Annotated in this window: 37 protein-coding genes (1 of these 37 only partly in view); 12 read left to right on the top strand and 25 right to left on the bottom strand. The window is 63.0% G+C overall.

The window, feature by feature from the left end:
• Positions 1-166 precede the first annotated feature (166 nt).
• On the bottom strand, positions 167-1,165 hold the full coding sequence (locus tag U1R88_RS28285) for a Gfo/Idh/MocA family protein (RefSeq protein ID WP_322434265.1): 999 nt from the start codon (positions 1,163-1,165) through the stop codon (positions 167-169).
• A 186-nt stretch (positions 1,166-1,351) separates the two neighbouring features.
• Here U1R88_RS28285 and U1R88_RS28280 point away from each other — a divergent pair, with 186 nt between their 5' ends.
• Positions 1,352-1,591, top strand: a complete 240-nt coding sequence (locus tag U1R88_RS28280) for a BrnA antitoxin family protein (protein ID WP_322434264.1) — start codon at positions 1,352-1,354, stop codon at positions 1,589-1,591.
• A gap of 156 nt (positions 1,592-1,747) precedes the next feature.
• Here U1R88_RS28280 and U1R88_RS28275 read toward each other — a convergent pair whose 3' ends face one another.
• From U1R88_RS28275 to U1R88_RS28255, 5 genes are all read right to left on the bottom strand, one after another.
• Positions 1,748-2,158: a carboxymuconolactone decarboxylase family protein gene (locus U1R88_RS28275; protein ID WP_068293269.1), complete on the bottom strand. Its 411-nt coding sequence runs from the start codon at positions 2,156-2,158 to the stop codon at positions 1,748-1,750.
• Positions 2,159-2,409: 251 nt separating this feature from the next.
• A complete protein-coding gene (locus tag U1R88_RS28270; protein WP_322434263.1) occupies positions 2,410-3,459 on the bottom strand; it encodes an ABC transporter ATP-binding protein in 1,050 nt (349 codons plus the stop codon).
• 2 nt (positions 3,460-3,461) lie between these two features.
• Positions 3,462-4,514 carry a carbohydrate ABC transporter permease gene (locus U1R88_RS28265; RefSeq protein WP_322434262.1) on the bottom strand — a complete coding sequence of 351 codons (1,053 nt, stop codon included), beginning with the start codon at positions 4,512-4,514 and terminating at the stop codon, positions 3,462-3,464.
• Positions 4,511-5,647 (bottom strand): carbohydrate ABC transporter permease, encoded by a 1,137-nt coding sequence (locus U1R88_RS28260; RefSeq protein ID WP_322434261.1) that lies wholly within the window; start codon positions 5,645-5,647, stop codon positions 4,511-4,513. Before U1R88_RS28260 ends, U1R88_RS28265 begins: the two co-directional genes overlap by 4 nt.
• Before the next feature lie 148 nt (positions 5,648-5,795).
• Positions 5,796-7,265: an ABC transporter substrate-binding protein gene (locus U1R88_RS28255; protein ID WP_322434260.1), complete on the bottom strand. Its 1,470-nt coding sequence runs from the start codon at positions 7,263-7,265 to the stop codon at positions 5,796-5,798.
• A gap of 413 nt (positions 7,266-7,678) precedes the next feature.
• On the opposite strand from U1R88_RS28255, the gene U1R88_RS28250 reads away from it, so the two are divergent.
• From U1R88_RS28250 to U1R88_RS28230, 5 genes are all read left to right on the top strand, one after another.
• A complete protein-coding gene (locus U1R88_RS28250) occupies positions 7,679-9,916 on the top strand; it encodes a glycosyltransferase family 2 protein (RefSeq protein WP_322434259.1) in 2,238 nt (745 codons plus the stop codon).
• Between the two features lie 43 nt (positions 9,917-9,959).
• Positions 9,960-11,864: a glycosyltransferase family 2 protein gene (locus tag U1R88_RS28245; protein WP_322434258.1), complete on the top strand. Its 1,905-nt coding sequence runs from the start codon at positions 9,960-9,962 to the stop codon at positions 11,862-11,864.
• Positions 11,865-12,135: 271 nt separating this feature from the next.
• Positions 12,136-12,876 carry a class I SAM-dependent methyltransferase gene (locus U1R88_RS28240; RefSeq protein ID WP_322434257.1) on the top strand — a complete coding sequence of 247 codons (741 nt, stop codon included), beginning with the start codon at positions 12,136-12,138 and terminating at the stop codon, positions 12,874-12,876.
• Positions 12,877-12,966: 90 nt separating this feature from the next.
• Entirely contained in the window at positions 12,967-14,277 is a 1,311-nt protein-coding gene (locus U1R88_RS28235; protein ID WP_322434256.1) for a KpsE/RkpR family capsule polysaccharide export protein, read from the top strand.
• Positions 14,278-14,329: 52 nt separating this feature from the next.
• Positions 14,330-17,953, top strand: a complete 3,624-nt coding sequence (locus U1R88_RS28230) for a glycosyltransferase (RefSeq protein ID WP_322434255.1) — start codon at positions 14,330-14,332, stop codon at positions 17,951-17,953.
• Positions 17,954-17,973: 20 nt separating this feature from the next.
• Here U1R88_RS28230 and U1R88_RS28225 read toward each other — a convergent pair whose 3' ends face one another.
• From U1R88_RS28225 to U1R88_RS28145, 17 genes are all read right to left on the bottom strand, one after another.
• Positions 17,974-19,230, bottom strand: coding sequence for a KpsE/RkpR family capsule polysaccharide export protein (locus U1R88_RS28225; RefSeq protein WP_068293302.1), 1,257 nt, complete (start codon positions 19,228-19,230; stop codon positions 17,974-17,976).
• Between the two features lie 7 nt (positions 19,231-19,237).
• Positions 19,238-19,891 carry an ABC transporter ATP-binding protein gene (locus U1R88_RS28220; protein WP_311933010.1) on the bottom strand — a complete coding sequence of 218 codons (654 nt, stop codon included), beginning with the start codon at positions 19,889-19,891 and terminating at the stop codon, positions 19,238-19,240.
• 106 nt (positions 19,892-19,997) lie between these two features.
• Positions 19,998-22,973 carry a glycosyltransferase gene (locus U1R88_RS28215; RefSeq protein ID WP_322434269.1) on the bottom strand — a complete coding sequence of 992 codons (2,976 nt, stop codon included), beginning with the start codon at positions 22,971-22,973 and terminating at the stop codon, positions 19,998-20,000.
• 140 nt (positions 22,974-23,113) lie between these two features.
• Positions 23,114-24,184: a glycosyltransferase gene (locus tag U1R88_RS28210; RefSeq protein ID WP_322434254.1), complete on the bottom strand. Its 1,071-nt coding sequence runs from the start codon at positions 24,182-24,184 to the stop codon at positions 23,114-23,116.
• Between the two features lie 12 nt (positions 24,185-24,196).
• A complete protein-coding gene (locus tag U1R88_RS28205; RefSeq protein ID WP_322434253.1) occupies positions 24,197-26,989 on the bottom strand; it encodes a glycosyltransferase family protein in 2,793 nt (930 codons plus the stop codon).
• Positions 26,990-27,535: 546 nt separating this feature from the next.
• Positions 27,536-28,036 (bottom strand): hypothetical protein, encoded by a 501-nt coding sequence (locus U1R88_RS28200; protein WP_068293310.1) that lies wholly within the window; start codon positions 28,034-28,036, stop codon positions 27,536-27,538.
• A 387-nt stretch (positions 28,037-28,423) separates the two neighbouring features.
• Entirely contained in the window at positions 28,424-29,014 is a 591-nt protein-coding gene (locus U1R88_RS28195; RefSeq protein ID WP_322434252.1) for a helix-turn-helix domain-containing protein, read from the bottom strand.
• Between the two features lie 48 nt (positions 29,015-29,062).
• Positions 29,063-30,694: a Hint domain-containing protein gene (locus U1R88_RS28190; RefSeq protein WP_322434251.1), complete on the bottom strand. Its 1,632-nt coding sequence runs from the start codon at positions 30,692-30,694 to the stop codon at positions 29,063-29,065.
• Positions 30,695-31,067: 373 nt separating this feature from the next.
• Entirely contained in the window at positions 31,068-32,102 is a 1,035-nt protein-coding gene (locus U1R88_RS28185) for a hypothetical protein (RefSeq protein WP_322434250.1), read from the bottom strand.
• Between the two features lie 43 nt (positions 32,103-32,145).
• Positions 32,146-33,027 (bottom strand): glucose-1-phosphate thymidylyltransferase RfbA, encoded by an 882-nt coding sequence (gene rfbA, locus U1R88_RS28180; RefSeq protein ID WP_425545491.1) that lies wholly within the window; start codon positions 33,025-33,027, stop codon positions 32,146-32,148.
• Positions 33,028-33,084: 57 nt separating this feature from the next.
• The gene (gene rfbD, locus U1R88_RS28175; protein WP_322434248.1) at positions 33,085-34,020 is read right to left on the bottom strand and encodes a dTDP-4-dehydrorhamnose reductase; all 936 of its coding nucleotides are present in this window, start codon (positions 34,018-34,020) and stop codon (positions 33,085-33,087) included.
• A gap of 34 nt (positions 34,021-34,054) precedes the next feature.
• Entirely contained in the window at positions 34,055-35,107 is a 1,053-nt protein-coding gene (gene rfbB, locus U1R88_RS28170) for a dTDP-glucose 4,6-dehydratase (RefSeq protein ID WP_322434268.1), read from the bottom strand.
• A complete protein-coding gene (gene rfbC / locus U1R88_RS28165; protein WP_322434267.1) occupies positions 35,107-35,688 on the bottom strand; it encodes a dTDP-4-dehydrorhamnose 3,5-epimerase in 582 nt (193 codons plus the stop codon). The genes rfbB and rfbC overlap by 1 nt, the downstream gene beginning before the upstream one ends.
• 824 nt (positions 35,689-36,512) lie before the next feature.
• Positions 36,513-37,451 carry a site-specific tyrosine recombinase XerD gene (locus U1R88_RS28160; RefSeq protein WP_322434247.1) on the bottom strand — a complete coding sequence of 313 codons (939 nt, stop codon included), beginning with the start codon at positions 37,449-37,451 and terminating at the stop codon, positions 36,513-36,515.
• 68 nt (positions 37,452-37,519) lie between these two features.
• The gene (locus U1R88_RS28155) at positions 37,520-39,577 is read right to left on the bottom strand and encodes an FUSC family protein (protein ID WP_322434246.1); all 2,058 of its coding nucleotides are present in this window, start codon (positions 39,575-39,577) and stop codon (positions 37,520-37,522) included.
• A gap of 136 nt (positions 39,578-39,713) precedes the next feature.
• Entirely contained in the window at positions 39,714-40,385 is a 672-nt protein-coding gene (locus tag U1R88_RS28150) for a methyltransferase family protein (RefSeq protein ID WP_322434245.1), read from the bottom strand.
• A gap of 137 nt (positions 40,386-40,522) precedes the next feature.
• Entirely contained in the window at positions 40,523-40,702 is a 180-nt protein-coding gene (locus U1R88_RS28145) for a hypothetical protein (RefSeq protein WP_245314933.1), read from the bottom strand.
• A gap of 132 nt (positions 40,703-40,834) precedes the next feature.
• Between U1R88_RS28145 and U1R88_RS28140 the strand changes: the two genes are divergently transcribed.
• The 3 genes from U1R88_RS28140 to U1R88_RS28130 all read left to right on the top strand — a co-directional run bounded on the left by U1R88_RS28140 (position 40,835) and on the right by U1R88_RS28130 (position 43,991).
• Positions 40,835-41,452: a shikimate kinase gene (locus tag U1R88_RS28140; protein ID WP_068293687.1), complete on the top strand. Its 618-nt coding sequence runs from the start codon at positions 40,835-40,837 to the stop codon at positions 41,450-41,452.
• Entirely contained in the window at positions 41,449-42,582 is a 1,134-nt protein-coding gene (aroB, locus tag U1R88_RS28135) for a 3-dehydroquinate synthase (RefSeq protein ID WP_322434244.1), read from the top strand. The genes U1R88_RS28140 and aroB overlap by 4 nt, the downstream gene beginning before the upstream one ends.
• A 125-nt stretch (positions 42,583-42,707) precedes the next feature.
• The gene (locus U1R88_RS28130; protein WP_068293334.1) at positions 42,708-43,991 is read left to right on the top strand and encodes an HlyC/CorC family transporter; all 1,284 of its coding nucleotides are present in this window, start codon (positions 42,708-42,710) and stop codon (positions 43,989-43,991) included.
• 51 nt (positions 43,992-44,042) lie between these two features.
• Here the strand turns inward: U1R88_RS28130 and U1R88_RS28125 are convergent, their stop codons facing one another.
• On the bottom strand, positions 44,043-44,582 hold the full coding sequence (locus U1R88_RS28125; protein ID WP_322434243.1) for a cytochrome b: 540 nt from the start codon (positions 44,580-44,582) through the stop codon (positions 44,043-44,045).
• Positions 44,579-45,631: a catalase family peroxidase gene (locus U1R88_RS28120; RefSeq protein WP_322434242.1), complete on the bottom strand. Its 1,053-nt coding sequence runs from the start codon at positions 45,629-45,631 to the stop codon at positions 44,579-44,581. Before U1R88_RS28120 ends, U1R88_RS28125 begins: the two co-directional genes overlap by 4 nt.
• Positions 45,632-46,313: 682 nt before the next feature.
• On the opposite strand from U1R88_RS28120, the gene U1R88_RS28115 reads away from it, so the two are divergent.
• From U1R88_RS28115 to U1R88_RS28105, 3 genes are all read left to right on the top strand, one after another.
• A complete protein-coding gene (locus U1R88_RS28115; RefSeq protein WP_322434241.1) occupies positions 46,314-47,393 on the top strand; it encodes a coiled-coil domain-containing protein in 1,080 nt (359 codons plus the stop codon).
• 148 nt (positions 47,394-47,541) lie between these two features.
• A complete protein-coding gene (locus U1R88_RS28110) occupies positions 47,542-48,702 on the top strand; it encodes a hypothetical protein (RefSeq protein WP_322434240.1) in 1,161 nt (386 codons plus the stop codon).
• A 64-nt stretch (positions 48,703-48,766) separates the two neighbouring features.
• Positions 48,767-50,139 carry the 5' portion of an AAA family ATPase gene (locus U1R88_RS28105; protein WP_322434239.1) on the top strand. It continues 580 nt past the right edge of the window, so 1,373 of the gene's 1,953 nt are visible here — the first part of the coding sequence; the start codon lies at positions 48,767-48,769; its stop codon lies beyond the right edge, outside the window.

Genomic DNA, 50,139 nt, shown 5'->3' with positions numbered 1-50,139 from the left:
ATCCGGCAAACGCGAATACTTGCCAAGCTAAAAAATTCTCGCTGAATCAGCGGCTTGCGAGTTCTTCACGAACGACTAACTGGTGGGCCGGTCTTCAGACCGGCCAGCCTCTTCCGGAGTACGGTATTTCCCTGCCGGTCTGAAGACCGGCACACTAGAAGAAACCCTATACCGTCTCCCACGCGCCGCTCTTTTCCGAGCGGAACAGCGCGTCGATGATCTTCATGTTCTGCACGGCGTCGGCCGGCCCGTAGGGCAGCGTGATCTCGCCACGGATGGCGGCGGAGAAGGCATCGACCTCCTCGGCATATTGGTCGACCGGGGCGATGGTCTCGGCCAGCGCCGAGGCGTCGCCGAGCCTGGAGCCATCGTCCGTATAGACGGTGACGGCCTCGGCCTGGGGCGCGTTGAAGGGGATGGCGATCTCGAAGCGCTTCTTGGTGCCGACGATATCGACCCGCTGCAACGGCGTGAGCTGCGTCGAGACTGTGAATTCGGTGCGGCGCCCCTCGCCGAAATCGAGGATGGCCGAGGCGAGACGATCGACGCCCGTCGCCGGATCGCGGTCGACGAGGGCGATCACCCGCCGCGGCTCGGCCTCGAAGATGAAGCGGCCAGCGACAATCGGATAGCAACCAATGTCGAGGATGCCGCCGCCGCCAATGTCGAGCTGGTTGCGGACATTGGCGGGATCGACATTGTAGTAGGAGAAGAAGGCCTGCACGGCCCTGACTTCCCCGAGTTCGCCCGAGCGCGCGGCCTCCCGCGCCCGCAGCCATTGCGGATGGAAGCGCACCATGAAGGCTTCCATCACCAGCCGGTCGCGCGGCAGCACCAGGAGCTGCGCCGCATCCTGGGCCGTCAGGCCGATCGGCTTTTCGCACAGTACATGCTTGCCCGCCGCCACGGCCTGCAAAGTGAGCGGCACGTGGAGGTGATTGGGCAACGGATTGTAGATGGCATCGATATCCGGGTCGGCCAGCAAGGCCTCATAGGAACCATAGGCCTTGGGAATGCCGAGCTCCTTGGCGACGGCTTCGGCGCGGCCAAGGTCGCGCGAGGCGATGGCGACCGCTTCCGCGCCCTTTGCCCGCTGGATGCCGGGAATGACCTTGCCGGTGCCGATCTTCGCCGTCGACAGGATGCCCCAGCGGGTCTTGGCCATAGCGATTCGCTCCTGAGAATAAGTCCGACATATGGATTCGGCTCATTCTTGGCATGACGGGAGACGGGAGGGAAGACCTGCCGTCGCACGCGCGCTTGTCACATCGAGGTCGGCTCTGGACTCGACCTTCGAATTGGCGGCAGATAGACAGATCCGATCCTTCGGCAACAGAGACAGTTTCAGCCCATGAGCAACAACAGAACACGCCGCCCGGGCGATCCTTGGAAGAATGCCGAGGCGGTCTTCAAGCCCGCGGCGCCCAAGGCGCCGGCAGCTGCCACGTCGCGGCCGGCGCTGCCCAATGCCAAGGAATTGGTTTCTCTGCGGATCGACCGCGACGTGCTGGAGCACTTCCAGGGCGATGGGCCCGGCTGGCAAGACCGCATCAATGCGATCCTGCGGGAAGCCTCCGGCGTCGATCACTAGAGCAAAACGCGTTTTCACGAAAACGCTTTTTTACTCTAACTCTTTGGTTCGACGCGTCTTTGCGATTCCAGGTGACTCGGTCAAATCGCAAAACGCTTTAGCCCGGGCTTCGGCCGGACGAGCTGAATGCGGAAAACGACGGCTGAAAAAGCGATTTCAGCCCGTCACCAGGAATTCCGGATCGGCGGGAATCTGCATGGCCGTGACCAGGTGATTGGTCTTGCCGGCCAGGCCGATGATGGCAAGCAGTTCGCCATATTGGGCATCATCCATGCCCTTGGCCCGTGCGGCGGCCGTATGGGAATGCACGCAATATTGGCAGGAATTGGCCGTGGAGACCGCGATATAGATCAGTTCGCGCGTGAGCGGGTCGAGGGCGCCCTCGCCGACCATCACCGCCTTGACCTCCTCCCAGGTGCGTTTCAGCAGCACCGGATCATTGGCGAGGCCCCGCCAGAAATTATTGACGAAATCGGATTTGCGCGTCGCCCTGATATCGTCGAACACCGCCTTCGCGGCCGGATTGGCCGCGACCTCGTCGTCGCTGAGAAGTCTTACGGTAGCCATGATGTCTCCTGCGTGGGTTCCGAGAATCCTTCCCCGACTTCGGGGAAGGTGTCGCCGCGCAGAGGCGACGGAAGGGGAGCGTGGCGCAATCCGCTCTAAAATGGCATTGGGCAGCGCCACTCGCCCCCACCCGACCTCGCTTCGCGAGGCCACCCTCCCCGAAACCGGGGAGGGATTCTCGCATTTTCTTCAGCGCGGGTGAGATATGAATATGCCCAGGTCCGTCCTCCAAAGGAGGATAACGATGACCTCTACCCCAGCCGCTCCCCATTTTCGCCGTCGAAAAGATGCAAGGCCCTGTCGTCGAAGCCGATGCCGACCTTTTCCCCGATCTCGCGCTGGAACTCCTTGTCGACCTTCACCGTCACGCTGGCGGCCCCGCAGCGGCAGGTGACCAGCGAATGGTCGCCGATCAGCTCGATGGCGAAGACCTCGCCGGCAAACTTGCCGAGATCGGGCTCGGTCACCCGGCAATCCTCGGGCCGGATGCCGGCAACCGCGCGTGGCGCCGAGCTGGTATTGGTGGTGCCGAAGCCGCCCGCTTCGGAGGAAAAGCGCCCTTCCTTCAGCTCGCCTTCCAGGAAGTTCATCGGCGGCGAGCCGATGAAGCCGGCGACGAACAGATTGGCGGGCCGGTTGTAGATATTGGCCGGCGTATCCAATTGCTGCAGCACGCCCTTGTCGAGCAGCGCCACGCGATGAGCCAGCGTCATCGCCTCCACCTGGTCATGGGTGACATAGATGGTGGTGATGCCGAGTTCGTGCTGCATGTGCTTGAGTTCGGCGCGCATATGGCCGCGCAGTTTGGCATCGAGATTGGACAGGGGCTCGTCCATCAGGAAGGCAGCGGGGCGGCGGATGATGGCCCTTGCGAGCGCCACGCGCTGGCGCTGGCCGCCGGAGAGCTGGCGAGGCAGGCGGCCGAGCAGATGATCGAGCTGCACCTGCCGGGCCACGTCCTTCACCGCCGCCTCGATTTCGGCCTTGGGGCGTTTGCGCACCGTCAGCGGGTAGGCGATGTTGGCGAACACCGTCTTGTGCGGATAGAGCGCATAGGACTGGAACACCATGGCGATGTCGCGATATTTCGGCAGGACATGGGTGACGTCGCGCTCGCCGATCCGCACCGAGCCGGAGGTCACCGTCTCCAGCCCCGCGATCATGCGCAGGGCCGTGGTCTTGCCCGAACCGGAGGCGCCCAGCAGCACCAGGAACTCGCCGTCCTTGACCTCGAGGTCGAGCCCCTTGACCACGTCGACCGCACCGAAGGATTTGTGGACGTTGTTGAGCGTGACTTGCATCTTCAACCCTTGACGGCGCCGACCATCAGGCCTCGCGCGATGTGCTTTTGCAGGAATGCGGCGATCACGATGACGGGCACGATCATGATGACGATCAGCACCGACATGTACCACCATTGCGGGCCGCGCGTGGTGTTCTGGGCCGAGACCAGCACCGGCATGGTCTGCGCATTGGCATTGGAGAGGAACAGGGCGAGAAGATATTCGTTCCAGGCCAGGATCAGCACCAGCATGAAGGTGGCAGCCAGGCCCGAGCGCACCAGCGGCAAGGCGATGGTGAAAAACACGCGCAGCTTGGAAGCACCGTCGATCTCGGCGCTTTCCTCCAGATCCAGCGGGATACCGGCGAAGAAGTCGCGTGTAAGCCAGACCACGATCGGCAGGTTGACCGCGGTGTAGGTCGAGATCAGCGCGACCTGGGTGTCGAGCAACTTCAGGTTCTGGAACATCACATAGATCGGCAGCACGGCCACGATCGGCGGCATGATGCGGTTGGAGATCATCCAGAATTCGATGTCGTTGTTGCCGAGCGCCGCCTTGAAGCGCCGGCCGATGGTGCCGAGAATCATGAAGAACAGCACCAGGCCCGCCGCCACCGCCGCCGGCCAGGGCACAGCGAACGCGGCCACCGCGACGATGACGCCAGCGGCCAGCACGATGAAGGCAATGATCGCCGCGAGCTTGACCTGGAAGCGTATGCGCACCAGGGCATAGGCGGCGAGCGAACCGATGATCAGGGCCAGGATCGTGCTCACCAGCGCCACGATGATCGAGTTCACATAGGGCCAAAGCGTGTTGTTCTGGAACAGCATGAAATTCCAGGCGTCCAGCGTGGGCTGGAAGTCGATGAAGGGCAAATAATAAGGGCCGGCATCGACCTGGATCTGCACCTTCAGCGAGGTGACCAGCACCCAATAGAGCGGGAAGAGCACCACGAAGGTCCAGCCCAGCAGCGCGGCATAGGTCAGCGCCTTCGGGATCGGCGCCAGTTCCTCGAGGCTGCGGCGCTCGAACAGGCGGCGCAGCAGGGGCCGATCATCCTGGCTCATGCTCATCCCTGATACCTCCGGCTGGGCCTCACCACGAAGTTGAAGAAGGAGACGCAGGTGATTGTCGACACGAACAGGAGCAGGTAGCCGACCGCCGCCGAGCCGCCGAAATCCTGGGTCCGCCAGGCGATGAAGGAATGCAGGGTCAGCGACTCCGTTGCCAAGCCCGGGCCGCCGGCCGTGAGCACGTTCGGCATGTCGATGATCTTGAAAGCCTCGATCAGGCGGATCAGCACCACCGTGGCCGCCACCGGCGCGATCGCCGGCCAGGTAATATCCTTGAAGATCTGCCAGGGGCCGGCGCCATCGAGATGGGCCGCCTCGAGCTGGTCGCGCGGCTGGTTCTCGATCGCGGCCAACAGCACGATGAACATGAAGGGCGTCCACTGCCAGGTATCGCCGACCAGCACCATCAGCCGCGCCGACCAGGCTTCCGTCGCCCAGGACCATTGGCTGACGCCGAGGAGCTGGCTGAGCGGAGCGAAGGGCCCCTTCTGCATGTCGGCCAGCATGCGGAAAATGTAGGCGACGCCCACCGGCGTCACCATCACCGGGATGAAGAAGACCACGCGGAACCAGCTGCGGGCCCGGATCGGCTGGGCGCAGAGCAAAGCGAGGCCGAGCCCGAGCAGGAACTGGACTGAGACCCCCACCACGACATAGAGCAGCGTGTTCAGGAGCGTGCCGGGAATGCCGCCCGCCACCGTGGTGGCGAGTACGACATAGACGATGCCGGCGATCAGGCTGGCGGTGATCAGCCGCCCGAGGAAGCCGAGGATCGCGAAGCCCCTGGCCGCAAAGCGGACCAGCCAGAACCCCAGCAAGGCGAGAAGGCCTGCGAACAGCAGCCATTCCAGCCAGCCGAAGGCCTTGAGCGTGCCGAGGAAATGATATTGCTGGGCGCCGAGGAAGAGACGCAGATAATTGTAGAAGCCGATGAAGGTGAGCGTGAAGCTGCCGCCGGCGAGCTTGAAGCGCGACAGCGACAGATAGGCCGAGGCGACCAGCGGAAAGATGGCGAAGGCCAGAAGGATGAGCACGGCCGGCAGCACCATGATGCGGCCGGAATGGCGATCGACCCATTGGGAGAGACGCTCCCGCCGGTCCGTTTCATCGGGGATGGAGAGGTTGACGGCCATAGCATAATCCGCCTGGGAGCGCGGACGTCCTCGTCCGCTCTTCCCCTATCGTAAGCGCAATGTTTCCAAGAGCGGACGAGGACGTCCGCGCTCCCAGGGGCGAAAAAGGCTCCGGCATAGCTATGGCCGAAGCCTTGCTTCCTACGTTCTACTTCGCGCCCAGCGTGTTCTTGTAGAACTTCAGCTGGTCCTCGGTGCCGATCTGGTCGTTGAGGTCCTTCCAGCCATCGGCGACCGCCTTGACGGTGGCTTCCTCGTCGATCTCGCCGGCCAGGAAGCGGGCGATCGCCTCGTCAAGCACCACCTGCTGATATTTCTGGTTCTGCGGAATGCGCAGGTCCAGGATCATGTTCGGGCTGTTGAGGCTGTCCTTGATGGCACCGAGATAGGAGGCCGCCGCCTTCTCGCTCATGCCGGCCTTCTTCCAGCCTTCGTTGTAGCTGAGCTGGGACGTGCGATAGGCGTTGAAGCCGGTCTTGCCGATGGTGACGTCGACATTCGACTGGGCCGGAGCGCTCATATAGGAGAAGAAGGCGTAGGCCGCGTCCTTCACCTTGTCCTGCGCCTTGACATTGATGCCGCCGCTCCAGCCGCCGAAGGCGGCATAGGGTGCGTGGTTCACGCCGTCGATGGCATTCGGGCAGGTTTCCTTCGAGCAGGCCTCGAGCTTGCCGGTGTCCCAGTTCAGCACCTGCTTGGAGCCCGGCATGATGGTGGCGCCGGTCTTGTCGATCACCTTGGAGGTCGCGGGATCGATGGCGAGCACCCCGACATCGCCCCAATCGAGATTGAGCGCGCATTTGCCGGAGGTGAACAGCGGGCGGGTATCGGACACGTCCATGTTCAATTCGTCCGGCGGTCCATACTTGCCGGACTCCTTGAGGAAGGTCAGCGCCTTGCGGAAGGCCTCGTTATCGACGAGCGGCGCCATGTCCTTGGTGTTGAAGAAGGTGCCCTGAGACGTGCCCTTCGACTGGGTCATCGAGCCGACCACGTCGGTGACGAACCAGTAGCTCTGGGCGTTGCGCTTCTTGGCGATGCAGGAGCCATAGACCTTCTGGCCGTCGACCTCCATGCCGTTCAGCTTCTTGGCCGCTTCCAGATATTCGTCCCAGGTCGTCGGCGGCTTCAGCCCCGCCTTCTCGAAGATATCGGTGCGATAATAGAGCATGTGAAAATCGCCGTCGAACGGCACCAGATAGGTCTTGCCGCCATAGCTCGACGAGAAGTCGCGGAAGAAAGGGGCGATATCGTCCCAGGCAATCGCCTTGTCCTTGGCGACCCGGCCGCCGATGTCCTCGAGATAGCCGCCGGCGACATAGTCCACCATCCATTGCGGCGCGAACACGGCTGCATCCACGGAATTGGTGCCGCTCGCCCAATCGGTCAGCACCTTCTGGTAGAGATCGGAAAAGGGTACCGCGATCACGTTGATCTTGGCGCCGGTCAGCTTTTCGAACTCCGGCGCACGCCGCTGCAGCGGCTCCTGGATGGCGCCCGTCTGCGTCATGATGTTGACGGTGACGCCATCGAATTCGCCCGCCTTGGCCGGCAGCGCCACTCCCGCGAGCGCCGCAGCCATCAACGCGGCGCCAACAACTCCGCCTTTCGAAGCCATTCGTCCCTCCCTAATGTCGTTTTTGTGTTTTTATGCCGATGTCGGACGCTGCATTGACGCAACACATGCCTGCAGCAAGACATCGCGCGCCGATTATGGCACCGGCGCTGAGAAAACGTCAAATGTCGGATCAATGGCAGGACGATCGCTTTTATTGTAGAATCAGCTATAGGATCAGCGGGGAACTCTTGGACGCTATACCATCGATGAAAGCATTGTTTACCTGTCCGCCAAGTTCACGTCTCCGCCTCCTTGCCCAAAGGGACACTACAGTCTATCGTTCAATATTATCGCATTTTTTACTCTACTGTAATCTCCTGGTTTAGTCGCGGACAACCGCAAAGGCCAAAGATCAACGACGACATGTCTCCCCGGTTCGTGATGAATGACTGGCCATGTGAGGAAGCGGCATCGTGTTTGCGCCCTTGATGAAAGGCCATAGGGGGCTAGTTCTCGTCGGGGCATCGCAGTGGAGCGTGCGCGAGGCCGATCCTCACTTCGTCTTCAAGCTCGGCCCCTGGCCCGCCAGATATATCGCCATCGAAGTCATTACGAACGGTCCCGAACTCGAACCGCATCTCTATATCGATACCGGCTATGGGTTTCGGCCTGAACAAGTGCTGTCGCTGCCGCCGGCACGCCACGGCGTCTATGCCTTCCGGTCCGGCGGCATCAAGGGATTCCGCCGCGTGCGCTTCGACCCTTGCGAGGACTATCCAGGACCGAACGAGGAGCAAGGCAGCTTCACCCTGAACATCCGCACGGCCCGCTCCCTGGCATCCCTGCGCCGGCAGCTCGGCGCCGCCGCCGACCGCCTCCATCTGCTCGAACTCGACGAATTGGCCAAGGCTCCGCCACCGCCACGCCAGCTTCCGCCGGAAGAGCATTTCCGTGCCGTCCTGCAACTGGCCGAGGCAGGCCTTCGCCACACGGCGCCATCCTCCGAAAGACCGCCGGCGCCGCTGCTGTCCTTCGTCGTTCCGCTGCGCGATACGCCGACCGCCTTTCTCGATACCCTCCTGAATTCGCTGCGCAGCCAGAGCGCCGGCAACTGGGAACTACTCCTATGCGACGACGCGTCCGGCAACAGGGCCACCCTTGCCTGGCTCGAACGCTTGGAGGGGCAGCCCCAGATCCGCATCCTGCGCAATCCGCGCAACCTGGGCATTGCCGATACGACCAATCTCGGCCTCGCAGCGGCGCAGGGGGAATGGGTCGGCCTCATCGACCATGACGACGCCCTCGCGCCGCTGGCCCTCGACTACCTCAATGAGACCATCCGGCGTCATCCCGACGCGCAGTTCATCTATACCGATGAAACCATTACCGACGCCAAGCTGAAGCCGACGGGGTATTTCTTCAAGCCGGCCTATGATCCGGTGCTGCTGTCGGGGGTCAATTACATCAATCACCTTTCGCTCTATCGCCGCCAGCGCCTGCAGGCGCTGGGCGGCCTGAGCACCGGTTTCGACGGTTCGCAGGATTATGAACTCCTGCTGCGCTATCTCTCGGGCCTTCCCGCCGAAACCATCGTCCATCTGCCCTACCCGGCCTATCTGTGGCGGCGGCACCGGACGTCCTTTTCCGCCGCCAACTTGGCCACGGCGGTCGACCATGCCCGCCGGGCCCTGGCGGCCCATTATGCCAACGACGGCATCGCTGCCCCGGTCGGTCCGGCGCTGGTACCGGACCTGCACCGCGTCGAGCTTTCGCCCGATCGCCGCCAGTGGCCTCGCGTAAGCATCGTCATTCCCAATCGTGACAGCCCGGCCCTGATCGACCGCCTGCTGGCCGATCTCTATGAACGCACCGACTATGCCGATTTCGAAATCATCATCGTCGACAATGGCAGCACGAATTCGCGGACCCTGTCGCTCTACGAGACCATGCGCGGGCGGCACGGCAACTTCCGGACGATGATGACAACCGAACCCTTCAACTTCTCGCGCCAGGTCAACCGGGGCATGCGGGAAGCCAAGGGGCAGGCGATCCTCCTGCTCAACAACGACATTGAAGTCATCGCAGCCGAATGGCTCAAGGAAATGGTGAGCTGCCTCGACTATCCGGAAACCGGCATCGTCGGTGCCCGGCTGCTCTACCCCTCCGGCCGGCTGCAGCATGCAGGCGTCATCGTCGGGCTCGGCGGCCTGGCCGGCCATTGGTACGCCAATGCAGCGCAGGATTCGTCGGGACCAATGAATCGTCTCAAGGTGCGCCAGACCCTGAGTGCCGTTACAGGTGCCTGCATGCTGATCTCGCGCCAATGCTACGCAAAGGTCGGTGAATTCGACGAGACGGCTTTCGCCATCGCTTACAACGACGTCGATTACTGCCTGCGTGCTGCAGCCGCCGGCCTGCGGACCGTGTGGACGCCCTTCGCCACCCTCACCCATCATGAATCCGCCTCACGCGGCAGCGACGAGACCAAGGCGAACAAGGAACGCTTTCAGCGCGAAAAGGAGGCCTTGCGCCAAAAATACCGCACGGATGTCTTCGAGGATCCAGCCTACAGCCCCTGGTACTCCAGGCACCTGGCCACACCGCGCGAAATTCTGCCGCCAAACCTGCCATCGCCGCGCTCCTGGCCGATAAACCCGACCGGCTCCGGCGAAACCGACACGTCCCTCCTGTTCAAGGCCGACCAAGCATGATCGTCATCACCGGGCGTCAATCCCGCATGGCACGGCCGCCCGCATGAAGCTCACACCGCTCGTCGATGTCGTCCTGCAGGACGGCCGGACCGTGTCGCAGAGTGACCTGCCCTGGCTCAGGATCGAAGCGCCGGCACGGCAATGGGCCGGATCGTGGGTTCGCCTCGTCTTCGAGGCCAGCCTGCTCGATCCCCTGACCCGGCCGATCCTGCGCATCGTCCGTCCAGGCGGCGAGGAAGATGTGATGCTGCCTGCGCCGTCCTTTGGCCGCGGGAGCTGGATCGGTTTCCTGCCATCCGACGCGACCGAACTGCAGCTGTCGCCTGCCGATTGGACCGGCCCGTTCGCGTTCCGGCTGGTGAGCCTTGACCGTGTCGGCGCGCTCCGGCGGTTGGCGAGAGGCGCGCAGCGCCATCCCAAGGCGGTGATGAGCGCTCTGTGGGCCGGCATGCGTGGCAATCGACAGGTGGAACAGGCTCGGGTCAGGCGTGCCCTGGGAGCCACTCCTCTCAGCATGTACCAAGCCTGGCGCCGCGAACGCAGCCGCGCCATCGAATGGACGGGCCTCGACATGCCATCGCCGGCGGCCCTCGGCATACGCTTCCACCTTGTCATCGTCGGGGATCCGTCGAAGCAGGCGGCGACATGGCACGGCTTCCTCGCCTCCCAGCCGCTCGAGAGCATCGCCCTGTCATGGGCTTCCTCCCGAACGCCGCTCGCCCCCCTCCTGGACGGGATCGGAGAGGACGATCTGGTGATCGGCCTGCGGGCAGAGGACCGCCTGAACGATTTTGCCCTGGCTGCTGTCGCCCAGCGAGCCGTCGCAGACCCCGCAGCCCTCTATTATGGCGATGAGGAATATAACGGGACGCCCCGCTTCAAACCGGATTGGAGTCCCGTCCTTGCCCGCCATGCCGCGTTGGTCGGGCAGGCCTGGTTCGCGCGTGCCCATTGGCTGCGCCAGGCCATGCCTGCCGGTGCCACGGTCGAGGACCTGCTGTTTCGCCCCCCCGTTGACGCCCTCGTCCGGGCCGTGCATGTCCGCCGCATTCTGCTCACCGCTTCGCATGCCAGCCCGGTCGTTCCTCTTCCTCCGCTCAGCCCGGCCGTCATGCCCGCCGGCGGGCAGCCGCCGATGTCGACGATCATCATTCCGACCCGGGATCGGGCCGACCTGCTGTCGGCCTGCATCCGCAGCCTGCTCGACCGTACCCCACAGGACCATTTCGAGGTCGTCATCATCGACAATGGCAGCAGGGATCCGGGGACCCTGGCCTATCTGGAGAACGTGACGAGGGACCCTCGCTTTTCCATCCTGCGCAGCCCCGGATCCTTCAACTTTGCGGCCATCTGCAACGAGGCGGCCGGGCGAGCCCGCGGCGACAGCCTGGTCTTCCTGAACAACGACACCGAGATCCTGTCCGATGATTGGCTGTCCCGGCTGACAGGCTGGGCCCGGCAACCGGACATCGGGGCCGTCGGCGCGAAACTTCTCTACAAGGACGATACGCTGCAACATGGCGGCGTGGTGCTCGGCATGGGCGGGCGGGCCGCCCATTTCGAGCGACGCCTGCCACGCTCCGATACCGGCTTCTTCGGACGGCTCTCCCTGCCGCATGAATTGTCGGCGGTCACGGCCGCCTGCCTGGCGGTTTCGCGCGAGAAATTTCGCGATATCGGTGGCTTCGACCAGCAAAACCTTCCGATCGACCTGAATGACATCGATCTGTGCCTGCGCCTCAACGAGCGCGGCTGGCGAACCTTGCTGGATCCGTGCGTGGTACTGCACCATCACGAGTCCGCCTCACGCAGCAACAAGACGCCGTCCGAGGTCCTTTACAGAAAAGAGATAGGATATTTTCGCTCGAAATGGCTCCACCTGCTTAGGAACGACCCCTACTTCCATCCCGCGCTCTCACTGGAGTGGTATAGGGCAGCACTCGGTTGAGTGCAGTTTTTTGAGATTTTGTCTCAAGGTAGATTATTTGGACATAAATTTCGGGCTACATATTGCGGCGCAGCGATTTTAAGATCTCATCCATGCTGAATTGCGCTATGAAGAGACGGAGGCTGGGCCATCATAGTGGCATATCGAGAAACACTTCTGACTGGAAAAGTAAATGCTATCGAGATGGCTTGGCAAGCTGCGGCGCCAATCGGTTCCCGCATTCTTATCCGAGCAGAAATCGCTAAAAATATTTGATCGCTATGTAGTTTCGATGCCCAGCCATCAGAACGCCGTCGATGTCATCCCAGGTTGGAACAGTGGCTTTCCGCCGGAGCTGGGTATTAGCGCCGGGCCGCTGGCAACCTATCTGGACCCGCGGATCGCCTGGATGATGAACCAGCACGGCCCGCTCGAGGGCAAGGTTGTCCTGGAGTTGGGGCCGCTGGAGGCCGGCCATACCGTCATGCTCGAACGCGCCGGTGCCATCGTCGATGCCATCGAGGCCAATCAGTCGGCTTTTCTGCGCTGTTTGATCACCAAGGAGATCTTCGGCCTGTCACGCTCGCGCATCTGGCTCGGCGATTTCGTCAAATGGCTGGAGAACACCGAGAAAACCTACGATCTCATCGTCGCTTCCGGCGTGCTCTACCATGCCGACGATCCCCTGCACCTGATCGAACAGATCGCCAAGCGAACCGACGCAGTCTATTTCTGGACCCATTTCGTGGACGACGCGCTCATGCCGCCATCGGATCCGAGACGGGCCGTCTTCGCTCGCACGCCGCAGATCCAGGATTTTCATGGCATCGCCGTGCGAACCTATCCGCGAACCTATCGCGGTGCCGCCAAACATGCCGAATTCTGCGGTGGTCCCATGGATCGGCATCGCTGGCTCAATCGCGACGATTTGCTGGCCGCGCTCCGGGCGGTCGGCTTTGCCCACATCACCTTGGAGGACGAGGATCCCGGCCATCGCTACGGGCCGGCGATGTCGATCTATGCGCGAAAATAGAACGGTCGATCCCGAGATCCTCGAGCAGGCCGGCGCCCGCGGCAGGCTCGATCAGACAGGAATAGCGGTGCTGATGAGCGCGATCTGGATATGAGAACGGATCTGAAGCAGCAAAAGGACGGCGAAGCCAAGGAGCTCCTGCCGCCCCCCGGCCCGGAGGAACGGCCCAGGCGGACCGGACTTGCCTTGCGCCAGTTCGCCAATGCCACCAAGGTGTTCCGCGGGCGGAGCACAGATGTCACCGTCGTCGACGATACCCGTTCGCCTGAAGCCGTTCCCGACCTCGGTTCGCGCCAGTCCAGACCTTATCTGTGGAGTTTCGTTCTGCTGGTGCTCATCCCGAGCATCGCCGCGTTCGTCTATTTCTTCGTCATCGCATCGGATCAGTTCCAGTCCGAAGCCCGTTTTACCGTGCGGGCCATGGAGCCGGAAATGTCGGAGAAGGGCGGCGAATCGGAAACCACGGCCACCCCGACGAGCAGCTCGATGATACCGATAGCTACCGCCCAGAACGCGCATATCGTTGCCAACTACATCCGCAGCCGTGCCATCATCGACGACATCGGCGCCCAGCTGAACATCCGCGAGATCTTCCAGCGTCCGGAAGTGGACCGCATCGCCCGCCTGTCCAGTAACGCCTCGATCGACGAGCTCACCGACTATTGGCAGCGCAAGGTGGACGCCTATGTCGACCCGGTCTCCAACATCGTCACGGTGGATGTCACCGCCTTTCGCGCCGAGGATGCCCTGCGGCTGAACCAGGCGGTGCTGGCCGAAAGCGAGAAGCTGATCAACCGCATGTCGGAGCGGGCACGGCGGGACGCGACCCAGGCCGCCGAGACCGAAACACGCCAGGTCTTCAAGCAGTTGCAAGACAGCCTCAAGGCGTTGCAGGACTTCCGCAACAAGGACGCGCTGATCGATCCGAGCCAATCGGGTACCCAGATCGCCACCTTGCTGATGCCCCTGATGACGGAACGGCTGAAGCTGAAGAATGACGAGGCAGTGATGGCGGCCGAGCTTCAGTCCGACGCTCCCAGCCTGCGCGTCCTGCGCAACCGCATCGCCTCGCTGGACGAGCAGATCGCGGCGTTGCGCGGACAATTGACCGGCAGCGACTCCCAGACCCTGGCAAACTCGCTTGCCAAGTATGAGGAGCTCGACGTGGACCGCCTGCTCAACGAACGCAAATATGCCCGGGCACAGGCAGCGCTGGATCGCGCCGAGATCAGGGCGCAGAGGCAGGCCGTCTATCTGAGCATGTTCGTGCCGCCGAGCCTGCCCGAATTCGCCAAATATCCCTACCGCCTCGTCTATCCCTTGATGTTCTTCCTATCCCTGCTGATCATCTGGGCGATCGGCGCCCTCACCTATGCGTCCGTGGAAGACCATCGGCTGTGAGCAACGGCGACCGGCACTCCAGTTCGGCCATGCGGGTGGGAGGCCACGGCCGGTGAAACGGCTCAGATCCTTGCTGAAATCGTTTCGTGAGCGTCCGACGATCGCGGCGGATTTCGATCCTGTCTTCTACGCCGCCCATCATCCCGATCTGCAGGAGCTGCGCAGTGCCGAGCGCCTGTGGGCCCACTATGTCGAGCATGGCCGGCGCGAAGGGCGGCCACCCAATCTCGGCGAGGCAATCGCGGAGTGGGAGCGGCGCTTCGGGCCGTTGCCGCCTGCCTTTGACGTCACGGCCTATCGCCTCCTCAATGAGGACCTCGCGCGCGCATACGTGCACGACCACCAGTTCATCCGGCATTTCCTCGAACATGGCAGGCAGGAAGGGCGGCCCTTCCTCGTCGACATGCCGATCGGCGGAACGAACGGCGTTCCCGGCGGCCCCTGGCCGGCTCTGTTCCGCACGCCCGAATTCACGGCCATGGCCCAGGATTGGCTGCCCTCGGGCGCCCCGTCACGCACCGAGGCGCTGCGCATCTTCGTGGAGCAAGGCATCGAGCGCCTGGCCCCGATCAGCTTCAAGCATGGCTTCGATCCGCAGTTCTATCGCCAGACCTACGAACTCACCGAGGCAACCGACGCAGCTGAGCTTTACCGGACCTGGCTCACCGAAGGCGTTTCGGCCGGCCGCGCGCCCAATGAAACCGCATTCCTGGAGCCCTATCTCGGAGGGCGCCGTTATCCCGCGGATTTCGCCTGGCAGGCCTATAGGGCGGGACTGCCACCGGCTGAAAGCGCCGGGATAGCCAATCGCGCCGGGGCCTTGGCGCATTTGTTCGAACGCGGTTTCGAGACAAACCGGGGCGTCGGCAACATCGCCGGTTTCGACCTCCTGGCGGCGATCGGCGACTTTCAACTCCGGCGAGGCCGCCTCGGGCTGGCGGCCCGAGCCTATGACCAGGCCGAGGCATACGATGCGGCGAGGTTCGACGGCTCACTGCTCTACCGGCGCGGCAAGGCCCGGCAGGCTCGATCTGCCGGCGAAGCCCTGTCCGACTTCCGCCAGGCAATCGCACGAGACGACCATCCCTGGGATGCCGTGCAGGCGGCGATCGCCTTGTTGATCGACGAGAAAACCTTCGAGGAGGCCCTGCGGGTCCTGCGCGAACAACGGGAACGCTGGAACGAGCGGGCCGACTTCCTCGCCTGCGTCCATCGCACCCTCCAGGCCTGGTTCGATCATGCCAGGGCCAGTGCGCTCGAACTCTACGCCCTCGGCAGGCGCAAGGAAGCCGACAGCCTGATCGAGGCCGCCCTAGCCGGCATTGAGGCGGCACTGGTCGTGCTCGACCGCCTGCCGCCCGCGCTGCCGCTCCCGGCCGAGGGCGCCGTCGTCATCCTGGCCAACCAGGAACTGCGCCAATGCCGGCACTACCGGGTGGAGCAGAAACTGCGCCAGTTCGAGCAGGCCGGCCTGCAGGCCGAGGCCTTCGAGGAGACACAAGCCGAGGCGTTCATTGCCGCTCTTGCCGGCGCCAAGGCCGCGCTCTTCTATCGGGTGACCGCCACGCCTGCCGTGCAACGGGCCATTCTTCATGCCCGCGCCCTTGGCCTTCCGACCTACTATGAGATCGATGATCTCCTGTTCGACGGCCGCTATTTCCCACCGGATCTCGCGACCTATGAGGGGCAGATCACACCGCACGAGCACCTTCACCTCCAGCTCGACGTACCGCTCCATCGCTTCGCCATGAGGCTGTGCGACACGGCAATCGCCTCCACCTCCGCGCTCGCCCGGCACATGCGACCGCTGGTTCGCCTGGGCAGGTCAGTGGTGCTGCCCAATGGGCTCGACGCGCGCAACGATGCCTTCCTCGCGCGCGGGCGCCAATTGCAGCCGGCCGATAAGCCGGTGACCTTGTTCTACGGCTCGGGCACCAAGGCGCATAATCTCGACTTCACCCGGGAGCTTGCTCCTGTCCTCCTCGACCTCCTGCGCGACTATCCGCAGTTGCGCCTTGTCGTCGCCGGCCATCTGCGGCTCGGGCCGGAATTCGCTATTCATGCCGGCCGGATCACCCGGGTCGGCTTCGTCGAGGATATCGGCGAATATTGGAGCGTATTGCAGGCCTGCGACATCAATCTCGCCGTGCTTTCGCCCGGGGAGAGCGCCGACTGCAAGAGCGAAATCAAATGGCTGGAGGCTGCGGCCTGCGCCATTCCCTCAGTGGTCAGCGCCACCGCCACCTATCGCGAGGCGCTCTCGCACGGCGTCGACGGCTTTCTGGCCGAGACTGGAGAGGACTGGCGCGATTGCCTGAAGGCTCTGATCGACTCCCCCGAGTTGCGGCTGGACATGGGGAACCAGGCCCGTGAGAAAGCCTGGCAGCGCTACGCTCTCGGCAGGGGCGCCGCAATTCTGGCCGAGACCTTCGCCCCTGCCGAATGCGAGAGCATCTCCCCGTCATCTTCGTCGTCATCGCCGCTCAAAATACTGGTCTGCAACGTCTTCTTCGCACCGCAAAGCCATGGCGGCGCTACCCGCGTGGTCGAGGACAATGTCGACCACTTCATCGATCATTGCCCGGATATCGAGGTCAGCGTCTTTGCCAGCGACGAGAGGCGCCAGCCTTACGAGACCTTGAGCTGTGACAGCTATAGAGACCGCCCGGTCTTCCGGATTTCCGCCCGGCCCAACCCTCTGAGGGACTGGCAGCCCTTCAACCCCAACCACGGCAGGCTATTCCGCCGAGTGCTCGATCGCGTCCGGCCGGACATCGTGCATTTCCATTGCATCCAGCGCCTGGGCGCCTCCATCGTCGAAGCCACGGAGCAGGCCGGAATTCCCTATCTCGTCACCCTCCACGATGGATGGTGGATCAGCGATTCCCAGTTCTTCATCGATCGCGATGGTATCCTGCGGCTGCCGGATCAGAACCCGTTCAATATCTGCCCGGTCGAGGGAGTCAGCCTGTCCCAATCGGTCGCGCGCCGCCAGGCGCTGGCCGCGCTGCTGGGCAAGGCTGCAGCGGTCCTCGCCGTCTCGCAACCCTTCGCCGCTCTTCATCGCGGTGCCGGCATCGCCGCGGCGGACGTGCTCGAAAATGGCGTGCCCGCGCTGGAACTCCATCCGCACCGCCCCAGAACGGACGGCCGTCTCGCCCTCGGGCATCTGGGCGGCCGCTCGATCCAGAAAGGTGCCATCCTTGTCGAGGCCGCCCTGCGCAAAGGCCGCTTCGAGCGGCTGGCCCTGACCATGATCGATCATGCACTCGCGCCGGATGAACATCTGTCCACTTGCTGGGGCGCCACGCCGGTTCTCCTGCGCGGCCCCTGCCCTCCGTCAAAGGTGGAGGCGCTCTATGCCGAGCTCGACGCGGTGCTGGCGCCATCGGTCTGGCCGGAGAGCTTCGGCCTGGTGGCCCGGGAAGCGGCCTCGCTGGGCCTGCGCGTGGTGGCCTCCGACAGGGGAGCGATCGGCGAATGCATCCGCCTGCCCGAGCAAGGCGCGGTCATCGACGTCTCCAGCGATGCGGCGCTCGCCGAGATCCTGGGTGCGATGAACGCCAATCCCGAGGCATGGCGGGCCGGCTCCCTTCCACCGCAAGGCCTGCTGCGCAGGGCGGCCGACCAGGGCCGTGAACTGGCGGATCTCTATCGTGCCATTGCGGCGCGCTGAACGCAGCCCAACGGCCCGTCTCAAGCCAGTCGGCGACGAATGACTCCCACCAGGCCGATACAGATGAACCAGGCCAGGATCGAACCCAGCAAGACCAGGCCGATACTGAGCCAGCGGCGCGGATAGCGGGGTTCCTCGGCCTCGGCCGGCATCTCCACGGTATGCAGATACAGCATCTTCCGTTCGCTGTAGATGCGCGCCATGTTCAGGCTGATCGAAGCCTGGGCATAGCGTTTTTCCGCGATCTTCTGCTCGAGATCGAGATTGGCGAAGAGGCTGAGCTTCTGGGACAGGGCACCGTTGTCGTCCTGCTGCTGCATCGTGGTGATGCGGTTCTGCACGCCCTTCACCTGCTCCTTGAGCGAGGCGATCCGCTGGGCGGCCAGGCGCATCTGGGGTGCATCGGCGGCGACATAGGCCGAACGGGTCGCATATTCCGACTGCATCATCAGCAATTGGCCCTCGAGCTGGGTCAGGAGCATGCCCAGATTCTTGCTCTCTTCCTTGATGTCGAAGACCCCTTGTGCGTTGCGGGCCTTCTCATAGGCGACGCGCGTGGTCTTGAGAGCTTCCCCGGCCAGTTGCAGATCCCGCTCCGAGGCCGAGACGGTGTCCTTGAACATGCGCTCGTTGAGCTGGTTGATCATCGCCTCGCACTGCTGGATCACCGCGGTCGCGATCGTCTTTGCATCCGCGGCACTGAACGCGCGCACGCGGAGCGTGACGATACCAGCCGGCATGGAGACCGCCGCCGAGGAGCGCCGCGTCCAATAAGCGGTGAATTTCTCGATCGGCAACGCCGGATTGAAGCGGGAGAAACGGTCGATCTTGTCCGAGCTGTAATATTTACGCAGATCGATGGAGTCCTGCAGCTTGGCCACCAGGGCCTGGCTCTCTGCATAGGACACCACGATCATCGTATCCTGCACGATCGCCATCGGCGGCAGGCCGGTGGCCGAGCCGAGATCGTCCATCTTGGGCAGGGCACCGCTGGAGACCGTGAATTTGGCGATCGATTCATACTGGTCGGAGGCGATGAAGCCGAAATAGGCTATCGAAGCGATATTCGGCAGAACCACGACAAGGACGAGCAGAACGAGGCGAATGATGCGCTCGCGCGCCCGGCGGCGCAGACCCTGCGCCCCGTAGAAGGCCTGTTTCGACCGGCTGGAGAAACGGGCACGACGCGAGGCATCGGACAGCGCCTTGGAAACGGACCGCGCGCGTTCGATCGACCTGCTTTGCCGATCGTCGATTTCAGTCTGGATATCGTTCATCGATCCGTCAGCGGTTCAAGCGGTTATACATGGCAATGGCATCGGGCACGTTCGGGTACATGGTCAGCCGGCCATCCGCCAGGACGCCGCCTCGGTCGCAAAAGGTCGAGATCGTCCCCATCGAATGAGAGACCACGATGAGGCCGGCATTCTTGCGCCGCTCGTCGAAGGCCTGGCGGCAGCGCAGCTGGAACTTGGCATCGCCAACGGCGATGATCTCGTCGATGAGATAGACGTCGAACTCGATCGCCATCGACAGGGCGAAGGCAAGACGGGCTGCCATGCCGGAAGAATAGGTCTTGATGGGCACGTCGAGATAGTCGCCGAGTTCGGAGAAATCCTCGACGAAGCGGGCTGCCTTGGCGATGTCGGCGCCATAGGCCCTGGCGACGAAATGCACGTTCTCGCGGCCCGACATGGCGGGATGAAAGCCGCCTCCAAAGCCGATCGGCCAGGATATGCGGACGGATCGGCGGATCTTGCCGCCATTGGGCATCTCCGTCCCGGCAATGAGCCGCAACAGGGTGGATTTTCCTGCCCCGTTCACGCCCATGAGGCCGTAGGCGTAGGAGGTGTCGAAGATCATCGAAACGCGGTCGAGAATCATCTTTCGATGTTTCTCGACCTTGTAGTACTTGGTCACATTGCTGAGTTGAATCATGTCGACCGAAGAACTGCCATCCAGGATTGACGCCCCATCCCTCGCGGACGACGCCACCATATCAGGTTCACGCCCAATTCACTATTCAAATGGCCGGACATCGGCATCACCGTGACCGATGGAGGGCAGGCAGGACATGTGACAAAGCTTCCCTATACCTGTCCTCATTGTGCTCTGATTGGAGCCTGTCGCAGCAGCCTTGCCGGAGATGCTGCCACAACTCTTCGGAACGATAGAGCCGGACGATCGCAGCGGCGAAGCCCTCCGTGTCATCCACGGGTACGGCCAGCACTTCCCGCTCGTTGCTCCAGCCAAGCTGTCCAAGAAGCAGGTCGGTGATCACGGTGGGAACACCGAACGAGGCCGCTTCATAGACCTTGTAGGGTGTCCCGGCAGCAAAGCGCGTCGGTGCGATGGCAATGCGGCAGGCATCGTAGATCGGAGCGAGATCGGCCACGGGCCCGTGCCAGGTGACCCGGCTATGCGACAGGAAACGGTCGAGAGCCAGGCCCGGGGCGACATGCCCCACCAGGTTGAGCCGGGTTTCCCAGCCGAGCTCCGCCTCGACGCGCGGCAGGATTTCCTCGATGAACCAGTTCAATGAATCGTAGTTGGGCGTATTCTCGGCATAGAGGCTGCCGACGAAGACGAGGCCGGCCCGATCCTGGAAGCTGCGAGGGGTCGGGGTGACGGGCCGGTAGGTTCCCACCACCCTGGCATGGGGGAAACCGAACTTGTGCAGCACGGCTGCTTCGGACGGGCTGACCGTGACGATCTCCTGGCAGAAATGGCCGTGCTCGAATTCCCGGGCCATGGCCTCGCCAAGATCGAAGGGCCTGTTTTCACGCTTTGCCTGCAGCTCCTCCCGCAGCGAGAAGACCGCCTCCGTATCAAGGACAACGCTCGTCTTGTTCGGGTTAAGATTGAGATCTTCAAGATATCTATAAAGAAAATTCAGATTGTGAGCACGACAAATCCAGATACAATCGAAATAATTCTTTCGATCATTGATAAATTTATTGAAATCATGATGATTGAGGTCGTGAACGATCTCGATGCTATCAGGAAAATCCGCATAGATTTCGGCAATCGGCGCTGCAGTCCCATGAACCGGGAATACCGTCACCTGATAGCCCATCCCCGCCATCACCCGGATGAGATCGTTGCTGCGGACCGCACCGGCTCCCAGGCTGCGCAGCGGAATATAGTCCTCGACATAGAGGATCTTCGGTTGGGTCTTGCCGGCAAAACGCGCCTCCAGCAGGGCTTCCGGCGTGTTCGGAAAACGATGCTTCAACGCCTGCAAATGTTTGGCGTGGAAGGCCTTCTGGTTCTTGTGCATCAGTCCGAACGCCGCGCCGGAGTCGCGCGAACTGCCATATTCGTAGTGGTAGACCACCACATTGGGGTCATAGACGACGCGGTAGCCTTCCTTCCACACCTGCAGGCAAAGGTCTGCGTCTTCATAATAGGCCGGGGCGAATTGCGGATCGAAGCCACCGATCTGCGCAATCAGATCGGCGCGCGCCATCAGGAAGACCCCGGAGACGAAATCGACGTCGCGCACGAAATTCGCTTCCGGGCTGAGCGGCGCCCAATCCCGCATATAGCCGTTGGTCTTGCCGTCCCGCCAGATGATGCAGCCGGCCTCCTGCAGCTTTTCATTGGTACGGATCACCTTCGCGCCGACCACGCCGATCTGCGCATCAGCCTCCAGACGCGCCATGGCGGCGGCGATCGCCCCGGTGGACAGCCTCACATCATTGTTCAGGAACAGGATGGCGGGAGCATTCGCATGCAGCAATGCGCTGTTGCAGGCATGGATGAAACCGACATTGGTCTCGAAGCGCAGATGGACCATGCCCCTGACATAGCGCTGGATCTGCTTGACCTCGTCGGTCGAGCCCGAGTCGACCAGGATGAGCTGGATCCCGCCGGCGTAGTTGTCCCGTAGCGACGCCAGTGTCATCAGGGTCATGGCCAGGTGGTTGTGCACCACCACGATGACGCTGACATCGGCGCGGCCGTCGACGGTGAAATCGATCGGCCGGCGCGCATGCTGGGGAGCCATGTTCTCGGCATGGCTGAGAAACAGGGCGCGGGCCTGCTTCTCCGGCACGTCGATCGGGGCGCCGGTCGGTGCGAAGGGCAGCCCCTTCAGGAGACCGACGGTGAGGAGATGGGCGAAAGGATCGACGACCTTGGCCAGTTCGGCATTGACCACCACGCTGGAACGGCGGGCCCAGTAATATTGCAGATTGATGTAGTTGGTCGGGTTGCGCAGCTCGTGTTGGCCATAGCGCAGGAAATGCAGATAGGCGTTGCGGAACCACTTGCCCCGGCCGATGACCTTTTCAATGTCGCTATAGCGTTCGATATAGAAGCGCTCGCGGAAATATTCGAGCGGATCGAAGTCCGACGGATCCGGGTTCGACAGATAGTGATGCAGAGCCCCTTTGAACTGCTGCTCCGCGACGGCCTGCTCGACCTCGGGATAATGCAGAAAATACCATGCGGCATCGAAATAGGGCGAGGTGGGGACATCGCCCCTGCCCTCGTCGATCCAGGCCAGATAGTGCTGAAACGCGCCCATGCCGTTCGGAACGGGCTGGCCGACAATGTCGGCCATGTGCCGACGATAGATTTGCGGCGAGAACAGCAGATGGGCTTGCCGTCCCTCCTGGGCGCCTCTTTTCAGGTAATGGTCATAGAGATTGGCAAAGCCGCCCTTAATCAGGGCGGCATCGGTCAAATCCGCGTAGAGCTGGCGATAGAAACCCGGTTCGAACAGCCAGTGTGCGGAGCGCTCGTTGCGCCCGCTCTGGCAATAATGCTCGAAACCGCAGGTGATCCGCCCCTCGGCGATCGCCTGCGCAACCTGCTCATGCTCGGAAACGTAGAAAGCCTCGTCGAAATAACGATTGGGCGAGTGCCCGAGCTTCATGCCCTGGGTGAGATAGAACTCCAGGGGATCCGCCTCGTCGGCGGCAATGGGATAGGTTCGCCGATACCAGTCCGGGTCGAACCGGCCCCATAGCGGCCCGCCTCCGCCGGCCGAACCCGTGAGCGTGTCCAGAACCACCCCTTCCAACGCCTGCCACTCCCCAAAAATCCGACAGCGCCTGAGAAACGCATCCCGGAAAAACGACCTTCTTCTACAACTCTTTGTTTCGGCTTATCTTTGTGGCTTCGAGCGATGTCATCGGGCGCAAAGATCAAGCTTCATCTGGTGCCACTTCCCTTGGTGTTGCCGAAATCGGCAAAGAAGGTCTTGCGCTTGCCCCTCAACCAGTCGCGATCCTCCTGGCTGGCATCCTCGTCTTCGACGAAGTCGCCGGTCATGAAGTAGGGCCAGGGCTCCTGTTCGGGCGGGCGCTTGAGAATGTCGCGATAGATCGCGATCAGGTCGCGCGCCTGGTCCGCGGCGGTGCGGGGCTTGACGGCCAGGGCCGGCGGCGAAGCGAGATAGCGCTCGGGGGAAGCATTGATCTCTTCGAGCGTACTCAACAAAGGTTCGATCGTGGCGACGTCGAGCACCCAGCCATTGACGCCATGCTCGATGCCTTCTCCGATCGCCCCGCGGTCGGAGGCGATCACCCAAAGGCCGGCGGACGTGGCTTCGCGCGAGACCAGGCCGAAGCTTTCGGGCCAGACCGAGGGCACCAGCAGGACGTCCTGCTGCGCGTATAGCGTGTGCATGTCTTCCTGCTTGGTCTTGCCGACGAAGCGGACCAGCGTCTCGCCCCAGCGCGTTTCCAGGGCCGGCCCGCCGAAGCGCTGATGATCGACGATCGTCAGTTCGAGATTGGCAAAGCGCCCCTGCTTGAAGGCGGCCTGCACGAGGTGGAAGCCCTTGTGATGGGTTTCGCCGCTGACCTGGACCAGGCGCACCTTGCCATTGGGGGAGCGGGTCTTCCTCACGCGTTCCATCGCCGGCACGCCATTGGGCACCGAGCGCGCTACGGGGTAGCCGGCGCGATGCATGATCTGGGTGAATGCATCCGAGACCCCCAGGATGGCGGCCGAACGTTCGAGCAGGATGCGCAGGCGACGGCGACGTTCGAGCGAGCGCCCGATCGATTTGCCGAAAGGAGGCCTGGAAGGCAGCGCCTCCTCCGGCTCGACCGGCGCCCCGGTGATATCGGTGAGGAAATTATAGTCCGACACCCACCAGCCGTCATGGACGGTGTTGATATAGGGCACGCCTGCCCGGATGCAGGCGGTCATCAGTGAGGCACTCCCCCGCTGCGGAGAGTGGATATGCACCAGGTCCGGCCGCCAGAACTCCAGCACGCGGGCAAAGAGCTAGCCATAGCGCTCGTTGAAGGGGCGCCATTCCTGGATGTCCTCGATCGGGGAATTGGCCCGGAAGACCGGGATGCCCTTATAGTTCTCGACCCGCAGCTGGTAGGGTTTGCGGTTGTCGTTGTCCGACGTCATCACCGCAAAATCGCATTCGGTGGCGAAGTTCGAGCCGATGAAGCTGTCGATATTGTCCCTGATGACGCGGGTCGAGCCACCGATGGTCTGGGGCGGAAAGAAGATGTTGAAGAACAGGATGCGCTTCTTGCGCCGGGAAAGCTGCAGCCGGGTGTCGCTGCGATTGAAGGCCGGCGCCAGCAACTCCTTGAAACGTTCGGCATTGCGCTCCAGGCTGTAGAAGCTCACGGCCTTGGCGCGCGCCGCCTCGGCCATGGCCTGGCGGCGTTCGGGCGAGCGGATCAGGGCCTCGAGCGCGGTTTCCCACTCCTCGGGCGTACGCGCGAGAAAGGCGTCGACACCGTCTTCGAGCACTTCCTCATAGCGATGGGTGGCGCTGACCACCGAAGGCACGCTGAAGGCGGCAGCCTCCAGCCACTTGATCTCGCTCTTGCCGTTGGTGGTCGGCGCCGGCACGAGCACCGCCATGTTGATGTCGGCTTCGGCCAGCAAGGACCAATAGGACTGCACATCCTTGGTCCATTCGAGCTGGGTGATGCGCTCGCGCACCGCATCGAAACGTTCATCGAGGGACAGATAGCCCACCACCATCAGGCGCACATTCGGGTGGCGTTCCATCAGGTTCAGCAACGGTCCGCCGACGAGCTCGAGGAAGTCGCTGTTATGCGCCTTGGTGCCCGAGCCGTAGAACAGCACGACGTCGTCGTTGCGCCGCACCCGCGGAATGCGCTGCTGGAAATGGTCGGCGTCATGGCTGTCGATGCCGTTGGGCAGCACGAAGCAGCGGCCGGTTCGCACCAGCTTTTCCATATAGCCGGCGAGCAGGGTCGTGGAGGCGATGCCATAGTCGCACATCGCAAGCGCCGCCCGGAACAGCGGTACTCCCATCTGCAGCGAATGATAGAAGCTCTTGCTGACCGAGGCGCCATAGGTCTCGATCGGCTCGGGATAGTGGGTGCCGTCGAAGATCAGGTCGTCGATGTCGTAATAGCTGGGGATGCCGAGCGCCCGGCAGATCGAGATCGCCCGGATGTTCGACGGCAAGGCCGGCAGGCGATAGAAGATGGCGGCGCTGGCCCCCGGCATGGCCGTGATGAAGTCATCCACCTCCGCCTGGGTGTAGACTTCCAGCTTGAGGCCGGCCACCTTGGCGATCTCGATCTTCTGGGTCACGCGATATTGCGTGCATTGCCGCAGATCGACATTGGCCAGCATGACGACGCGCTGATCGGGCGTTGCCGGCAGCGGTGGGCCGGGTGGATCAAAGGTATTCCACCAGCTTGCGATGTCGGCGACCACCTTGGTCATGACATCGTCCGCTTCCTGGCGGCGCTCCTTGGCATAGAGTTCCTCGGCCGCGATCCAGGCTTCCCGGAATGCGGCATCGATGGTCTGGCGCAGCGCCTCGCGCCACCGAATGTCGCCGCCGGAAGCCGTCCTGGTCTGGAGAAGGACCTCCACCGCCTGTTCGGGCTCGCGCAGCTTCAAGGCAGCCTCGATCGCCTTGACGGCGGTCTGGACCTGGATCGAGCCTGCGTCGATGGCCTGGCGATAGAGAGGCAGCGCCTCCTCCCACTTTTCCCGCGCGGCCAGGCAATCGGCCCAGCGCTCCCGTTCCACCGGCCCAAGCGGGCTCTTGCTGTCGAGGAAGGCATAGAGGCTGGCCGCGCGGTCGGGATTGCGCACCTTCAGGGCGCCTGCCAGGGCCAGCAGGAAGTCCCGGCCGCCGCTCGGCCCGAGCGGAATCTCGTGGGCCGGGATCGCGTCATTGACGGTGAGATGATAGAGCAGGTCCCAGCGATGCTTGGGCGTCACACCAGGGCGGTTGCCATAGGCCCGCCAGTCGAACCCGGCCGGATATTCGAGCAAGGCAAGGCCGTGCAGCTTGAGATGTTCGGCGGCATTGCCGGGCACCTTGGCTTTCAGGCCGGTAAACAGCCAATATTGATAGAGTTCGGCCGGCGTCTTGCCGGCCTGCGCCGGATTGGCATCGGCAAAGTAAACCGGATCGAAGGCGTGCACGAAGGAGATCGGCGCCAGGCGCTCGAAGCCTTCGCGGATCATCGCCTGCAAGGCCTCCTGCTTGTTGGCGGCCTCCCCGACCCAGCGCGAGTTCAGGAGGTTGAACTCCTCTAGATTGAGGAAACGTAGCCAATATCCGTCCTGCAGTCCCTCGCTCTGCGCGAGCTGGTCCAGCGTTCCGACCGCACCGGCCGGCTTGCCGACGGATTGGTAGTGTTCCAGCAGGGCGTCGTTCGGGATCTGAATGCCCTTGAAATAGAGGGCGCGGTAGAGATCGGCATCGAACTGGTAGGGAACCCGCCCTTCCTTGCGGCCATGCAGCAGGAAATGCCTGGCGGCCGCATAGGACGAACCGAGGGAGGAGAGGTCGGAATAGCGCTCGATATATTCCTTCCAGTCGAACAGCTCCGGCAACTTGCCATGCTCGGCTTCGAGCTCGGCAATGTAGTGGCCGATGCCCCTCTCGCTATAGAGACGACCTTCCGCCGCCCCATGGCTTGCATAGTGTTTTTCGGCCCTGGCCTGCGAGAAGGATTGCAGATCGGTGTGCGAGCTGACGTAGACCTGCCAGTCGAAATCGCTCGGTAGATTGAGGTCCGGATTGGCCTGATGCCCTGACGACGCGAAAGAAGGCATCTTCTTGATCGGTGCCAATTTTGTCCAGAAACGAGAGCTCTTGCCCATACTACACCGGTATTCAAACACGCTTTTGGTTCCGATCGCGGCGGCAGGTCAGTATCGGTCCTGCATCCACGCCTCGGGCGGTCGAGACGCCCCACCCAACGGGGAGGCTTAGCCAAACGGCAAAACAATCATCCCTGGGCTTCAAGCTCCTGATAGGTACCTTCATCGATACGTCGAACACATTACTATCTGTTGACGATCGACGTCGCCATGACAATTACATCTTGGTCCAGCACGACATGCATTTTGTGGATATAGTGCCACGGGACATCACGCGGGCGGAAAAAGACTGCAGGCGATTCGTTTCCTGCCTGTTGTCCCCTTCCGGCTGGTGATCTTCATCGGTCCAGCAGTAAATATCGCGCAATTTCACGAACCAGATCGTCCGGAAGAATCTGCTGGTGAGGAACGCTGCCCGTCATGAATACAGCAATGAACGCATTATTCCGGTAATTCCACCTTGTCTTTCGAAAACTTTTGCCAGCCACGAACGCTCCGCTACGCCGCCGCGTTTCCGCCCGCCAAACCATCAGCGGTACTGCCGCCCTCGCCTGGATCGACCCGATAGGCTGACAGTTTCGTGTGAAGGTGGATCTCGATCAGATCCGGCGCAGAGCCATCGTAATCCAGCAGATCGGCAGGAAGCTGAGCGTCGCCGTTCGACCAGCGCCACATCACCTCCCCCTCGCGTTCGCAGGCGTAAAATCCGTGTTCCAGCCTGGGGTGGTCGAGCGCGATCTCGCGAAGGCCATGCTTGCCGCGCAGGCAGATGCGCCCGACCGCCACGCCGAGCACACGCTCATCCTCCTCCACAGGTTCGACCTGGCCGGATCGCGAGACGAGCCGCGCCTGCCTGAAGTCCGGCGGCACGACAAAGGTATGAATGGCGCCTTCGATCGAGACCGGCCGGCATTCACGTTGATCGAACCAGAGGCGCAGGGCCGGATCACCCACCATCCTGTGATCCGCCGTTTCGGCCGGAGGCAAGGAATCCAGCATGTCCTTACCCTTCATGCCCCGGAAGTGACGGGAGACAGGCCAGAGGGCCGGGGCGAATATGACGGCTTCGCGAAACTGACCGACACCAGGCAATCCCTTCCAAGGTTAGGAGCCAACCCGTCGCCCGCAGGCGGCGTCGACGCAGCGGCAAGAATACCTATTTTGACTCTATATAATTCTACTTTTGGCTAATCCAGTCCATTTCCGGAATGGTGGCGCGACGCCCGGGGGACGCTCTGCCCGGTCGCCATTGCAAGGCTGCAGCATTCTCCGCAGGGGCCGGCAGATTTTCAGCCAAGAAACCATTCAAAAACAAGAAGCCCGGAACAAGAAGCCCGGCACCAGGATCGAGACGAGGAGATTGCATCTCGCCCAGGCGCGGACGCCTCATCCATCATCCGGTTCGCGCTGATTCGTCTGGCGTTCCAGCCATTTCTGCGCGCTCAGCTTCCGGCTCGGGCTGAGCATGCGATAGAGCGCGATGAGATCGGCCTCGTCGGGCGACAGGGTGGTCTCGATACGCTCCTCGGCGAGTCCGTTCAGCAACGTGTCTTCGCCGACCCCCAGGGCCTGACAGAGCGCTGTCAGATGTTTGTTGATGCTGCCCTCTCGCCCGGTTTCCCAGAAGGCGACCGCCGCCCGCGAAACCTCGACCGCATCGGCAAGCTGCTGCTGGGTCATGCCGGCGGCCTGCCGCAAGGCCCGGATCCGCTTTCCGAGTTCGGCGCTGGGCGAAACCTTCTGCCCGGCCTCGGCATCCTGATCGGTCAATTCGGCGCTGTTGTCGGCAATCCAGCGCCGGAACGCACTGCGGGAGGCCTCCTGCGGCACATCATCGGCCGATTGCGACGCCAGGCGATAGAGCACCTTGCCCTTGAAGACGTCGACGACGATTCGCTGGGAATCCCCGCGACCGGAAGACATCCAAACCTGGCCAGGCTGCAGGATCGTGGCGTAGCGCATGCCCCTGAAAAGCATGTCGGCCAGCCCTGTTCAAGGGCTGGCTGATTCTTGTCGTCGATATTGTCAGCCGTTCAGCGCAGCATCCGCGGCGGCGTCAGCCTCGACCACATAGGGTCCGGCAGCCACGATCTGCAGCCCCAGCATGGCGATCGCATTGGGCGCGCGCTCGCCGAGCGGCAGCACGGCATCGCCATCCGTCCAGCGGCGAGCTCCTTCCGGTACCGACCAGCCGCGCAGCGTGCGGGAGGTCAGATGGGTGTCGATCTCGCGGCGGACATTGCCGTCCTGCAGCGTGACGGCACCGACCAGCACGCCGAGGAAACGGCGGTCATCGACATAGGGCCCGATCGTGTCGGCCGGACGGCTGGCGCGCGAGACGATGCGCACCGACCGCACATTCGAGGGGATCATGAACAGGGCCATGCCATCGGCTTCGCGAGCCTGGCGGATGACCCGGCCGCTCTCGGTGACCAGGTGCAGATCGGCTTCGCGGGTCAGTTCGACCGGCTGCGACTGCACCGGATCGTTGCGCAGGGCCGCCCGGGCCTCGATGGCGCGGAAGATCGGCTCCACGAAGGCGCGCTCGACGCAGAGCGGCGCCGCGGCATCGACCGACCAGTCCTTGGCCTTGCCGGGGAACGGCACCACGCCGTGCTGGGCCACGAAGTTCTTGCGATTGCCCGTGTCGAGATAGCTCTCGGAGAGCATGCCGTTGGCATGGATGATGCCATGCTGGGCCAGCTCGACATGGTAGTAGGTGTAGGTCTGGAAGGAGCGGTCATAGAAGATGCTCCGGCCATTGACCAGCATGCGGATCGGCACCAGCTTGCCTTCGAAGAAGAAGCTGTGCTCGGCCGTGACCAGCAGATCCTGATAGGGCACGCCTTCGGCGATCGCATCCTTGAGGATGCGGACGGGGTAGCCGCCCATGTCCATGGGATACACCGGGTTGCTCAAGACATGGCCCGAGCCGATCCAGGTCACGGGACGCAGTTCATCCTTACCATCGATGGAAACGAAGATCTCATCGCCGACCTGGATCTTCTCGATGGCGACTTCACCGGTGGCCGTGCGGATGAGCGTGCCGGCGAGGAAGCAGACCACGGCCTGGTCGGTGATGGTCAGGGTGGTGCCATTGCTGCCAACGGTCAGCGGCCCCGGATCGCCAGGCGTATAGGTGCCGGTGTTGAGCGTCTGGCCGGCGATATTGGCTTGCGCGATGATGTTGCCGTTGGCATCGCGGACCACGATGCTCTGCCCATTGCCTGTATTTGAAATCTGATAGGTGGCTGCCGCAGCCGAGGTGTTCTGGAACGACAGATGGTTCAGGCCGTTATTCGTCGCAAAGCCGTTGATGGTGGTGCTGGACAGATCGATCAGCGCGCCGCCGCCGTTGACGGTAAAGGTACCGCCACCAGGACCATAATTGATAGTGGAACTCGTCAGCACATTGGCAAGGTTGTTGCCATTGCTGAAGCTGCCGCCATCCGTCAGATTGACCGTCGTACCGCTCAACGCATTGGCCACAATACCGTTGGCCATCGTAGCGCTGCCACCATCGACATTAACCACAAGACCGCTGAGTGCATTGGCGCCCGAATTGATCGTGGCCGTTCCGCCAACATAGATCGTGTTGGGCGTCAAGGTCGCCAGGCTGACGACGATGTTAACCTGCCCCGTTACGCCGGGGACCACCGCATAGGTACCACCAAGAAGCGCATTAACAATACTGGTCGTGCCACCGTTGGTCGTAACAATATTACCAGTCGGTACACCGTTTACGGTAGAACTTCCGCTTGCGCCACCCGAAATACTTATGTTCGACGTTCCCAAAAAGGGATCGCTTACCGTATAGCTGACATTGCCACTATTTGGCCCGTAGGTTGTAGGCATTCATTCCTCCTGCATCCGTCGGAATTCCGGCCTGTCCCCCACAGCCACCCGTACTTCCGATGAGGTATCGCGTACGCCTTTTGAAATAGCATAAAAAGTTTGTTTTCTGCAAACATAAATTCGGCAATGCCGACATATCGCGTGACGATGCGCAAACCGTGTTTCTTCGGCCCTGTCAGCCACCGCCTGCAACCGCCGCCTTGACCTGCGAGTAGATGTCGAGGTCGGCCTCGAGCAGCACCTCGGTCTCGGGTAATCTGCGCAGCCGCTCGGCCAGGGCCTGCACGGGCGGCAACAGGGGCGCGATCTGTACGGCGCCCTGGGGCATGCGCATGATCTGTTCGAGGTCTTCGGCGAAGACATGCGGCCGTTCGCGTATGCCGAGGACCCCGGCCGTGGCAAGATTGGCAAGCGCCGTCGCCACGGCGCCGCGCGGCAACAGGGCGTCGAAGCTTTCGGCGGCGAGCTGGCGCGCAAGCGGATTGGACAGGATTGAAATCACCGGGCCCGGCATCTCGGCGAAGGCCTTGGTCAGTCCCTCCTCGTCCGTCTCGAGATCGGCAACGAAATCGATCGCGGGCTTGAAGACGGAAAGATCGCGCTGGCCCAGCAGGGCGTCACCATATTTGGGCACCAGCTTGAGGGCCATCAGCCGCTCGGCCAGTTCGTAATAGGGATCGTGCAGCAGGGTTACCCAGGTAAAGCGCTCATGAATCAAGGCATCATATTGCCTCAGCGTGAGCCGCCCGCTGACATAGAGCGAGGTGGTGTTCAACAAATGAAAGATCTGGGTCGCCGTCTCGCTTCCCAGCCGCTCGATACCCCGGTGGAAATAGTTGAAATGTTGCTTGAGCGCCGCATCGAGCCCCCAAAGCGGGAATAGATGCGTCTCCAGCCGGAACAAGCGGTTGGGCAAGCCGGGAGCGTCCAGATTGCGGCGATAGATCAGGATGCCGCTTTCCTCGTCCACCACCTCGACATAGCGCATGGCGCCGAGGCCGGGGACATTGGCATCGTTGAGCAGGAAGCCGCACAGGCCGTTGAGGTGGCGCCCCGCCGCGACCAGGGCCGGGCGCGGCTCGCTGCAGCGGATGCGGGCGGCTACCTGTCCGTCAACGAGGACATGCAGGATCGGCGTCTTCTCGAAGTCGTCCGGGACGACATAGCCGGTGATCTCACCGCCCTCGTCGGATTCGATGTTGAACAGCATGGCCTCGCCCGATTCCCAACCTGATCTCTAGGCCGCTCGGGCCTCACCAAAGGAGCGACTCTTCCTCCAATACGCGCAGGAGATATTTGCCGTAGCTGCTGTTCTCGACCTTCCTGGCGAGGTGGCGCAGTTGATCGGCGTCGATCCAGCCGCTGGAAAAGGCGATCTCTTCCGGGCAGGCCAGGCGCACGCCCTGTCGGTGCTCGAGCACGCGCACGAATTCGGCGGCCTGCAGCAGGCTGTCGGGCGTGCCGGTGTCGAGCCAGGCATAGCCCCGCCGCATGCGCTCCACATGCAGGCCGCCCCGCTCCATATAAATGCGGTTGACGTCGGTGATCTCATATTCGCCGCGCGCCGAGGGCTTGATGGTCCGGGCGATGTCGACCACTTCGGCATCGTAGAAATACAGCCCCGTCACCGCCCAATTGGATTTGGGCTGCCTGGGCTTCTCCTCGATCGAGGTCGCCACCGCGTTCTCGTCGAAACCGACCACGCCATAGCGTTCGGGATCGGTGACGTGATAGGCGAACACGGTGGCCCCCTCCCGCCGGGAGACGGCCGAGCGCATCAGGCCGGGCAGGCCGGCGCCATAGAACAGATTGTCGCCCAGGATGAGCGCCGAAGGCTCGCCCGCCACGAAATCGGCCCCGATGACGAAGGCCTGGGCCAGGCCGTCCGGGCGCGGCTGCTCGGCATAGCTGAGCTTCAGGCCCCATTGCGTGCCGTCGCCGAGCATCTTGCGGAACAGCGGCAGGTCATGCGGGGTGGAGATCAGCAGGATTTCGCGAATGCCCGCCTGCATGAAGGTGCTCAGCGGGTAATAGATCATCGGCTTGTCGTAGATCGGCAGCAACTGCTTGGAGGTGATGCTGGTCATCGGATAGAGCCGGGTGCCACTGCCGCCGGCCAGTATGATACCGCGCATTCTCAATAACTTCCTTGATCAAAAAACAACACCACGGGCGGCCGATTGCGAAGGCCGTTAGGACGAAGCAAGAGGAGAAACGAGAGAGGATGAGCCAGCGCCGGCACGCCCCGCCTGCAGGCGCGATACGCAGTCGCCGATCGAGGCGCGCCAATCGGGCAAGGCAATACCGTAGCGTTCCCGCAGCCTGGCCGTGTCCAGCCTTGAATCGGCAGGACGGCGAGCCGGCGTGGGATAGTCCTTGGTCTCGATCCGCCTGACGCGGGCCGAAGGACCACCTGAAGAGGCAGACGCCGCAAACACCGCCTCGGCGAGATCGGCCCAGCTCGCCTCACCGCCGCCGGCAACATGAAATACGCCGAACAAGGGCGAGGCGGCCGCCTTTTCCTCGACCACCTTTCGGGCGATCCGCAACAGCGTCTCGGCGAGATCGAGGGCATAGGTCGGGCAGCCGAACTGGTCGGAGACGACGCCGACCTCGTCGCGTTCGCCGGCGAGCCGCAACATCGTCTTCACGAAATTCTGGCCATGGGGCGAATAGACCCATGAGGTGCGGCAGATCACATGGCGGGGATTGGCGGCGGCAACGCGCACTTCGCCTTCATGCTTGGACGCACCGTAGGCGCCGAGCGGACAGACCCGATCCTCCTCACGATAGGGATGGCGTGCGGTGCCGTCGAAGACATAATCGGTCGAGACATGCACGATCGGCACGCCGAGCCGTTGCGCGGCCTCCGCGACGAGCCCCGCGCCGACGGCGTTGACCGCATGGGCCTTCTCCGGTTCGCTCTCGGCCCGGTCGACCGCCGTATAGGCGGCGGCATTGATGATTGCATCCGCCTCGGAGGCGAGGAGCGCCGCCGGAATGCTCGCCGGCACGACCAGATCGAGCTCAGGCCGGCCGAGACAGACGATATCCACGCCCAAGGACGCGCCAACGGCCTGCAGGGAGCGAGCCAGTTGCCCTTCCCTGCCCGTCACCACAATACGCATCGCGAAACCTCCTGGATCCGGATGACCGGCAGGCTCAGGCGCTGACGAGCCCCAGCCGTTCGCCGGCATAGACCCCCGAGCGGATCGGGCGCCACCACCAATCATTGTCGAGATACCACTGCACCGTATGCCGGATGCCGGATTCGAAGGTCTCGAGGGCACGCCAGCCCAGCTCCGTCTCGAGTTTGCCGGCGTCGATCGCATAGCGCTGGTCATGCCCCGGACGGTCCGGCACGAAGGCGATCAGATCCCGCCGCGGACGCGAACCACCGACGAGCCCGTCCAGGACGTCGCAGATGGTCTCGACGACGCTCAGATTGCTGCGCTCGCTGCGCCCACCGACATTATAGGTCTCTCCCGGCCGGCCCGTCCGCACGATCGACCACAGGGCACGGGCGTGGTCTTCCACGAAAAGCCAGTCCCGCACATTGCTGCCATCGCCATAGACCGGCAGAGTGCGCCCCTCCAGCGCGTTCAGGATGACGAGCGGGATGAGCTTTTCAGGAAAATGATACGGACCGTAATTGTTCGAGCAGTTGGAGATCAGCACCGGCAGGCCATAGGTGCGCATCCAGGCCCGGGCCAGGTGGTCGGACGCCGCCTTGCTGGCCGAATAGGGCGAGCTCGGATCGTAGCGGGTGGTCTCAGTGAAGAGACCGTCACTGCCGAGCGAGCCATAGACCTCGTCGGTGGAGACGTGCAGGAAGCGGAACGCGTCGCGCTCCCGACCCGAAAGCGTACGCCAATAGGCGCGCGCCGCCTCCAGCAAGGTATAGGTCCCCACGATATTGGTCTGGATGAAATCGTCGGCTCCGACGATCGAGCGGTCGACATGGCTCTCGGCGGCCAGATGCATCACCGCATTCGGGCGAAAAGTCATCATGACCGCGTCCAGCTTCAGCCTGTCGGTGATGTCGCCCCGCATGAAACGATAATTTCGTGAGCCGGCTATCGAGCGCAGGGAATGGGGATTGCCTGCATAGGTCAGCTTGTCGAAGTTGAGCACCTCGACATCCCCCTCGCCCACCAGCAGGCGCACCACGGCCGAACCGATGAAGCCTGCACCGCCTGTCACCAGAACACGCATCATGCGACACCTTCCTGTTCGGAGCTGTAATGAAATTGAGCCGGCAAGTCTTTCAGGAGCGGCAACCCCTGATCCTTGACAGAAAGCACGGGCTCCTGTGCCGGCACGGGCCATTCGATGCCGATCGCGGGGTCATTCCACAGAATACCGCCATCGTCGTCGGGGCTGTAGTAATTGGTGACCTTGTAGGCCACCAGCGTATCCGGCTCCAACGTGCAATAGCCATGGGCGAAACCGACGGGCACCCACAGCTGATCGCCGTCGACCCCGTCGAGACGCGCCGAGACATGTCTGCCATAGGTCGGCGAGCCCTGGCGGATATCGACGGCCACGTCGAATATCGCACCGCGAATGACGCGGATCAGCTTGCCCTGTGCCATCGGCGAACGCTGGAAATGCAAGCCTCGCAGCGTGCCGGCGGCGCCGGACAGGGCCTCGTTGTCCTGAACGAATTCTACTTCGGCAACATGCTGGCAAAACCCGCGCGCACTAAACACTTCCGAGAAGTAGCCACGGGCATCACCAAAACGTCGAGGGCGAACTCGCACGACTTCGGGGATGGCTAGGCGCTCGACAATCATCATACTAGCACTCACCAGAACTTTAAATGATGTATTTGATACAAGACATTCATGTCAAGTCTATATTTTACATCAAAATGAACAATATAGTATAAAACTCAATTCTCGATAATCTACGTCACGGACAAGACAATAAGAATTGAAATCAAGTACAATTTACATCGAATTTTAGTATATATTGCATAAAACAGAAGTCTTTTAGAGGTAAAATACTGCTTCCAAATGAAAAATATACAAATAAAAACTAAAATTATCCTGGCAATACCGGGGGGTTTTTATAACAAACCTATTGTGCCGCTACAGCAACGGCGCAAGTAAGTTTATTCGTGCCGCGAAATAATATGCCAACCTCAGCTTAATTTCAGAAATATCGAGAAAGTCTGTAAATAAATTTGATCTAAATTATATAAATATTGAAGCGCGCACAACAATATCAATCCAATACAATTCCCTATAAAGATAGATCACACAATTATAAATTGTTATTATGCTATGAGATGCACAATAAAATTTCACCAATTGCTCAAGTTTATTGATTTATCCGGGTGTTTTGCAAATTCTCATGCCGATTGAATAGTTTACCTGATCGTAAGCGGATGCGTGGCCGGACGTTCAAAACAATCAAAATAGAAACGTCCTCATGCTTCTGCCGCCGAACCCGAGCACTTGCCAGACACAATCGCGGGAACAACGGCATGCGATGCGACAGCCCAGCCCGGGAGATGGCAGCAAAGATCAAGGATGGGGTGAGGAACCCAGGCAGAAAGGCCGACTATCCGGGTTTCCCCATCGATGAAGAGCGGCAGCCCCTTGGGGGCCCTGCATCAATCCGCCAGAGGATGCAGGTCGCGTACCATCGCCTTCACGCGCTCATCCAGCACATGCGTATAGATCTGCGTCGTGGCGATGTCGGCATGGCCCAGCATCATCTGCACGGAACGCAGATCCGCACCGTTCTGCAGGAGATGGCTGGCAAAGGCATGGCGCAGCACATGCGGGCTGATGCGATCGGCACGCATGCCGGCGCTCACCGCCAGCATCTTCAACTCCCGCGCAAAATGCTGCCGCGTAAGATGGCCGCTCTCGCCGAAGGACGGGAACAGCCAAGGAGAGGCGCCGTCCCTGCCCGCCTGAGCGAGCAAGCCGAGATAGGCCTGCATGGCTCGCCGAGCGGCCTCTGTGAGCGGCACCAGCCTTTCCTTGGCGCCCTTGCCGACCACATTCAGCATGGCAAGCCCGGGCCGCGCCGCGGTACGCTTGAGGCTGACGAGTTCCGACACGCGCAGCCCCGAGGCATAGAGCGTCTCGAGCAGGGCGCTCATCCGTGCCGCCCTCAGGCGTTCCGACAAGGGACGGGCAGCGTCCTCGATCCCCTCGGCCACCGCCGCCAGCAGGCGATCGACCTCGGCCACATCCAGCACCTTGGGAAGGGCACGCCCGCGTTTCGGCCCGTCGAGCACAGTGGTCGGGTCGTCGGTGCGGAAGCCTTCGGCGTAGAGGAATTTGTGCAGCTGCCGGATCGCCGACAGATGGCGCGCCAGGGTGGTCGCCTTGAAACCGAGATCACTGAGGGCGGCGAGATGCGCACGGGCCTCATCGGCACCCGCCGAGGCGATCGCGCCCCCCCGCCCCTTCAGAAAATCGCTGTAGTCGGTGAGATCGCGCCGATAGGCCTGCAGCGTATTGTCGGCGCCGCCGCGCTCGGCGGACACCATGTCGAGAAAGGCATTGATCAGGCGGCTGTCGCTGGCGGGCTTGGACATGGCACCAGACTAAGCCCGCCGAGGTTAACAGCCGGAAAATCATCCGCCATGCCGCCTCCCTGCCAGCCTCAGAAATAGAGCGGATGATCCTCCAGGGCCAAGGCGATCACCCTGAGGGAGGCGGCCGCCTGCAGATGCGCGTTCGGGCTGGTTTCCTTGACGATCTCGGCCGCCAATTCCCGCAGCGACACGATCATGTCGCGCAGCAGCTTGGCATGCGGGATGCGGATGGCGAGGAGACCGGCGACACGCACCAGCATCTCCGAGACGGCAGCGGCATGGTCGGGCTCGATCATGCCCTCGCGCAGGAAGCGGCGCAGGCGCAGGATCTCGAGCCCCATTGTCACCGCTGCAAGGCTCCCGTCCAGCACATATTGGCCCTTGCTGCCGACACGTTCCAGCGGCGCCATCAGCTGGTTGATGCGGTCATAGGCCAGGCTCTCGAAGGCGGAGGGCTTGGGCAGGCGCTCATGCAGGCAAAGCCGGGTCAGGTCGGCCCGGAAAGCCTCCACCACCCGCTCGACCACGCTTTGCGGCCGCCGGGGCAGGACCACCGCGAACACGGCAAGGCTGAGCAGCCCGCCGCCGAGCACCGCGATCGCCGCGTTCATGAACAGCCAGGGCTCGGCCACCATGGGCTGGCGCGGATTGAGAAAGAGCAGGAAATTGATGGCGAAGGCGGTGGCGATCGGCGTGAAGCGCGGATTGGCCATGCCCAGCGCCGCCGGCAGCAGCACCAGCCCGATCAGCGCCAGCAGCCAGGGGAGCCCCGGCAGATGCGGCAGCATGAGCTGGCCGACCAGGAAGGCGACCGGCACCGAATAGGCCGTGCCCTTGAGGAAGTCCCAGGCCGACCGCAGCGGATTGGGCATGGTGGCGAACAGGCTCGACATCACCGCCACCATCACCGCCGCTCCGGCGAGATCGGCCCAGCGCGTGGCGATCCAATAGGCGGTGACGATGGTGGTGGCGATCGCCGCCCTGATGGCGTTGACGGCCGCCACCTCGTAGTCGCGATCGATGGTGAGGGCCGGCAGCTTCCATTGGCCGGGCGGGTCGGGCGCACGCAGCCGCAGGGCGGCCAGTCCCTCCAGCACCTGGCGGATGGCGGTGAGGAACTCGATCAGCAAAGTGATGCGGGCCGCCGCCGCGGCTCGGTCCTCGTGCGGCTGCAGCGGCGCGCTGCGCATCGCCTCGGCCTCGCGGCAGAATTCCTCGATCTGCCGCAGCCAGGGGCGGACGTCCTGGGTGAGCCAATCGCCCTGGGCAATTCCGTCCAGCATGGTCCTGATGCGGTTGAGCAGCGGGCGCCAACTCGAGTCGGGCGCGCTGGCATGGGCAAGCAGGGTGTGCACGGCCGAGATGGCCGAGAGCATGTGACCGATCGTGTGCCGGGCCATGCGCCCATGCGTGACCAGGCTGGGTGCTTCCAGCCGGGCATAGGCGCGCATGCCCGCCAGCGCCTCGATATCGACGATCAGGCGCTGATAGCGGGTGTCGAGCTCGGCCTTCGCCGTGCCGCCGATCGCGCCCGCCCCATAGCGGGCAATGTCCCTGAGGCTGGCGCCAGCCCGCTCCACCAGCACGTCGCGGGCGAGTTGCGGCAGCAGGAAGCGGCTGGCCAGGCCCGCACAGACGATGCCGAGCATGATCTCGATGCAGCGCGCCACCGCCAGCTCATTGACGAGATGGGGATTGTCGAAAGCGGGCAGGCCGATGATGGCGGCCGTATAGCCGGCCAGCACCGCCCCATAGGCTTCGGGGTTGCGCAGGGTCGAGGCCACGAAGGTGCACAGGCCGATCCAGGCGGCCAGCAGCGCCAGGAAGAGCAGATGCTCGCTCCCCGTCAGCTTGACCATCGCCACCGAGGCGAGGGCACCGATCAGCGTGCCGGCCAGCCGGAACAAGCCCTTGGCGAGCACCATGCCGGCGACGGGCTGGCTGACGATATAGACGGTCATCATCGCCCATTGCGGCTGCTCGAGCCCGAGCGCGTAGGCGATCGCCAGGGCAACGAGCCCGATGACGGTGGTGCGGAATGCGAAGATCCAGTCGGCCCGCGGCGGCATGGCCAGATGCGGCAGGTTGAACGACGGACGGGCGGGAAGGAAACTCGGGCGAGGCATCACACCGGCCATACAGGGTTTGTCGCTGATTTGGTACCGGATCATGCCGCGAGATGATGAAGGGCGTACTGCCGCCGAGAGGCCCATGCCGCAATCGCAAGAATAGGAAACGATCGTTTCCGAACCTATCCCAGCCTCACCAGATCCCGGGCAGCATGCGATAGCGCACGCCCCGGGCGTAGTCGGCATAGCCCGGCAGGCCTGTCATCAGGGTGCGTTCCTCGATGCGCGAGCGGATCGCAAAGGCCAGGAAGAACACCGGCATCATCGCGAGCCCCCACCAGGAGCCGATCAACAGCGGCGTACCGATGAAATAGAGCATGACGCCCGCATACATGGGATGGCGGACGAAGGCATAGGGACCTGTCGAGACCACGTGATGGTGACGCTCGGCCTGCACCTTGACCACCGGTGCGGCGAAGGAGTTTTCGCGAAACACCCACATGATGAAGAGCATGGAAGCCAGATAGAGCACGAGCCCCACGGCCTCGAGCGGGAGGGGCATGGCGGAAGCCTGCAGGCGCCGGTCGAGCCCGATCACCACGAACCAGACCACGGCGACCACGAGGAAGACCAGCATGAACCATTTGTCCGCTCTGGGCTGCTCCGGCGCTCTCAACCTCATGCGTTCGGCGAGCAGGCCCGGGTCGGTCCGGGCGAGCCACAAGCCGGAGGCGAGGCCGACAGCCAGGGAAACGGCCAGATAGACCCAAGCCGCGGCCCAGGCCAGCGTGCCGGCGGAAAGGAACAGCACCAGGGCCATGATGGCGACGAACACGAGATTTTGCAGGACCAGCTTGACGATCATGGCCATTGTCCCCATGCGGCAACGGCATCATCCGGCATGTCTTGGGCGAAAATGCAGTTGCCGGAACCCTGAACGGGAAAACGGGGCCGCCGGATACCTGGGCCGCCGGATACCTGGACCGCCGGCAGGCGGACAGGTCAGGGCTTGGCGGGCTCCTTTGGCGGCTCCAGGTTCTTGAGCGGGACGTCCTGGCTCATCGGCCGGGTCGCCGGCTTCACATAGGTGCCCAGCGCATAGACGAGGCCGAACCCGGTGAGCCCCAGCAGCAGGAGAATGAGAAGGAAGCGGAAGAGGCTGGGCATGAGGAAGCTGGGCATGAGGACTCGGAACGCAACGGTGCCAGGATAATGTGCGATTGAGGGCAGCACCATGGCGTTGTGCCCGCCGCTTGCCCCTGAGGCTCTTGCATCGAGGCCCCTCTCCGGTTCATTAGAACGATGGACTTGTTGATGCAGGACGATATGAGCGGCTTTGCGACACCCCCTGTCCCGGCCGAGCGCGAGAAGAAAGTGGCGGAAGCCCTCGCGGGGCGGTCGGTCGTACTGGTGGGCATGATGGGTGCGGGCAAGAGCGCCGTCGGCCGGCGCTTGGCAGGCCGGCTCGGCCTCGAATTCCGCGATGCCGATACCGAGATCGAGGAAGCCGCCCAGAAGACCATTTCGGAGATCTTCGCCTCGGATGGCGAAGCCTTTTTCCGTGACAAGGAACGCCGCGTCATCGCCAGGCTGCTCGCCTGCGACAAGCCGATCGTGCTGGCGACCGGCGGCGGCGCCTATATGAACGAGGAGACCCGCGCCCTCATCGCCAATTGTGGTATCTCGATCTGGCTGAAGGCGGAACTCGACGTGCTGATGCGGCGCGTTCGCCGCAAGCCGACCCGCCCGCTCCTGCAGACGCCCGATCCGGAAGGTACGCTGCGCAAGCTGATCGAAGTCCGCTATCCCGTCTATGCCGGCGCCGATGTCACCGTGCTGTCGCGCGACGTCGCCCAGGAGACGGTGCTGGAGGATGTCGTCACCGCCCTCGAACATCATCTATCGACCGAAAGATCGGACAGACCGGCATGAGCCAGCCCATCGTCGTTCCCGTCGCGCTGGGCGCGCGCTCCTACGAGATCGCCATCGGTCCGGGCCTCCTTCCTGAGGCCGGCCAACGCATCGCCGCCCTCGCGCCCAAGGCACGCCTGGCCATCGTCACCGATGCCAATGTCGCGGCCCTGCACCTGGCGACATTGACGGCGAGCCTCGATACGGCCGGTATCGAGCACCAGACCATCACGGTCGCGCCCGGCGAGGCCTCCAAGAGTTTCGCCACCTTCGCCGAGGTCTGCGAGGGCCTGATCGCCACCCGGGTCGAGCGCGGCGATCTCGTCGTCGCCTTCGGCGGCGGCGTGATCGGGGACCTCGCCGGCTTTGCGGCAGCGGCGGTCCGGCGCGGCATGCGCTTCGTCCAGATCCCCACCAGCCTGCTGGCGCAGGTCGATTCCTCGGTGGGCGGCAAGACCGGCATCAATTCCCGCCACGGCAAGAACCTGGTGGGCGCCTTCCATCAGCCCAGCCTCGTGCTGGCCGATACGCAGGTGCTCGACACCCTCTCCAGGCGCGAATTCCGCGCCGGCTATGCCGAGGTCGCCAAATACGGCCTGATCAACGATGCTCCCTTCTTCCATTGGCTCGAGACGAATTGGCAGGACGTGATGGCGGGCGGGCCGTCGCGCGTCGAGGCCATCGCCACCTCCTGCCGCTCCAAGGCCGGCATCGTCGCCCGCGACGAGACCGAGACCGGCGAGCGGGCGCTCCTCAATCTCGGCCACACCTTCGGCCATGCCCTGGAAGCGGTCACCGGCTACAATTCCGCCCGCCTGGTGCATGGCGAGGGTGTCTCGATCGGCATGGTGCTGGCCCATGAGTTCTCGGCCCGGCTCGGCCTGTGCTCCCAGGAAACGCCCTCGCGCGTCGCCGCCCATCTTGCCGCCGCCGGACTGCCGACCCGCATCGACCAGGTGCCGGGTGGTGCCGGCACCGCGGACGAGTTGATGAACGCCATCCTGCAGGACAAGAAGGTCAAGCGCGGCAAGCTCACCTTCATTCTCACCCGCGGCATCGGCGAGAGCTTCATCGCCAACGATGTCGATCCCCATGCCGTGACGGGCTTCCTGGAAGAGAAGCTCGCCGATGCCGGCAAGCCGGGAGCGTGACGATGTCTAAACCGTCATTGCGAGCGCAGCGAAGCAATCCGGATCTTCATGACGGGCCAAATCTGGATTGCTTCGCTGCGCTCGCAATGACGATCTCTTTCCTTGGGCCTAGCCGGAAGTAACCCATGCATCCCGAGGCCTGGTACTCGCTCTTCATCGTCTTCCTGCTCCTGCTGGCGGGCTTCTTCTTCGCGGGCTCGGAAACCGCCCTCACCGCCGCCTCGCGAGCGCGGCTGCTGTCGCTGGAGAAGAACGGCAGCCAGCGCGCCAAGGTCGTCAACAAGCTGCTCGACATCCGCGAGGCGATGATCGGCTCGCTCCTGGTCGGCACCAGCATCGTCAACACCGCCGCGGCGGCATTGACCACCGGCATCCTGCTCGACATCTTCGGCGATGTCGGCATCTTCTACGCCACCATCGTCATCTCGGTCCTGACCATCATCTTCGTCGAGATCCTGCCCAAGACCATTGCCATCAACTATCCTGAGAGCTTTTCCCTGGCGGTCGGCTGGCCGGTCCGGCTGGTGGTGCTGGTCTTCTCGCCGGTGACGGGGGTGCTGGGCTGGCTGGTGCGCGCTATCCTGCGCCTCGTCGGCCTGGAGGTCGGCAAGCATCCCTCTTTGCTCTCGGCTACCGACGAGTTGCGCGGCACCGTCGACCTCCTGCACAGGGAAGGCTCGGTGGAGAAGACCGATCGCGACATGTTCGGCGGCCTGCTCGACCTGCAGGAACTCACGGTCGACGACGTCATGGTCCACCGCACCAAGATGTTCTCCGTCGACCTCGACGAGGGCGCTGCCCAGATCGTGCAGAGCGTGCTCGCCGCGCCCTATACCCGCATCCCGGTGTGGAAGGAGAGCCCCGAGAACATCATCGGCGTGCTGCACGCCAAGGACCTCTTGCGCGCCCTCGATGCCGCCGGCAACGATCCCCTCAAGCTCGACATCGAGGAGATCGCCCTGCCGGCCTGGTTCGTGCCCGACACCACCTCGCTGGTCGACCAGTTGCGCTCCTTCCGCCGCAGGAAGCAGCATTTCGCCTTCGTGGTCGACGAATATGGCTCGGTGCTCGGCATCGTCACGCTGGAGGACATCATCGAGGAGATCGTCGGCGACATCTCCGACGAGCACGATCTGGTGGTGACGGGCGTGCGCCCTCAGGCGGACGGCGCCGTCAATGTCGACGGCTCGGTGCCGATCCGCGACCTCAACCGCGCCATGGACTGGACCCTGCCGGACGAGGAAGCCACCACCATCGCCGGCCTCGTCATCCACGAGGCCCGCACCATCCCGGAGGCCGGCCAGACCTTCACCTTCCATGGCTACCGCTTCCAGGTGCTGAGGAAGCAGAAGAACCGCATCGCATCGCTGAGGATCACCCCGATCGTGGCGGAGACGCCGGAGGGGTGAGAGTGGTACCCGAGACGCATCCGCCTCGTCACTGAGCCTGATCCATACGCCTTACTCGGTCCCAACCGTCATTTGCTTGAAGACCTCATCCCGCCTCACCAGCAGGTGGAAGAGAGCCGCCGCGATGTGAACCAGGACCAGCGCAAAGAAGGCCATTGCCAGATAGAAATGAGCATCCCAGAGCAGGGCATGCATTTCGCGGCTGGCCGGCAGGATCGCAGGCAGGCGCAGGCCGCCCGCCAGGACGATCGGGTAGCCCGCCGCGGACATCATCGCCCATCCGATCAGCGGCATCCCGATCATCAGCAGATAGAAGGCCAGATGCGACAGATAGGCCGCCAGCTTCACGGGCGCCGGCAGATCATAGGGCAAGGCAGGCGCGCCTTTTCTCAACCGGACCGCCAGCCTGAGGAGCGCCAGCACCAGGATGGCGATGCCGAGACTCTTGTGAATTGAAATCAGGGATAGATAGTCCGGCCCGATCGTCCGCACCATTGCCACGCCGATGAACAGCATGGCGAGAATGCAGATCGCCATCACCCAGTGCAACAGTCGCTGCAGGAGCGAGAAGGAGCCGCTAGCCGCTGTCATTGCTGTGCTCCCTGCTGGGTGGGATAGCTACCGGATTCGGCCGTTCGCCTGTCGAACGAGACGGCGTAGGCCGCCGACCGGGCGGCCGGGAAGGGATCGTCCGAGGTGCGAATGCCGTCGGGAAGCACGGTCGGATCGAAGTTGATATCCCGGCACGGCCCATGATCCTCGGCGAGGATCTGCGTGGCGGATAGCGTTCCCACCTCCACGGTCTTTCGATCATCCGGCCAGGCCTTGCTCGGATCCGCGGTAGGATCGCCCGGATTGGCCAGGGTGACGACCATCTTCCATTGCACGGGTCCCGCCTTCAACCGTTCCGCGATTTCTTGCTCGAGGAAATCGGCGTTGCGCTTGGCCAAATCGTCCGGCGCAAGGGCACTGGCGGCGACCGTGGGAACCAATGACCAGCGCACCGCCTGCTCCGCGCCCGTTGCATTCGTGAAGATGAAGCTGTTCAGGCTGTTGAAGCGGTCCTCGGCATAACTTGCCGTCCAAGGCGCAGCCTTGGCCCAGCCGCCGAACGCCGCGATTTCGGGATGGGCGCCGGCGAAACGCTTCATCGCCTCCGGATCCTTGCTCGCCGAGGCGATGAGGAGCTCGTAGAAGGCCTGCGGCGTGGAAACCGGGAAGAAGGGCGGGTCGATCATGGCGCTGCGCCATTGCTGGCCGTCGGCTCCGGTGATCTGGATCCCAAGTCCCCTCACCCGGACCGTGGCATCGTTGGCCTTCGGGTCCGGCGTGCCGAGATTGAGGCGCCCGACGACCGCATAGCTGCCGGCAGCCAACATGCTTGCCTTCGAGAGGCTGGCGCCGGAACCATTCGCTTCGAACCGACCGGCAAAACAGATGCCTTTCGCATGATTGCGCCGGTGGCCGAGTGCCGGCCCGGACGCTGGTGCCAAGGCATCGACGAGTTTTTGCGGCGTGAGGGCCTGGGGTGAAAGCCACCCGGCAGTGTAGGCAAAAGCAGCGCCTCCACCTGCGACGACCACCCCAATAATCGCAAAAGATAACCAGGTAGAATAGGAGGGCGCCGGACCTGATGACATCACAACTCCTTAAGCCGAATTCCGACACGATAAAAAGAAAAGATAATTTCTTCCTCAACTACCGAAGAATTTCTTATTCTTCATCCGAGGATGGAAGCAAGTCAAGCAGACATGGCGACCAATACTCGTCGCATCCCGCGCCACAGGCGACGGCGGCAAATTCATGATGACGCACGTTAGTGATGACGCACGCTTGAGGCCCCTCTTTCGATATCGAGTTGACTTGATAGCATTCCTCCACGCCGGAAACACGAAATGAGGTCATCCGTGCGTCTGAAATTCGCGTGAACGATCAAGCTTGCGGATATGCGCGATGGGGATCCCGAAGGCTATCGATCTGTTTCCGAGATCCGATATGCCAACGCCCGCACATTTCTCCTTTCCCGGCCTCGCATGGCCCCATCAAGCGGGTCCGCCTCCCTCTTCCCCTCCCCCGATCCCCGTGTGCCCTACGTCACACGCCAGTTGCGGCGGCCTGACCTCGCCCTTTAAACTTGCCTCGATTTCCCCTATCTGGTTGCTCAATAGTCAAAGCGTCTTGCGAATTGGCGCAATTGCCAAGAAACGCAAAGAAGCTCTGGCCAATCCGCTGGATCGGCCAGGAAGCAACGAGCCTGGAGCAGACAAGCGTTCGGCATGAACGCGCCTTGCTCCGGGGATGCCAAACCGAGGGGAGAGCCGCATGGCCGAGTTCGACGCCGCGATCAAGTCCGCCGAAGCTGAAATCAAGGCGGCCCAGGCCAAGATTTCCGAGGTCAGCTCGAAGATCGAGCTCGCCCATTCCAAGATGGAGAAGGGCGAGGACATCTCCATCGACATCCAGAACGCGACGCTCGACGACGTTCACGCCCATTCCAACGCGATGAACGCCAACATCGCCGAGCTCATCATGGGCCTCGACGACGTCACCGCCGGCTTCTCCAAGGAATTCGACGCCATGCGCGAGAAGTCCGGCTGGGAGAGCTTCGTGGGCATCTTCTCCTCCGCCAAGTCGGACTCCATGCGCGAGGAGCGCCTGCGCGCCGCCTCCATCGACGACAAGCTGCAGGACCTGATCTCCAAGTCCGACATCATCGTCAATCTGCTGCAGAGCCAGCTCGGCGTGCTCAACGACCACAAGAGCCGGGTCGAGAAGAACCTGTCCGGCACTCTGTCCGATCGCGAAAGCACCGTGGCGGACTTGGAGAAGATCCGCGCCCAGGTCCTGGCCATGGATCCCCGGATCATCGATCTCGAGAACAAGATCTCGATGGAGCAGGATGCCGCCGCCCGCACGCGGCTCGAGACCGAGCTCGCCCAGACCAATGCGGCCTACAACAATCTCGTGCAGGAAGAGCAGGTCAAGCTCGCGCAGTCGCAGACGCTGGAGCGCTATATCGAGCAGGGCAAGAGCTGGGTCGACAGCCTGCAGAACCAGGCCGCCACCCAGATGGTGCTGATCAACAAGCTGCAGACCGACACCAAGCAGCGTGTGGTGCTCTATGATGCGCTCACCAAGTCGCTGAAGACGGCCCAGCAGCAGGACGTCGCCCACCGCATCAACGAGATCGGCGTCAAGACCGACCAGGAAGCCCAGGCCGCCATGGCCGCCATCGGCTCGGCCACCAACCAGCGCATGGCCGAGATGATGGAAAAGCACGAGGACCACATGGTCTTCGCCCGCAAGATCCTGGAAGAAAAGGCCAAATCCGACGAGCGCTTCGCCCGCCGTTTCGCCAAGATCGTCGAGAAGCACGACAAGAACCTTTATGGCGGGGCGTAGTGGGTCATCCCGTGCGCATTGCAGCATCAAATGATGCGATGCAGACACGGGACCGCTCGTCGACGCCCCTCTCCACCCGCGATCCCGGATCTGCGAAGCATCACTGCGTGCTGCATCGCGTCCGGGATGACCTTCTTCGAGGCCGCCCTTGACCCCTCCCGGTAACGACCATGTCACCCTGCCGGACCCCCAGGCGATGCGGCGCTATTTCGGCAAGTTCTCCCGCATCATCCGCCATCTGCGCGAGATCGCCGGCCAGACCGGCCAGGGAAACCAGGCGAGCCTGGCCGATGACGCCAAATATGGCGGCGGCGAGTTCGCCAGGATCCAGCTCGACCTGATCGAGAACTATCTCCAGCGCCTGGCCAAGACCTTCACTGCCCTCAGCCTCAAGCACCTGATGTCGGGCCGCGTCTCCTCGCTGCCCCTGACCTTGGCGATCGACCGCTCGGAGAGCGGCTTTCCGGTGTTCCAGGAGATCATGACGATGGCGAACGACCTGGCACAGGTCGACCGCCACCTCGCCAACCAGCCCGACCAGATCAGGCTGAAGGAGGCGATGATCGCGGCCATCCTCTCCGAACGGGCGAGGCCGACCAACCTGCAATATGCGATGAGCCAGCGCATCTATTACGAGACGCTGAAGTCGCGTGGCCTGTTCTTCGCCCAGAACCACCCGCAATTCGTGCTGCTGTCCGACCCCAAGGCACAGCGCCGGCGCTATCTCCTGCACTGGGCCGTCTATGACAGTGCCCTCAGCCTGCCGGTGATCTATCTCCTGGTGGTCGAGGATACCGGCCATGTCATCCTCAACGAGGACCAGATGCGCTGGCCGCAGGTGCAATCCCACCTGATGGCGCAGTCTCTCTCCAGCCTCAAGCTCCTCACCATCGCCCGCGGCTTCGACGTCGATTTCGACAATCTGCATCCCAAGCTGCTCCGCCGCATCCATGTCGGGCCGATGTATTCGCACGCCTTCACCGAGCAGACCGGTCCTCTGCGCGAGATCCTGGCCGAGGTCTCGCGCACCGAGGAGAGCGACTGGGCATTGGCCTGGACCATCGAGACGCTGGTTTCGGCCCGCAGTGAAAGAGTGCCCGCGGGCCTGCTGTCCACGGTGGAGCGCGAGATCTTCGACCTCGACCAGTATCAGCCCGCCGCCGCCGAAGCCGGCGTGACCCGGCTCGAGCGCTCGCTCGTCCTGCCGGTGCTGCCCTATCAGGTTCTCGTCGACCGCGATCCGCCCGGTTTCCGGGACGTGCGCAAATATGTGGTGGGCGAGGACGGGTCGCTGCTGACGGGGCTGTGATGGGTAGCGCCGCGCGAAAAACCTTCTCCCCTTGCGGGGAGCATAGAATGACCGTGAGGACCCTATGACCGCTTCCCTCAATCTGATGGAAATCCGCGAAGCCGCGATCCGCGCGCACTATCCCCAGGCCCTGGCCCTGATGGAGGGCTTCGAGCATGCGCCGCGCATTGCCAAGGTGAGGCCCGCCCAAACCGGCGCCGCGCCGGCTGAACGCTCGCCCGGTATTCCCACCGCCACCGGCCGGCTGTTTCGCACCACCACGCCGGGCCTGACCGCACGCTCCAGCGCCGCGCAGGACGGCGTCCACCTGATCGCGCGCATCAGCCAGGCCGACCCCGGCGAAGCCTTGATGAGCCCGGCCCAGGCCAGCGTGCTGCAGGCGCTGCGCCGGTCCTTGGCCACCGCCATGGCCGTCGGCGAACTCTATGAGGAACGCACCGCCCTCGGCCAGCTCAAGCGCGACAACCGCGAGGGCCGCCTCGACCCTGCCCGGCGTACCGAATTCGCCGAGCTCCTCGCCGCCGCCTCGCTGATCGGCCTGCATGTCACCGCCAACATGCTCTCCTTCCTGCTCGCCGCCCAGGCGAGCGAGGGCCAGGCCGAGGTCGGCGAGCTTGAGGAGATCCTCACCGACAATCCCGCCCTCGCCTTGCAGGGTGCCTTGTGGGAACTCGACGCCATCCTGAGTCGCATGGAGGGCAGCCTCAAGCTGGTGCCCACCCTCACGGCCTGGTGCGAGCGCCTGATGGAGGCGGTCGCCATGCGGGCCGGCACGGCGCCGCGGCTGGAAGCCTTCACCAGCGCCGCCTATCGCGTCGAGGCCGACGACTTCCAGATCAACGGCTTCACCCCCGCCACCCACAAGCGCTCCACGGCGCTGACCATGGCCTTCAAGAAGCCGACCGAGGTCGTCGGCAACCACATCGCCAAATACCAGTCGATGAAGCTGGCCAAGATGCTGATGGCCTATGATTTCGACAGGCGCCTCAATCCCTTCGCCGAACTCGGCGGCTTCATCTTCACCTTCATGGGCGACGGCAAGCCCGGCACCGGCAAGACCACGCTGATCCAGATGATGGCCGGCCTGCTCAACGATTATTGCGCCAATGCCGGCTACCCCTTCCGCTATGCCAACCTCTCCACCGAAAGCATCGACAGCTACCAGGGCAAGTCGGCCCAGAACGCCAAGGCCTTCATCCGCGAGATCATCGACCCCGCCGTGATCGGCTTCGGCACCATCGACGACATCGACCAGCTCGCCGGCAAGCGCGGCGACCGGCAATCCTCCTCCGGCCAGCTCGAGATCACGGCCGTGCTGATGGAGAGCTTTGCCGGCGCCAACACCGTAGTGCGCGGCAATTGCACCTTCGGCATGTTCTCCAACTTCCCGGAGAATGTCGACGACGCGCTGCGCCAGCGCGCCGGCGCCCGCTTCCT

This window comes from Labrys sedimenti, from assembly GCF_034424805.1.
GTDB classification, from domain to species: Bacteria; Pseudomonadota; Alphaproteobacteria; order Rhizobiales; family Labraceae; genus Labrys; species Labrys sedimenti.
Note: the sequence above shows the minus strand (reverse complement) of the source record. Positions and strands in the feature narration are given on the sequence as shown.

Excerpts from the sequence above, each read along its gene's own strand:
- aroB (WP_322434244.1), top strand. The coding sequence starts at position 41,449 with ATGAGCCAGCCCATCGTCGTTCCCGTCGCGCTGGGCGCGCGCTCCTAC.
- U1R88_RS28200 (WP_068293310.1), bottom strand. The coding sequence starts at position 28,036 with ATGCTGGATTCCTTGCCTCCGGCCGAAACGGCGGATCACAGGATGGTG.
- U1R88_RS28235 (WP_322434256.1), top strand. The coding sequence starts at position 12,967 with ATGAGAACGGATCTGAAGCAGCAAAAGGACGGCGAAGCCAAGGAGCTC.
- U1R88_RS28270 (WP_322434263.1), bottom strand. The coding sequence starts at position 3,459 with ATGCAAGTCACGCTCAACAACGTCCACAAATCCTTCGGTGCGGTCGAC.
- U1R88_RS28125 (WP_322434243.1), bottom strand. The coding sequence starts at position 44,582 with ATGACAGCGGCTAGCGGCTCCTTCTCGCTCCTGCAGCGACTGTTGCAC.
- U1R88_RS28195 (WP_322434252.1), bottom strand. The coding sequence starts at position 29,014 with ATGCTTTTCAGGGGCATGCGCTACGCCACGATCCTGCAGCCTGGCCAG.
- U1R88_RS28260 (WP_322434261.1), bottom strand. The coding sequence starts at position 5,647 with ATGGCCGTCAACCTCTCCATCCCCGATGAAACGGACCGGCGGGAGCGT.
- rfbC (WP_322434267.1), bottom strand. The coding sequence starts at position 35,688 with ATGATTGTCGAGCGCCTAGCCATCCCCGAAGTCGTGCGAGTTCGCCCT.
- U1R88_RS28185 (WP_322434250.1), bottom strand. The coding sequence starts at position 32,102 with ATGCTGTTCAACATCGAATCCGACGAGGGCGGTGAGATCACCGGCTAT.
- U1R88_RS28280 (WP_322434264.1), top strand. The coding sequence starts at position 1,352 with ATGAGCAACAACAGAACACGCCGCCCGGGCGATCCTTGGAAGAATGCC.
- U1R88_RS28255 (WP_322434260.1), bottom strand. The coding sequence starts at position 7,265 with ATGGCTTCGAAAGGCGGAGTTGTTGGCGCCGCGTTGATGGCTGCGGCG.
- U1R88_RS28245 (WP_322434258.1), top strand. The coding sequence starts at position 9,960 with ATGAAGCTCACACCGCTCGTCGATGTCGTCCTGCAGGACGGCCGGACC.
- U1R88_RS28115 (WP_322434241.1), top strand. The coding sequence starts at position 46,314 with ATGGCCGAGTTCGACGCCGCGATCAAGTCCGCCGAAGCTGAAATCAAG.
- U1R88_RS28265 (WP_322434262.1), bottom strand. The coding sequence starts at position 4,514 with ATGAGCATGAGCCAGGATGATCGGCCCCTGCTGCGCCGCCTGTTCGAG.
- U1R88_RS28120 (WP_322434242.1), bottom strand. The coding sequence starts at position 45,631 with ATGTCATCAGGTCCGGCGCCCTCCTATTCTACCTGGTTATCTTTTGCG.
- U1R88_RS28285 (WP_322434265.1), bottom strand. The coding sequence starts at position 1,165 with ATGGCCAAGACCCGCTGGGGCATCCTGTCGACGGCGAAGATCGGCACC.
- rfbB (WP_322434268.1), bottom strand. The coding sequence starts at position 35,107 with ATGCGTGTTCTGGTGACAGGCGGTGCAGGCTTCATCGGTTCGGCCGTG.
- U1R88_RS28220 (WP_311933010.1), bottom strand. The coding sequence starts at position 19,891 with ATGATTCAACTCAGCAATGTGACCAAGTACTACAAGGTCGAGAAACAT.
- U1R88_RS28275 (WP_068293269.1), bottom strand. The coding sequence starts at position 2,158 with ATGGCTACCGTAAGACTTCTCAGCGACGACGAGGTCGCGGCCAATCCG.
- U1R88_RS28240 (WP_322434257.1), top strand. The coding sequence starts at position 12,136 with ATGCCCAGCCATCAGAACGCCGTCGATGTCATCCCAGGTTGGAACAGT.
- rfbA (WP_425545491.1), bottom strand. The coding sequence starts at position 33,027 with ATGCGCGGTATCATACTGGCCGGCGGCAGTGGCACCCGGCTCTATCCG.
- U1R88_RS28205 (WP_322434253.1), bottom strand. The coding sequence starts at position 26,989 with ATGCCTTCTTTCGCGTCGTCAGGGCATCAGGCCAATCCGGACCTCAAT.
- U1R88_RS28140 (WP_068293687.1), top strand. The coding sequence starts at position 40,835 with ATGCAGGACGATATGAGCGGCTTTGCGACACCCCCTGTCCCGGCCGAG.
- U1R88_RS28150 (WP_322434245.1), bottom strand. The coding sequence starts at position 40,385 with ATGATCGTCAAGCTGGTCCTGCAAAATCTCGTGTTCGTCGCCATCATG.
- U1R88_RS28145 (WP_245314933.1), bottom strand. The coding sequence starts at position 40,702 with ATGCCCAGCTTCCTCATGCCCAGCCTCTTCCGCTTCCTTCTCATTCTC.
- U1R88_RS28225 (WP_068293302.1), bottom strand. The coding sequence starts at position 19,230 with ATGAACGATATCCAGACTGAAATCGACGATCGGCAAAGCAGGTCGATC.
- rfbD (WP_322434248.1), bottom strand. The coding sequence starts at position 34,020 with ATGCGTATTGTGGTGACGGGCAGGGAAGGGCAACTGGCTCGCTCCCTG.
- U1R88_RS28160 (WP_322434247.1), bottom strand. The coding sequence starts at position 37,451 with ATGTCCAAGCCCGCCAGCGACAGCCGCCTGATCAATGCCTTTCTCGAC.
- U1R88_RS28155 (WP_322434246.1), bottom strand. The coding sequence starts at position 39,577 with ATGCCTCGCCCGAGTTTCCTTCCCGCCCGTCCGTCGTTCAACCTGCCG.
- U1R88_RS28130 (WP_068293334.1), top strand. The coding sequence starts at position 42,708 with ATGCATCCCGAGGCCTGGTACTCGCTCTTCATCGTCTTCCTGCTCCTG.